Source organism: Streptomyces sp. NPDC005393 (genome assembly GCF_040606675.1).
Taxonomy (GTDB): domain Bacteria; phylum Actinomycetota; class Actinomycetes; order Streptomycetales; family Streptomycetaceae; genus Streptomyces.
In genome coordinates, this window is sequence record NZ_JBEXFG010000001.1 from 56737 (window position 1) to 113665 (window position 56929).

General features: G+C 72.7%; 50 protein-coding genes and 1 pseudogene (2 of these 51 running past the window's edge). 31 read left to right on the forward strand and 20 right to left on the reverse strand.

From position 1 onward, the window contains the following. A protein-coding gene (dapC, locus tag ABZS71_RS00265) for a succinyldiaminopimelate transaminase (protein ID WP_356206182.1) crosses the window boundary here: on the forward strand, positions 1 to 387 show its end. Its footprint begins 711 nt before the window's first position; 387 of the gene's 1098 nt are visible here — the last part of the coding sequence; its start codon lies beyond the left edge, outside the window; its stop codon occupies positions 385 to 387. A gap of 495 nt (positions 388 to 882) precedes the next feature. Here the strand turns inward: dapC and ABZS71_RS00270 are convergent. Together ABZS71_RS00270 and ABZS71_RS00275 are read right to left on the reverse strand one after the other, a co-directional pair. After that, positions 883 to 1107: pseudogene (locus tag ABZS71_RS00270) on the reverse strand (ATP-binding protein); the annotation flags it as partial. Positions 1108 to 1321: 214 nt separating this feature from the next. Further along, entirely contained in the window at positions 1322 to 2233 is a 912-nt protein-coding gene (locus ABZS71_RS00275; RefSeq protein ID WP_356206184.1) for a hypothetical protein, read from the reverse strand. Between the two features lie 107 nt (positions 2234 to 2340). On the opposite strand from ABZS71_RS00275, the gene dapE reads away from it, so the two are divergent. Continuing rightward, on the forward strand, positions 2341 to 3411 hold the full coding sequence (gene dapE, locus ABZS71_RS00280; RefSeq protein ID WP_356206186.1) for a succinyl-diaminopimelate desuccinylase: 1071 nt from the start codon (positions 2341 to 2343) through the stop codon (positions 3409 to 3411). Positions 3412 to 3553: 142 nt separating this feature from the next. After that, complete coding sequence (locus tag ABZS71_RS00285) at positions 3554 to 4303, forward strand: TIGR00730 family Rossman fold protein (protein ID WP_355850999.1); 750 nt, start codon at positions 3554 to 3556, stop codon at positions 4301 to 4303. A gap of 31 nt (positions 4304 to 4334) precedes the next feature. On the opposite strand, the gene folP is transcribed toward ABZS71_RS00285, so the two are convergent. Continuing rightward, entirely contained in the window at positions 4335 to 5195 is an 861-nt protein-coding gene (gene folP, locus ABZS71_RS00290) for a dihydropteroate synthase (RefSeq protein WP_356206189.1), read from the reverse strand. Positions 5196 to 5322: 127 nt separating this feature from the next. Here folP and ABZS71_RS00295 point away from each other — a divergent pair, with 127 nt between their 5' ends. Together ABZS71_RS00295 and ABZS71_RS00300 are read left to right on the forward strand one after the other, a co-directional pair. After that, on the forward strand, positions 5323 to 5721 hold the full coding sequence (locus ABZS71_RS00295; protein WP_355851139.1) for a DivIVA domain-containing protein: 399 nt from the start codon (positions 5323 to 5325) through the stop codon (positions 5719 to 5721). After that, positions 5718 to 6311 (forward strand): DNA-3-methyladenine glycosylase I, encoded by a 594-nt coding sequence (locus tag ABZS71_RS00300; RefSeq protein WP_356206192.1) that lies wholly within the window; start codon positions 5718 to 5720, stop codon positions 6309 to 6311. The genes ABZS71_RS00295 and ABZS71_RS00300 overlap by 4 nt, the downstream gene beginning before the upstream one ends. 632 nt (positions 6312 to 6943) lie before the next feature. Here ABZS71_RS00300 and ABZS71_RS00305 read toward each other — a convergent pair. Then, positions 6944 to 7747, reverse strand: coding sequence for an enoyl-CoA hydratase-related protein (locus ABZS71_RS00305; RefSeq protein ID WP_356206194.1), 804 nt, complete (start codon positions 7745 to 7747; stop codon positions 6944 to 6946). A gap of 351 nt (positions 7748 to 8098) precedes the next feature. Between ABZS71_RS00305 and ABZS71_RS00310 the strand changes: the two genes are divergently transcribed. Next, positions 8099 to 8266, forward strand: a complete 168-nt coding sequence (locus tag ABZS71_RS00310; RefSeq protein WP_003966491.1) for a DUF3117 domain-containing protein — start codon at positions 8099 to 8101, stop codon at positions 8264 to 8266. A 123-nt stretch (positions 8267 to 8389) separates the two neighbouring features. On the opposite strand, the gene ABZS71_RS00315 is transcribed toward ABZS71_RS00310, so the two are convergent. Next, positions 8390 to 9055: an O-methyltransferase gene (locus tag ABZS71_RS00315; protein ID WP_356206197.1), complete on the reverse strand. Its 666-nt coding sequence runs from the start codon at positions 9053 to 9055 to the stop codon at positions 8390 to 8392. A gap of 131 nt (positions 9056 to 9186) precedes the next feature. Between ABZS71_RS00315 and sigE the strand changes: the two genes are divergently transcribed. The 5 genes from sigE (at position 9187) to ABZS71_RS00340 (ending at position 14270) form a co-directional block, all read left to right on the forward strand. Beyond that, complete coding sequence (gene sigE / locus ABZS71_RS00320; RefSeq protein ID WP_356206199.1) at positions 9187 to 9987, forward strand: RNA polymerase sigma factor SigE; 801 nt, start codon at positions 9187 to 9189, stop codon at positions 9985 to 9987. Then, the gene (locus ABZS71_RS00325; RefSeq protein ID WP_356206201.1) at positions 9984 to 10883 is read left to right on the forward strand and encodes a zf-HC2 domain-containing protein; all 900 of its coding nucleotides are present in this window, start codon (positions 9984 to 9986) and stop codon (positions 10881 to 10883) included. Before sigE ends, ABZS71_RS00325 begins: the two co-directional genes overlap by 4 nt. A gap of 304 nt (positions 10884 to 11187) precedes the next feature. Beyond that, positions 11188 to 12921, forward strand: coding sequence for a trypsin-like peptidase domain-containing protein (locus ABZS71_RS00330; protein WP_356206204.1), 1734 nt, complete (start codon positions 11188 to 11190; stop codon positions 12919 to 12921). Positions 12922 to 12991: 70 nt separating this feature from the next. Next, positions 12992 to 13492 carry a sec-independent translocase gene (locus tag ABZS71_RS00335; RefSeq protein WP_356206207.1) on the forward strand — a complete coding sequence of 167 codons (501 nt, stop codon included), beginning with the start codon at positions 12992 to 12994 and terminating at the stop codon, positions 13490 to 13492. Between the two features lie 118 nt (positions 13493 to 13610). Then, positions 13611 to 14270, forward strand: coding sequence for a hypothetical protein (locus tag ABZS71_RS00340; protein ID WP_356206210.1), 660 nt, complete (start codon positions 13611 to 13613; stop codon positions 14268 to 14270). Between the two features lie 60 nt (positions 14271 to 14330). Here ABZS71_RS00340 and ABZS71_RS00345 read toward each other — a convergent pair whose 3' ends face one another. The 3 genes from ABZS71_RS00345 to ABZS71_RS00355 are packed head-to-tail and all read right to left on the reverse strand — an operon-like array spanning position 14331 to position 17308. Continuing rightward, positions 14331 to 15485 (reverse strand): Mrp/NBP35 family ATP-binding protein, encoded by a 1155-nt coding sequence (locus ABZS71_RS00345; protein WP_356206213.1) that lies wholly within the window; start codon positions 15483 to 15485, stop codon positions 14331 to 14333. A 43-nt stretch (positions 15486 to 15528) separates the two neighbouring features. Then, positions 15529 to 16035, reverse strand: a complete 507-nt coding sequence (locus tag ABZS71_RS00350) for a DUF1003 domain-containing protein (protein WP_356206215.1) — start codon at positions 16033 to 16035, stop codon at positions 15529 to 15531. Continuing rightward, the gene (locus tag ABZS71_RS00355; protein ID WP_356206218.1) at positions 16025 to 17308 is read right to left on the reverse strand and encodes a CBS domain-containing protein; all 1284 of its coding nucleotides are present in this window, start codon (positions 17306 to 17308) and stop codon (positions 16025 to 16027) included. The genes ABZS71_RS00350 and ABZS71_RS00355 overlap by 11 nt, the downstream gene beginning before the upstream one ends. 168 nt (positions 17309 to 17476) lie before the next feature. On the opposite strand from ABZS71_RS00355, the gene ABZS71_RS00360 reads away from it, so the two are divergent. Beyond that, positions 17477 to 18241, forward strand: coding sequence for a hypothetical protein (locus ABZS71_RS00360; protein WP_356206221.1), 765 nt, complete (start codon positions 17477 to 17479; stop codon positions 18239 to 18241). Between the two features lie 3 nt (positions 18242 to 18244). Here ABZS71_RS00360 and ABZS71_RS00365 read toward each other — a convergent pair whose 3' ends face one another. Further along, the gene (locus ABZS71_RS00365) at positions 18245 to 18775 is read right to left on the reverse strand and encodes a hypothetical protein (protein ID WP_355850958.1); all 531 of its coding nucleotides are present in this window, start codon (positions 18773 to 18775) and stop codon (positions 18245 to 18247) included. Between the two features lie 84 nt (positions 18776 to 18859). On the opposite strand from ABZS71_RS00365, the gene ABZS71_RS00370 reads away from it, so the two are divergent. Then, positions 18860 to 19822, forward strand: coding sequence for a DMT family transporter (locus ABZS71_RS00370; RefSeq protein WP_355850955.1), 963 nt, complete (start codon positions 18860 to 18862; stop codon positions 19820 to 19822). Here ABZS71_RS00370 and ABZS71_RS00375 read toward each other — a convergent pair whose 3' ends face one another. Beyond that, entirely contained in the window at positions 19823 to 20923 is a 1101-nt protein-coding gene (locus ABZS71_RS00375) for a magnesium and cobalt transport protein CorA (protein ID WP_356206224.1), read from the reverse strand. Between the two features lie 453 nt (positions 20924 to 21376). Between ABZS71_RS00375 and ABZS71_RS00380 the strand changes: the two genes are divergently transcribed. The 4 genes from ABZS71_RS00380 (at position 21377) to ABZS71_RS00395 (ending at position 24417) form a co-directional block, all read left to right on the forward strand. After that, positions 21377 to 21982: a suppressor of fused domain protein gene (locus ABZS71_RS00380; protein ID WP_356206226.1), complete on the forward strand. Its 606-nt coding sequence runs from the start codon at positions 21377 to 21379 to the stop codon at positions 21980 to 21982. 106 nt (positions 21983 to 22088) lie between these two features. Beyond that, positions 22089 to 22727, forward strand: coding sequence for a DUF6758 family protein (locus ABZS71_RS00385; protein WP_355850946.1), 639 nt, complete (start codon positions 22089 to 22091; stop codon positions 22725 to 22727). 142 nt (positions 22728 to 22869) lie between these two features. After that, entirely contained in the window at positions 22870 to 23724 is an 855-nt protein-coding gene (locus tag ABZS71_RS00390) for a PHP domain-containing protein (RefSeq protein ID WP_356206230.1), read from the forward strand. A gap of 87 nt (positions 23725 to 23811) precedes the next feature. Beyond that, on the forward strand, positions 23812 to 24417 hold the full coding sequence (locus tag ABZS71_RS00395) for a MarC family protein (RefSeq protein ID WP_355850940.1): 606 nt from the start codon (positions 23812 to 23814) through the stop codon (positions 24415 to 24417). 72 nt (positions 24418 to 24489) lie between these two features. On the opposite strand, the gene ABZS71_RS00400 is transcribed toward ABZS71_RS00395, so the two are convergent. Beyond that, positions 24490 to 24642, reverse strand: a complete 153-nt coding sequence (locus ABZS71_RS00400; RefSeq protein WP_099871903.1) for a hypothetical protein — start codon at positions 24640 to 24642, stop codon at positions 24490 to 24492. A 204-nt stretch (positions 24643 to 24846) separates the two neighbouring features. On the opposite strand from ABZS71_RS00400, the gene ABZS71_RS00405 reads away from it, so the two are divergent. Next, a complete protein-coding gene (locus tag ABZS71_RS00405; RefSeq protein WP_356206233.1) occupies positions 24847 to 25776 on the forward strand; it encodes an NYN domain-containing protein in 930 nt (309 codons plus the stop codon). A gap of 95 nt (positions 25777 to 25871) precedes the next feature. Here ABZS71_RS00405 and ABZS71_RS00410 read toward each other — a convergent pair whose 3' ends face one another. Together ABZS71_RS00410 and ABZS71_RS00415 are read right to left on the reverse strand one after the other, a co-directional pair. Beyond that, positions 25872 to 26738, reverse strand: a complete 867-nt coding sequence (locus ABZS71_RS00410; protein WP_355850932.1) for an alpha/beta hydrolase — start codon at positions 26736 to 26738, stop codon at positions 25872 to 25874. Positions 26739 to 26839: 101 nt separating this feature from the next. Continuing rightward, positions 26840 to 28819, reverse strand: a complete 1980-nt coding sequence (locus ABZS71_RS00415) for a DEAD/DEAH box helicase (protein WP_356206236.1) — start codon at positions 28817 to 28819, stop codon at positions 26840 to 26842. Positions 28820 to 29269: 450 nt separating this feature from the next. Between ABZS71_RS00415 and ABZS71_RS00420 the strand changes: the two genes are divergently transcribed. Then, positions 29270 to 30070 carry a ferritin-like fold-containing protein gene (locus ABZS71_RS00420; RefSeq protein WP_355858546.1) on the forward strand — a complete coding sequence of 267 codons (801 nt, stop codon included), beginning with the start codon at positions 29270 to 29272 and terminating at the stop codon, positions 30068 to 30070. Between the two features lie 55 nt (positions 30071 to 30125). Here ABZS71_RS00420 and ABZS71_RS00425 read toward each other — a convergent pair whose 3' ends face one another. The 4 genes from ABZS71_RS00425 to ABZS71_RS00440 all read right to left on the reverse strand — a co-directional run bounded on the left by ABZS71_RS00425 (position 30126) and on the right by ABZS71_RS00440 (position 32039). Next, positions 30126 to 30401 (reverse strand): hypothetical protein, encoded by a 276-nt coding sequence (locus tag ABZS71_RS00425; RefSeq protein ID WP_356206239.1) that lies wholly within the window; start codon positions 30399 to 30401, stop codon positions 30126 to 30128. Between the two features lie 197 nt (positions 30402 to 30598). Further along, a complete protein-coding gene (locus ABZS71_RS00430) occupies positions 30599 to 30826 on the reverse strand; it encodes a DUF3107 domain-containing protein (RefSeq protein ID WP_356206242.1) in 228 nt (75 codons plus the stop codon). A 166-nt stretch (positions 30827 to 30992) separates the two neighbouring features. Next, positions 30993 to 31643 (reverse strand): TetR/AcrR family transcriptional regulator, encoded by a 651-nt coding sequence (locus ABZS71_RS00435; RefSeq protein WP_355858534.1) that lies wholly within the window; start codon positions 31641 to 31643, stop codon positions 30993 to 30995. A 135-nt stretch (positions 31644 to 31778) separates the two neighbouring features. Beyond that, on the reverse strand, positions 31779 to 32039 hold the full coding sequence (locus ABZS71_RS00440; RefSeq protein ID WP_355858531.1) for a hypothetical protein: 261 nt from the start codon (positions 32037 to 32039) through the stop codon (positions 31779 to 31781). Positions 32040 to 32167: 128 nt separating this feature from the next. Between ABZS71_RS00440 and ABZS71_RS00445 the strand changes: the two genes are divergently transcribed. From ABZS71_RS00445 to moeZ, 7 genes are all read left to right on the forward strand, one after another. Beyond that, positions 32168 to 33202 (forward strand): alpha/beta hydrolase, encoded by a 1035-nt coding sequence (locus tag ABZS71_RS00445; protein ID WP_356206245.1) that lies wholly within the window; start codon positions 32168 to 32170, stop codon positions 33200 to 33202. 220 nt (positions 33203 to 33422) lie between these two features. Beyond that, positions 33423 to 34700, forward strand: coding sequence for a DUF3152 domain-containing protein (locus tag ABZS71_RS00450; protein ID WP_356206833.1), 1278 nt, complete (start codon positions 33423 to 33425; stop codon positions 34698 to 34700). A gap of 193 nt (positions 34701 to 34893) precedes the next feature. Then, complete coding sequence (locus ABZS71_RS00455; protein WP_356206248.1) at positions 34894 to 36690, forward strand: DUF3492 domain-containing protein; 1797 nt, start codon at positions 34894 to 34896, stop codon at positions 36688 to 36690. Continuing rightward, positions 36687 to 37973, forward strand: coding sequence for a hypothetical protein (locus tag ABZS71_RS00460; protein ID WP_356206251.1), 1287 nt, complete (start codon positions 36687 to 36689; stop codon positions 37971 to 37973). Before ABZS71_RS00455 ends, ABZS71_RS00460 begins: the two co-directional genes overlap by 4 nt. A 100-nt stretch (positions 37974 to 38073) precedes the next feature. Continuing rightward, positions 38074 to 39126, forward strand: coding sequence for an NAD-dependent epimerase/dehydratase family protein (locus ABZS71_RS00465; RefSeq protein WP_355858516.1), 1053 nt, complete (start codon positions 38074 to 38076; stop codon positions 39124 to 39126). Then, positions 39114 to 39881, forward strand: coding sequence for a spherulation-specific family 4 protein (locus tag ABZS71_RS00470; protein WP_356206254.1), 768 nt, complete (start codon positions 39114 to 39116; stop codon positions 39879 to 39881). The genes ABZS71_RS00465 and ABZS71_RS00470 overlap by 13 nt, the downstream gene beginning before the upstream one ends. Positions 39882 to 39967: 86 nt before the next feature. After that, positions 39968 to 41146: an adenylyltransferase/sulfurtransferase MoeZ gene (gene moeZ / locus ABZS71_RS00475; RefSeq protein ID WP_356206257.1), complete on the forward strand. Its 1179-nt coding sequence runs from the start codon at positions 39968 to 39970 to the stop codon at positions 41144 to 41146. Between the two features lie 73 nt (positions 41147 to 41219). Here moeZ and ABZS71_RS00480 read toward each other — a convergent pair whose 3' ends face one another. The 3 genes from ABZS71_RS00480 to ABZS71_RS00490 form a co-directional block, all read right to left on the reverse strand. Further along, positions 41220 to 42839, reverse strand: a complete 1620-nt coding sequence (locus ABZS71_RS00480; protein WP_356206260.1) for an alpha/beta hydrolase — start codon at positions 42837 to 42839, stop codon at positions 41220 to 41222. Positions 42840 to 42915: 76 nt separating this feature from the next. After that, positions 42916 to 44427 carry an alpha/beta hydrolase gene (locus ABZS71_RS00485; protein WP_356206263.1) on the reverse strand — a complete coding sequence of 504 codons (1512 nt, stop codon included), beginning with the start codon at positions 44425 to 44427 and terminating at the stop codon, positions 42916 to 42918. A 132-nt stretch (positions 44428 to 44559) separates the two neighbouring features. Continuing rightward, a complete protein-coding gene (locus tag ABZS71_RS00490) occupies positions 44560 to 47442 on the reverse strand; it encodes a flippase-like domain-containing protein (RefSeq protein ID WP_356206265.1) in 2883 nt (960 codons plus the stop codon). Between the two features lie 209 nt (positions 47443 to 47651). Here ABZS71_RS00490 and ABZS71_RS00495 point away from each other — a divergent pair, with 209 nt between their 5' ends. From ABZS71_RS00495 to nudC, 5 genes are all read left to right on the forward strand, one after another. Next, a complete protein-coding gene (locus ABZS71_RS00495; RefSeq protein WP_355858501.1) occupies positions 47652 to 48014 on the forward strand; it encodes an MGMT family protein in 363 nt (120 codons plus the stop codon). A 106-nt stretch (positions 48015 to 48120) separates the two neighbouring features. Continuing rightward, a complete protein-coding gene (locus ABZS71_RS00500) occupies positions 48121 to 51450 on the forward strand; it encodes an ATP-dependent DNA helicase (RefSeq protein ID WP_356206268.1) in 3330 nt (1109 codons plus the stop codon). A gap of 67 nt (positions 51451 to 51517) precedes the next feature. After that, positions 51518 to 55228: a UvrD-helicase domain-containing protein gene (locus ABZS71_RS00505; RefSeq protein WP_356206271.1), complete on the forward strand. Its 3711-nt coding sequence runs from the start codon at positions 51518 to 51520 to the stop codon at positions 55226 to 55228. A 54-nt stretch (positions 55229 to 55282) separates the two neighbouring features. After that, a complete protein-coding gene (locus ABZS71_RS00510) occupies positions 55283 to 56686 on the forward strand; it encodes a dipeptidase (RefSeq protein WP_356206275.1) in 1404 nt (467 codons plus the stop codon). A 51-nt stretch (positions 56687 to 56737) separates the two neighbouring features. Then, positions 56738 to 56929 carry the 5' portion of an NAD(+) diphosphatase gene (nudC, locus tag ABZS71_RS00515; protein WP_355858489.1) on the forward strand. Its footprint extends 744 nt past the window's final position, so the window shows 192 of its 936 coding nt (coding positions 1-192); the start codon lies at positions 56738 to 56740; its stop codon lies off the right edge, out of view.

Here is a 56929-nt window from a genome sequence, read left to right on the forward strand (position 1 = left end):
GGTGACGAGGCGGTGCTGGGCGAGCTGCTGAAGATCCGCAAGCACGGCGGGATGATGGTGCCCGCGCCGGTGCAGGCCGCCACGGTCGCGGCGCTCGGCGACGACAAGCATGTGGCGGAGCAGCGCGAGCGCTATGAGCGGCGCCGGGCCGCGCTGCGGTCGGCGCTGGAGGGCCATGGCTTCCGTATCGAGCACAGCGAGGCGTCGCTGTATCTGTGGGCGACGCGGGACGAGCCGTGCTGGGACACCGTCGGCGCCCTGGCCGAGCTGGGCATCCTGGTGGCGCCGGGCGAGTTCTACGGTGCGGCGGGGGAGCGGCATGTGCGGGTCGCGTTCACCGCGACCGACGAGCGGGTGGCGGCGGCGGTCCGCCGGCTGGCGGGCTGAGACCCCGCCCACGGGCGGGGCCGGGACATCCGCTTCCGGTACCGGGACATCCGATGGGGCCCGGGGAGCGACACCTGCTCCCCGGGCCCCATCGCGCATCCGTGCGCCCGTGGGGTGCGATCAGCCGAGCAGCGGCAGGCCCTTGAGCGGCAGGCCCTTGACCGGCAGCGAGTCGTCCTGCGGGGCGCTGGGCGCGGCCGGCGCGGGAGCGGCCTTGGCCGGGGCGGCCTTGGCGGCCGGCGCCATCTTGCCCTTGGCGTGGGCGCCGCTCTTGCCCTTGGTGTGGGTGGCCTTGCCCTGGCCCTTGCCCTTGGCGTGGACACCCTTGGCGACGCCGTGCTTGGCGTGGGCGGCCTTGGCGGCGGTGCCCTTGACCGCCTTCCCGGGCTTGGCCGGGGTGGTCTTCGCCGGCTTGGCGGGCTTGGCGGGCTTGGCCGGGGTGGTCTTCGCCGGGGCGGCCTTGCCCGGGAGGACCTCCTTGACGGTCCGGCCGGCCTTGCCGCTGAGGTCACCCGCCGCGCTCCCGACCTGCTGCGAGGCGGCGTCGGTGACCTCACCGACGGCGGCGGTGTCCAGCGCGCTCAGCCCGCCCAGCTTGGGGCTCTGCGGCAGGGACTGATCCGCCGCACTCGCGGCGTCGGCGGCACCGACCACGGGCGCCGCACTCGCCGCGACCAGCAGCGCGGCCCGAGCGATCCGACGCGTGAGAGGGAGGGACATGATGCTCCTTTGAGGGAGGGACAGTTGGCATGGGGTGTCCGGCGATCGGACGCTGTGAATACCGCGTGAGCCGCGCGAAGGTTGCGGTGCGCCAAGGTAAAGAATTGGCAATACGTCGCATTATCCGCTTCTGCGCGTATTAAGTGCGGAGCATGTTCCGATGAACGCCCCAAGGCACCGCGCCAACCGTCCTGAACTGCGGTGATGGACTGCGCTATCGGGCGATGGTGATGCGCACTTCCGCCTCGGAACCCTCCTTGGCCGACCGCCAGCCGTCCCCGGAATTCCCCGCGTTCCATTCGCGATTTCCGTAGGAGACGCGTTCGATACGCAACTCGTCCGAGTGAGCCACCGCCCAGTGGGCCAATTCCCAGCCCCGCTGGGCCGCGCCGCCCCGGGCCGTCGCCGGCCGCACCGGAACGAGCACCGCATGGGGGGAGGCGGCGTGTTTTCCGCCGCCGTGCCCGGCCGAGTCCAGCCGCGACTGCGCCTCCGCGCCGAACTCGCGCTTCAGCGCCGCCCGTACGCGCGCCGGATCGCCCCTGTGGCCGTCGTCCGGCGGCCCCGGGCAGCTGAAGGCGCCCGCCGAACGCCCGGTGAGGGCGCCGGTCAGCACCACCGCCTCCGTCTCGTGCTTCGCGTACGCCTGCGGGAAACCGCTGCGCTGCACCCGCTGCGCGGCCACCGTCAGCGGCAGCCGTGAATAGCCGGGCACCCGCACCAGATGGTCGTAGAACTTCCCGGCGGCGTAGACCGGATTCCGGATCTGCCGCACGGTGCCCCAGCCCTGCGAGGGGCGTTGCTGGAAGAGGCCCTGCGAATCCCGGTCGCCGTGGCGGATGTTGCGCAGCCCCGACTCCTGCAGCGCGGTGGCGAGCGCGATGGTGACCGCCCGCTCCGGCAGCCCGCGGGAGGCGGCCACGGCCTCGACCGTGGCGGCGTTCACCGCCTGTTCCGGGTCGAGCAGCACATCCTCGCCGTCCGCCCGGACGACACAGCGCGGCGGCCCCGTGCCACCGGTCAGCAGATGCACCGCCACGTATCCGGCCAGCCCCAGGAGCACGGCACAGGCGACCGCGGCTCGGAGCAGACGGGCACGGCTGGAGAAGACGGACACGCGCCACACGTTACTGGAGGGCCCCGCGGCCCGGCCGGGCAAGGGGCCCGGGGTGGGGAACGCCACGTATCGGGGCCCGCCGGGCCGGGCCGGGCCGAGGAGCTAGGGTCGCGGGTATGGAACACCCCGCACTCGACCTGTCCCTGGACGCGGCCCGGCTCACCGCCCGGCTTGTCGACTTCCCCTCGGTCAGCGGCGACGAGAAGGCGCTCGCCGACGCCGTCGAGCAGGCCCTGCGGGCCCTGCCGCACCTGGCCGTCGACCGGGACGGGGACGCCGTCGTCGCCCGTACGAACCTGGGGCGAGCGGAGCGGGTCGTGCTGGCCGGTCACCTCGACACCGTGCCGATCGCCGACAATGTGCCCTCCCGGCTCGACGAGAACGGCGTGCTGTGGGGCTGCGGCACCTCCGACATGAAGTCCGGCGTCGCGGTACAGCTGCGGATCGCCGCGACCGTGCCCGAGCCCAACCACGACCTCACCTTCGTCTTCTACGACCACGAGGAGGTCGCCGCCGAGCTCAACGGGCTGGGGCGGCTGGCCAGGAACCACCCCGAGTGGCTGGCCGGCGACTTCGCCGTCCTGCTGGAGCCCACCGAGGGCAAGGTCGAGGGCGGCTGCCAGGGCACGCTGCGGGTACGGGTGACCAGGCAGGGGCGGCGGGCGCACTCCGCGCGCAGCTGGCTCGGCGAGAACGCCATCCACAAGGCGGCCCCGATCCTCGACCGGCTGGCCGCCTATGAGCCGCGGCGCGTGGACATCGACGGGCTCACCTACCGCGAGGGGCTCAACGCGGTGGGGATCGAGGGCGGCCACGCGACCAACGTCATCCCGGACTTCTGCGCGGTGACCGTGAACTACCGCTTCGCCCCCGACCGTTCGGAGGAGGAGGCGCTCGCGCACGTCCGCGAGGTCTTCGACGGCTTCGCGACCGAGGTCACCGACAGCGCGCCCGGCGCCCTGCCCGGTCTCAGCCACCCCTCGGCCGCCGCCTTCGTGGAGACGCTCGGCGCGGAGCTGGCCCCCAAGTACGGCTGGACCGACGTCGCCCGCTTCTCGGCGCTCGGCGTGCCCGCCGTCAATTACGGCCCCGGCGACCCGAAGCTCGCGCACACCCGCGAGGAGCATGTGCCGACCGCCGCCGTCCTCATGGCCGAGGAGCGGCTGCGGGCCTGGCTGACACGCTAGGGCCGCCGGCGGGTGCGCGAGGGGCCGTGATCAGCGGTTCGGCGGGTGAGCGTCGCCCGGATTTCGGTTTTCCGTCCTCCGAGGGGCCTACCCTGAACCACAGATCTTTGACAGATCTTGGTCTTGGCGAAGGGAGCACACAGTGGGCAACGCCGAGGAAGAGCGAGCGCTGCACGAGCAGCGTCTGGGCCCGGTCGTGCGCCGTCGCCACCAGATGCGACCCGGTACGACCGATCAGCGGCTGCTGGACACCCAGGGCGCCACGCACTGGGTGCATGAGGACCCGTTCCGCGTCATGCGTATCCAGGCGGAATTCGTCGAGGGCTTCGGCACCCTGGCGGAACTGGGCAGGGCGATCAGCGTGTTCGGCTCCGCCCGTACGCCCGAGGGGTCACCGGAGTACGAGGCCGGGTTGCGGATCGGGCGGGCCCTGGCCGAGGCGGGCTTCGGCGTGATCACGGGCGGCGGCCCCGGTGCGATGGAGGCCGCCAACCGCGGCGCGAGCGAGGCGGGCGGCGTCTCCGTCGGTCTCGGCATCGAACTGCCCTATGAGCAGGGCCTGAATCCCTATGTCGACATCGGGGTCAACTTTCGCTACTTCTTCGTCCGCAAGACGATGTTCGTGAAGTACGCCCAGGGGTTCGTGGTGCTGCCCGGCGGGCTCGGCACCCTCGACGAGTGCTTCGAGGCTCTGACCCTCCTCCAGACCAAGAAGGTGACCCGCTTCCCGGTCGTCCTCTTCGGCACCGACTACTGGCAGGGCCTGGTCCACTGGCTGGAGAACACCCTCATCGCCCAGGGCAAGGCGTCCCAGCACGATCTGGACCTGTTCCACCTCACCGACGACATCGACGAGGTGATCGACCTGGTGACCAAGGAGTCCGGCGCCTGACGCCGTCCGCCGCGGGTGCCGTACGGGCGGGTCAGGCCAGTCCCCGGCGGGCGACCGCCGGGGGCCGGTGGCCCGCGATGGAGGACACCATGTCCAGCACCTGACGGGTCTCGGCCACTTCGTGCACCCGGTAGACCTGAGCGCCGAGCCAGGCGGATACGGCGGTCGTCGCGAGCGTGCCCAGCACCCGCTCCTTGACCGGCCGGTCCAGCGTCTCGCCCACGAAGTCCTTGTTGGACAGCGAGACGAGCACGGGCCAGCCGGTCTCCCTCAGCTCGCCCAGCCGCCGGGTCGCCTCCAGCGAGTGCCGGGTGTTCTTCCCGAAGTCATGGCCCGGGTCGATCATGATCCCGTCGCGCCGTACCCCCAGTTCCACGGCGCGCTCCGCCAGCTCCAGCGTGACCCGCAGGATGTCCGCCACCACGTCGTCGTACGTGACCCGGTGCGGCCGGGTACGCGGCCGTGCCCCGCCGGCGTGGGTGCACACCAGCCCGGCGCCGTGCCGGGCGGCGACCTCCGCCAGCTTGGGGTCCACCCCGCCCCATGCGTCGTTGAGCAGATCCGCGCCCGCCGCGCAGACCGCCTCGCCCACCTCGTGCCGCCAGGTGTCGACGCTGATCACCACGTCCGGATGGCGCCTGCGCACCTCGGCCACGAAGCCGACCGTGCGCCGTGCCTCCTCCTCGGCGCTCACCTCGTCCCCCGGTCCGGCCTTGACCCCGCCGATGTCGATGATGGCCGCGCCGTCCGCGATCGCCTGCTCGACGCGGGCCAGCGCGGGCTCGTCGCGGAAGGTCGCGCCCTGGTCGTAGAAGGAATCCGGCGTCCGGTTCACGATCGCCATGATCACCCGCTCGTTCTCGCCGAACTCACGTCGTCCCAGCCGCAGCATCCGTACTTCCTCATCTTCTTCCAGGGGGCGGGCAGCGACGATAACTGTCACAGGGGCATGGCACGATCGAGGCAGACAGATATCGAGGCCGACGGACCAGACTCAACCATGCACCCCCGGGGAGACGATCACCGTGTTCTTGTTCTTGCTGATCGCGCTGGTCGTAGTGGTCGGCGGGGTCACGCTCGCCGTCGTCGGGGGCGGTGACAGCGGTCCGCTGCCCGAGGCGCCCCCGGACCGGCTGGACGATCCGCTGCCCCTGGACCGGCCGGTGGGCCGTCCCGACGTCGAGGCGCTGCGGCTGCCGATGACGCTGCGCGGCTACCGGATGGCGGACGTGGACGATGTGCTGGGCCGACTCGGCGCCGAGCTCGCCGAGCGCGACACCCGGATCGCCGAGCTGGAGACGGCCCTGGCGGGTGCGCGATCGCAGGGCCAGGCGGGACCGGCCCCGCGGCGGCGCCCCGACGCGGGCGGCGACTTCGAGGGGACCGAGTTCCGGGGCGAGTTCGGGAGCGGGGCATGAGCGGGCAGGGCACGGTCCCGGGGCCGGACGGACTGCCGCGCTGCCCCTGGGGTCTTGAGGCCGAGACCATGGCGGACTACCGCGGCTACCACGACACGGAGTGGGGGCGTCCGGTCCACGGCGATGACGCCCTTTATGAGCGGATCTGTCTGGAGGCGTTCCAGTCCGGGCTGTCCTGGCTGACGATCCTGCGCCGCCGTGAGGGCTTCCGGGCCGCCTTCGCCGACTTCACGATCAAGAAGGTCGCGGAGTTCACCGAGGCCGACGAGCAGCGACTGCTCGCCGACGCCGGCATCATCCGCAACCGGGCCAAGATCGCGGCCTCGATCGCCAACGCACGGGCCGCGGCGGAGCTGGCACCGGGGGAGCTGGACCGGCTCATCTGGTCCCACGCCCCGGCGCCCGACGGCCGCCCGGTCCCCCGCACCACGGCCGATGTCCCCGCGATCACCCCGGAGTCGACGGCCCTCAGCCTCGCCCTCAAGAAGCACGGCTTCCGCTTCGTCGGCCCCACGACGGCCTACGCCCTGATGCAGGCCTGCGGCCTGGTCAACGACCACCTGGCCGACTGCCACGCCCGCACTTTTTAGGGCTCGGTTCGCCTCCGGGGCGCCTTAGCCTCCCCCAGCCTTCGGCCGGGGGTGCCCCCTGTCGACGGTCGACCGTGCTCGGCCACTCGCGCGGCGGTAGCCGCATATCGATCGCAGCCCTCGCGGCCTCCGCGCGCTCTCCCTTTCGACAGCGGCGCGCCCCTTCGGCTCGCGCCCAGCTACCGCTGGGAGGTGCCCCCAGCCGAACACCGGCGCGGGGTCGAACGCACGGCTCGCCCCCAGCTACCGCTGGGAGGTGCCCCCGGCCGGAACACCGGCGCGGGGTCGAACGCACGGCTCGCCCCCAGCTACCGCTGGGAGGTGCCCCCGGCCGGAACACCGGCGCGGGGTCGAACGCACGGCTCGCCCTCAGCTACCGCTGGGAGGTGCCCCCAGCCGAACACCGGCGCGGGGTCGAACGCACGGCTCGCCCCCAGCTACCGCTGGGAGGTGCCCCCGGCCGGAACACCGGCGCGGGGTCGAACGCACGGCTCGCCCCCAGCTACCGCTGGGAGGTGCCCCAGCCGGGCGGGCACCCCATACCGGATGGGAGCCCGAGGGGCCTCGCGGGCTCTCCCTTTCGACAGCGGCGCGCCCCTTCGGCTCACTCGCCCCCGACTCCGCCGGACGCGTCAGCGGCCCGTGAAGGTCGGCCGTTCCTTCTTCACGAAGGCGTCGACCGCGGTCGCATGGTCCTCCGACGCTCCCGCGCGGCGCTGGAGTTCGTCCTCCTTGGCCAGGGACTCGGTGAGGCTGTGGCCGGCCGCGAAGGCGAGGGATTCCTTGATCGCCGCATAGGCCGCCGTGGGCCCCTCGGCCAGCCGGCGGGCGATCACCGCGGCCTCCGTGGGGAGGTCCGCGGCCGGGACGACGTGGTTCGCGATGCCCAGGTCGAGCGCGTCCTGGGCGCTGATGTTGCGGGGGAAGAGCAGCAGATCGGCGGCGCGGCCGTGGCCGATCAGGCGCTGGAGGGTCCAGGAGACGCCGGAGTCGGCGGTCAGGGCGACCCCGGCGAAGGAGGTGTTGAAGGAGGCGGTGTCGGCGACGATCCGGTAGTCGGCGGCGAAGGCGAAACCGGCCCCGGCGCCCGCCGCGACCCCGTTGACCGCGGCGACCACCGGCTTCGGCATCCCCGTGATCGCGGTGACGATCGGGTTGTAGTGCAGCGCGACCGTGCTCATGGTCGAGCCCTCGCCGCTGCCCTCGCGGTCCGCCGCCAGCAGTCCGATGTGCTCCTTGAGGTCCTGGCCGACGCAGAAGGCACGGCCGGAGCCGGTGAGCAGGACGGCCCGTACCCGCGGATCCTCGGCGGCTTGCAGCAGTGTGTCGCGGAGCGCCACCTTGGTGTCGATGTTCAGCGCGTTCATGGCGTCGGGACGGTTGAGGGTGATCGTCGCGAGTCCGTGGTCAAGCTCGTAGAGCACGGTGTCGGCCATGGCGGTCCTCCGGAGGTGAGGCTGGGTCGCGGCTCGGGCGGTGCCGCACCGGCGGGCCCGGTACACCGGCCCGCCGCGGCGGTCAGCGCACAGCATGCCGGAGATCATGACCGGCCGACATGTGACCTGCGTCAAAGAACCGACCCTTCGGTCGGTAGCGGCGGCCGTACGCAATCGCGGCCCCCTCCCCGAATTGGGTGGGTTTGGGGGTGTGCCGTGCACAGGGGTTGCCGACCGATGTTGGTCATCGGGTCGTGCCATGCGGGATAATGGCAGAGAAGCAACGTGTTCGATGCCGGTGACACCTGGGTTGTCGGCTGCGATGAGCTGGTTTCAGGAAGGGGAACGAGCATGGCGGCCATGAAGCCGCGAACGGGTGACGGCCCGCTCGAGGTGACCAAGGAGGGGCGGGGCATCGTCATGCGCGTTCCGCTCGAAGGCGGCGGTCGGCTCGTCGTCGAGCTGACACCCGACGAGGCCGACGCGCTCGGCGACGCGCTGAAGAAGGTTGTCGGCTGAGGCATAGGCCCCACCATCACCCGAGTGCTGCCCCGGCGTCCGGTACGAAGGTACCGGGCGCCGGGGCAGTGCTGTGCGGGGGTGCTTGCCGGGGGTCGCGGTGCGTACCGGGGGCCGTGGGTGTCAGCCGCGCTTGACCGCGCAGAGCAGCCCGTCGCCGACCGGCAGCAGGGACGACTGCAGCACGCTGGACTCCCGCACGGTCCGCAGCAGCTCACGCAGGCGCAGCACCTCGGCGGGCTGCGCCGCGGAGTCCACGGTCCGGCCGTTGGCAAAGACTCCCTCGAAGCAGACCAGGCCCCCCGGCCGCAGCAGGCGCAACGATTCCTCGAGGTAGTCCAGGCACTCCAGCCGGTCGCCGTCGCAGAACACCAGGTCGTATCCGCCGTCGGCCAGCCGGGGCAGCACCTCGAGGGCGTGGCCGGGGATGAAACGCGCCCGGTTCCCGGTGAAGCCGGCGGCCCGGAACGCCTGCCGGGCGAACTGCTGCATCTCCGGCTCGGTGTCCACGGTGGTCAGCACGCCGTCCGGGCGCATGCCGTGCAGCAGATGGATGCCGGAGACGCCGGTCCCGGTGCCGATCTCGGCGACGGCCTTGGCGTCCGCGGCGGCGGCGAGCAGCCGCAGCGCCGCGCCGGTGCCGGCCGACACCGAGCGCAGCCCTGCCTCCCGGGCCCGGTCGCGGGCCCAGTGAAGGGCTTCGTCCTCGGCGACGAACGCGTCGGCGAACGCCCAGCTCGTCTGCCGGTTGCCGGTAATGACCCTCTCCTGTCCCCTTAGTTGGCGCAACGGTGACTGTAGCCGCTGCGCACGGGAACCCGCAGATGGGACCAGGCGTTAAACAGGGAGGGGGGAAGAGTATGGATCGCGGCCAAATGCAGGTCAAAAATACTTATCCGGAGCTAACGGGCGAGGTGGATATGGTAGGGGCTCTACTGGACACCACCAGAGCCGACAGGGGAGGTGCGGCTACGGCCGGTGACCGGGGAGTGCTGAGGCGCTTTCGCAGGTCAGCGGGCGAGCCGAAATCCGTGACCGACACTGCTGACCATTCCCGTTCCGCCGAGTCCACCACGACCGCGACCTTCGCCACGACTGCGTCGTTCGGTAAAGAGGGGGACTCTCCGGCGTGGACGCCTCCCACCTGGGAGGAGATCGTCAGCACCCACAGCACACGGGTCTACCGCCTCGCCTATCGACTCACGGGTAACCAGCACGATGCCGAGGACCTCACCCAGGAGGTCTTCGTCCGCGTCTTCCGCTCGCTGTCGACGTACACCCCGGGCACGTTCGAGGGCTGGCTGCACCGCATCACCACCAATCTCTTCCTCGACATGGTCCGCCGCCGGCAGCGCATCCGCTTCGACGCGCTCGGCGAGGACGCGGCGGAGCGGCTCCCCAGCCGCGAGCCCTCTCCCCAACAGCACTTCAACGACACCCACTTCGACGCCGATGTGCAGCAGGCGCTCGACACCCTCGCGCCGGAGTTCCGCGCGGCCGTCGTGCTCTGCGACATCGAGGGGCTCTCCTACGAGGAGATCGCCGCGACCCTGGGTGTCAAGCTCGGCACGGTGCGCAGCCGTATCCACCGCGGCCGCTCGCATCTGCGCAAGGCGCTGCAGCACCGCGCCCCCGCGACTCGGGCCGCGCAGCAGGAGGTCACCGCGGTGGCCCCGCGCGTCGCCGGCCCGCGGCTGAGCGGGGAGGTCAGAATCGCGTGACCCGATCAGGCGGTCCGTCCCCCGCCGAGCAGCATCTCGGCGACCGCCTTGCGGCTCTGGTCGACGGCGAGCTGGGGCACGATGCGCGTGAGCGCGTGCTCGCGCATCTCGCGACGTGCTGCAAGTGCAAGGCGGAGGCCGACGCGCAGCGTCGGCTGAAAAGTGTGTTCGCCGATACGGCGCCCCCGGCGCCGTCCGAGGGCTTCCTGGCGCGCCTGCAGGGCCTGCCGGGCACCGGTGGCGACGACGGTGGGGGAAGCGGTTCCCCTTTCGGCAGTTCGGCCGTCTTCGGCGTGCGCGAGGTGAGGGAGGTCCGGGAGCCGGAGGAGAGACGGGAGCGGGCGTTCGCCTTTCTGCCCACGGTCCCCCCGGGCGCCGCGATCGCCCCGGCGGCCTCGGCCGCGGCCTCGCGTAGGCGGGGCTTCCGCATCCATGAGGTCGAGCGGCCCGCACCACGCCGCCGGTTCGCCTTCGCCGCGGCGGGCGCGATGTCCCTGGCCGCCTTCGCACTGGGCGCCGCCCTTCCGCTGGAGGCTGCGGTGGACTCCCCGGGCAGCACGGCTGAGGGCTCCGACCGCGCGGTCACCCCGGCCGGCGCCGATTCCACCGCCGGCCCGTCCACCACGGGCCTGCGTGAGCGCACCCGCCGCGAGGTCGGGCTGCTGGCCACCACGGAGACACGGACCGATACCGCGTCCCCGACCGCCACACCGCACCCCCCGGCCCATGAGCCCGTCGGAGTGGCGCTGAATCCGCTGATACAGCCGATCCTGTCGGCCACGGAGCTGCTGCGGGCCGCGACCTCGACGCCTCCGGCCCCCGCGCCGACTCAGATCGAGGGTCCGTCCCAGCCCGCGACCCCGCCGTATCTCTGGGCCAGCGCGTCCCCGAAGTAGGGCCGGATCGCCGCCCAGGCGTCTTTGCCGGTCATGACAAGGTCCTTCCGTCCGCACTGCGCGAGCATCGGCGGACCTGATTGAATCGCTTCCGGGCAGCGTGACCCGGGCGAGTGAACCGAAGGGGCGCGGCGCTGTCGAAAGGGAGAGCGCGCGGAGGCCGCGAGGAACGAGTGGCCGAGCGCGGTCGACCGTCGACAGCGACTGAGGCGCCCCGGAGGCGAACCGAGCCTCAAAATGGTGACGGTGACGTATGCCCCGAGGCGGCGCAGTCCGTGCCGTGTCGCGGGAACTTGGGGAGATCATGGACGAGCTGAAGGCCCCTGGGCCCAAGCCGAAGCCGAAGTGGTGGAGCCGTCCGGCCGCACGACCCGGCGACCGGACGACCGACGCGGGGCGGGACGCCGAGCGGCCCACGGTGGACGACACGGCCGCCGAGGCGGCGGCGGAACCGGCGGCGGAACCGGCGGCGGCGTCCGAGCCGGGCGCCGGCCGGGCGGCCGAGCCCCTCACGTCCGGGCCGGATGCGCCGGTGGAGCGGTCCACCCGCCCGCTGCACGAGCCCGACCCGTACAGCACCCCGCCCTACGGGGGCCCCGGCCCCTGGGCCCCCGCACCCCCCGTACAGCACCCGGCCGCGACTCCGGCGCACGGTACGCATGTGCCGCCCGGGGCGACTCCGGCGCACGGCACCCGGCTGCCTTCCGTCGCCGCGCCCGCCGGGCCCGTACCGCCGCAGGCCGCGACGCAGCCCTTGCCGCCCCCCGGGATGACCCCGCCCCAGGGCACCCCACGCACCCCACTGCCGCCGCGTCTCGGCGAGCCCCAGCCCGGGGCTCCGCAGGCCCCTCAGGCCCCGCAGACGGTCCAGTGGCAGCAGTACGACCCCTGGACCGTGGCCCGGCCGCCTGCCGCCCCACGGTCGGGCTCCCGCCGCCGTACCTGGATCACCGCGCTGCTGATCGCCCTGATCGCGGGGTGCCTCGGCGGCGGTATCGGCGCGTATGTGGAGCATGACAACGCTGCCGGGGACATCGATGTGAAGCTTCCGCAGGCTCCCGCCGAGAAGGAGGCCAGGGCCCCGGGCAGCATCGCCGGGATCGCCGCCAGCTCGCTGCCCGGGGTGGTGACCATCCATGTGCGGGGCAGCTCGGCGGAGGGCACCGGCACCGGGTTCGTGCTCGACAAACAGGGCCATATCCTCACCAACAATCACGTGGTGCAGCCCGCCGGCTCGGACGGCGACATATCGGTGACCTTCAACGGCGGCCAGTCCGCCGACGCCAAGGTCATCGGCCGCGACGCCGGCTATGACCTGGCGGTCATCAAGGTCGAGGGGGTCTCCGGGTTCCGCCCGCTGCCGCTCGGCAACTCCGACTCCGTCCGCGTCGGCGACCCCGTCGTGGCGATCGGCGCCCCCTTCGACCTGGCGGGTACGGTCACCTCCGGGATCATCAGCGCCAAGGAGCGCCCCATCACCGCGGGCGGCGAGAAGGAGGACGGCAGCGACGTCAGCTATGTGGACGCGCTGCAGACCGACGCCCCGATCAACCCGGGCAACTCCGGCGGCCCCCTGGTCGACGGCAAGGCGCGGGTCATCGGGATCAACAGCGCGATCCGGGCGGCCGACGACGGCTCCGACTTCGGCGGCGGCCAGGGCGGCAGCATCGGGCTGGGCTTCGCGATCCCGATCAACCAGGGCAAACGGGTCGCCGAGGAGCTGATCAACACCGGCAAGGCCACCCACCCCGTCATCGGCGTCAGGCTCGACATGGGCTACACGGGCGACGGAGCGCGGGTGAATACCAAGGGCGCGGACGGCCCGCCGGTCACTCGGGGCGGCCCCGGCGACAAGGCGGGGATCGAGTCCGGCGATGTGATCATGGAGGTGGACGGCGTCCGGGTGCACAGCGGACAGGAGCTGATCGTCAAGATCCGCAGCCATCGCCCCGGCGACCGGCTCCGGCTGACGGTCAAGCGCGACGGCGACGAGCGCACCGTGGACCTGACCCTCGGCTCGGCGAGCGGCGACCGCTGACGGCTGATGTTGGTCCGTGCGTCTCCCACGCCGGCCCCGCCGCCAGGTACGGTGTTGAGTGGCCCAGGCCGTGGCCACAGACGTCTTGAGGAGCTGCAAGGTGTTGGACATAGGACCACTCGAGCTTGTCGCGCTCGTTGTCCTTGCGGTGCTCGTCTTCGGCCCGGAAAAGCTCCCGAAGGTGATTCGGGACGTGTCGCAGTTCATCCGGAAGATCCGGGAGTTCTCCGACAGCGCGAAAGAGGACATCCGGTCCGAGCTGGGGCCCGAGTTCAAGGACTTCGAGTTCGAGGACCTGAACCCCAAGACCTTTGTCCGCAAGCATGTGATGGATTCGGATGAGCTCGGTCTGAAGGAGATCCGTAACGGCTTCGACCTCCGCAAGGAGATGGCGGAGGTCGCCGACGCGGTGCACGGCCGGGAGAGTGACCCCGCACCGGGGCCTTCCGGGGCGTCCGGCGCCACCCCGCCGTCCCTGTCCAAGGGCGATTCCACCACCCCTGACCTGCTGCGCGAGCGTGATGAGCCGCGCCGCGACGATCATCCCCCATTCGACTCCGACGCCACTTGATCCCCCCGTATGCCCGGGCTGGTTGACCCGTATGGCTATCCTCCCTTTGTCCGGGGTGAGGTCGCCTGAAGGGGGGCGGGCCGCCCACGACGCAGGGCAACGAGGAGGCCGCGCGCACATGGAGACGACAAGTCGGCTAGGGGTGCAAGGAGCGGCCGCAGCCGCGCAGGGGATGCCCGCAGACGCCCGGCGGAGCGTCGACGGGTATCTGATGGCCGCTTTCCCCTGGTACGGGCTTGACGAGGCGTTCACGGGCCCCCGCTGGCTGATGCAGGTGGGAGCGGCCGCCGACGGCACGGTCGAGTACGGCTCGACCGGCCATGGTGAGGAGCCGTCGCTGAGGGTCGAGACCGATATGGACCAGCAGCGCTTCACGGTGGTCGTCACCGTCGCCAGCCGCCCGGTGCGGGACAGCGCGGACGGCACGGGCAAGCTGGAGGCCACCTCGGTCTCCTCGGCCGCCTGGCTGGCCGGCTCGGGGCTGCTGTCATGCACCTGGCCGACCCGGATGGAGCGGGCGCTGCGCCAGGACTGGCTGGACCAGCAGACCGCGATCGCCTGGGAGCTGGCGGACGACCTGGGCGGCGAGGGCTGGTCGCAGCTGTCGCTGCCGGTGGACGGGGTGCCGACCGACTTCCACTACCGCGAGTCGGAGTACGGCTGGGTGCTGGCCGGGTCCGCGAGCGAGGGGGGGCACATCGGTGCGTACGGGCGTGGCATGAGCGCGTACGGACTGGGCTTCTCGGTGGTCAAGGACATCACCGCCTACGACGCGTAGGCGGGCGCGGGAACGGGGCAGGGGCGGCCTCATCCGAGGCCGCCCCTGCCGTATGCCCGCTCAGAACTTGTTGCGCGGCGTGACGCCCAGCGACATGCCCGCGAGCCCGCGCTGCCGCCCGCCGATCTTGCCGGCGATCGCCTTGAGCGCGCTGCCCGCGGGGGAGTCGGGGTCGGTCAGCACGACCGGCTTCCCCTCGTCGCTGCCCTCGCGCAGCCGTACGTCGATCGGGATGGAGCCCAGCACGGGCACCGTCGTGCCGGTGGTCCGGCTGAGCCCGTCGGCGACCACCTGGCCGCCGCCCGTGCCGAAGACGTCGACCATCTCGTCGCAGTGCGGGCAGGGCAGCCCGGACATGTTCTCGACTACACCGACGATCTTCTGATGGGTCTGGACGGCGATCGAGCCGGCTCGCTCGGCGACCTCGGCGGCGGCCTGCTGCGGCGTCGTGACGACCAGGATCTCGGCATTGGGGACGAGCTGGGCGACGGAGATCGCGATATCGCCGGTGCCCGGGGGAAGGTCGAGGAGCAGCACATCGAGGTCGCCCCAGTAGACATCGGCCAGGAACTGCTGGAGCGCGCGGTGCAGCATCGGTCCGCGCCACACCACCGGGGCGTTGCCCGGGGTGAACATCCCGATCGAGATCACCTTCACACCGTTCGCCGACGGCGGCATGATCATGTTCTCGACCTGGGTGGGCCGTCCCTCGGCGCCCAGCATCCGGGGCACCGAGTGGCCGTAGATGTCGGCGTCCACGACGCCGACCTTCAGACCGTCGGCGGCCATCGCCGCGGCCAGGTTCACCGTCACCGAGGACTTGCCGACGCCGCCCTTGCCGGAGGCGACCGCGTAGACCCGGGTCAGCGAGCCGGGCTGGGAGAAGGGGACCTCGCGCTCGGCCTTGCCGCCGCGCAGCGAGGTGGCCAGCTCGCGCCGCTGCTCATCGCTCATCACATCGAGTTCGACCGTGACACCGGTCACCCCCTCGACCCCGGCGACCGCGTCCCGCACGCTGCTGGTGATCGTCTCCCGCATGGGACAGCCGGAGACCGTGAGATAGACCACGACCGCGACCGAGCCGTCCGCCGCGATCTCGACGGATTTGACCATGCCAAGGTCGGTGATCGGCTTGTGGATCTCCGGGTCGTTGACCGTCGCGAGTGCGGCGCGCACCGCGTCTTCGCTCGGTGCTGGGAGGGTGTCGGTTGCCATACGCACGATGGTACGGCGCCGCGGGCACGCTCCGGGATGGTCGTCAGCGGTCGCGTTCCTCACTCGGCGCCTGGGCGTTCCGCTCCTCGTCCAACCCTTTGACCAGGTCCTCGAACTCGGAGCGGATCCAGTCGCGGGTGGCGACCTCGCCGAGCCCCGTGCGCAGCGCCGCGATCTCCCGGGTGAGGAACTCGGTGTCGGCGATGGAGCGCTCGTCCCGCGCGCGGTCCTGTTCGACGGCGACGCGGTCGCGGTCGGCCTGCCGGTACTGGGCGAGGAGGATCAGTGGCGCCGCGTAGGAAGCCTGCAGCGACAGCATCAGCGTCAGGAAGATGAACGGGAAGGGGTCGAACCGCAGATGCCGGGGCGCCAGGGTGTTCCAGGCCAGCCACAGGATGACGAAGACCGTCATCCACGCGATGAAGCGGCCCGTGCCCAGGAAGCGGGCGATGTGCTCCGACGCCCTGCCGAACGCCTCCGGGTCCCACCTGGGCAGCGGAGTGAGGCGGGGCTCCTTCGGCCGGTCCAGACGGCTCGCTTCACCCGGCATCGGAGACCCCCGGGAGGTCCGCGGCGCCGTGCAGCTCGCGCTCGCGCCAGTCGGGCGGCAGCAGATGGTCCAGGACGTCGTCGACGGTCACCGCGCCGAGCAGCGAGCCGCTCTCGTCCACGACCGGCGCCGCGAGCAGGTTGTAGGTCGCCAGATGGCTGGTGACGACGGGCAGCGGGGTGTCCGGTGGCAGCGGCCGCAGGTCGGTGTCGACGACCGCGCCGACGAGGGTGAACGGCGGGTCGCGCAGCAGCCGTTGGAAGTGAATGGTGCCCAGATAGCGGCCGGTGGGCGTCTCGTCCGGCGGGCGGCACACATACACCTGGGCGGCGAGCGCGGGGGTGAGGTCCTGGTTGCGCACCCGTGCGAGCGCGTCCGCCACCGTGGAGTCCGGCCGCAGCACGATCGGCTCGGTCGTCATCAGCCCGCCCGCCGACCCCTCCTCGTACGACATCAGCCGGCGCATGTCCGCCGCGTCCCGGGGGCGCATCAGCGCCAGCAGTCGCTCCTTGTCCTGCTCGGGCAGCTCGGAGAGCAGATCGGCCGCGTCATCCGGGTCCATCGCCTCCAGGACGTCGGCCGCGCGCTCCTCCTTGAGCTTGCCCAGGATCTCCACCTGGTCGTCGTCGGGCAGCTCCTCCAGGACGTCCGCGAGCCGTTCGTCGTCCAGCGCCGCCGCCACCTCGCCCCGGCGCTTGGCGGAGAGGTGGTGCATAACATTGGCCAGGTCGGCGGGGCGTAGCTGCTCGAAGGTGGCCAGCAGGCTCTCCGCGCCCTGCCCGTGCTCCTCCAGCGAGAACCCGGTGACCGCCGACCAGTCCACGGTCAGCGTCTCGCCGCGGCGGCGCAGCGCGCCGGTCCTGCCGCGCCGTACATGGACCTTGTCGATCTCCCATTCGCGGCGCGCGGGCAGCTGCGCCATCGCCACATCGAGGACCGTCACCTCTTCACCGGTCTCCACCAGCCGTACGGTGCGGTCGAGCAGCTCGCCGAGGACCAGGGTCTCGGTCGGGCGCTGTTCGAAGCGGCGCATATTGAGCACGCCGGTCGTGATGACCTGGCCGGACTCCACTCCCGTCACCCGCGTCATGGGCAGGAAGATCCGGCGGCGGCCGACCACCTCGACCACCAGACCGAGCACCCGCGGCGGCCGGCCGCGCAGCCGCAGCATCGCCACGACATCGCGCACCCGCCCCACCTGGTCGCCGTTCGGGTCGAAGACGGCGACGCCCGCGAGGTGTGAGACAAAGATCCGGGAGGCGCCTGCCGGCATGTCGCGCGCCTCCTCTTATGTGGGATTTCCTCGCCTTTCGCCGAGTTCAGGCTAACGTGCCCGGTCCTGTCCTGCCGCCGGACGAGCGGGGGTGCGCCACCCTGCGGACACCGCGCTACGGCACCGGTACGCTGCCCTACTGCACCGGCATCAGGAGGCAGAGCGGACGTGCGCACCCGGAACACGGCTCTCGTTGCGGCGATGTGCGCGGGGTTGGCCGCGACGCTCGCCGCGTGCGGCGGCGGCGGTGGGGAAAAGGACCCCGACGCGGGAACCAACGGCGTCGGCAAGCTCCCCGCCGCGAAGATCGAGACCAGGGCCCGTACGGCGGCCGGCAGCGCGGACGCGGTTCGGCTGTCCGGCAATCTCGTCACCAAGGGGCGCACCTACAAGCTCGACATGCGGCTCAAGGGCGACGGCGGCACCGGCCAGGTCTCCACCGAGGGCTCCACCTTCGAGCTCCTGCGCATCGGCAAGGAGCTCTATCTGAAGGCGGACGCGGGATTCTGGGCGCACAAGGGGTCCTCCGGAGACGGCCAGAGCGCCGCCCAGAGCGGTGCCGGGGGCGCGGCCGACACGCTCGACGACAAGTATGTGAAGATCCCGTCCGGCGACCCGTCGTACCAGCGGCTCAGCGGCTTCACGGACAAGAGCGTGCTGCTCGACGGGCTGCTCGGGCTGCACGGCAAGATCACCACAGGCGACCGCGGCCAGGTGGACGGCGTACGGACGATCCGCGTCCGAGCCGGCAAGGCGGGCGAGGGCGGATCGCTGGACGTCTCCTTGGAGGGCCGCCCCTATCCGCTGCGACTCCACCGGGCGGGCGGCGCGGGAGTGATCCGCCTCGCGGACTGGAACAAGGACTTCAAGCTGACGGCCCCGGACAAGAGCCACATCCTCGACTACGGCCGGCAGATCCCCGACGGGACGTAGCGGCTAGCTCTTTCGGGCCCGCTTGCCGCGGGCCAGCAGCTTCGGCAGCGCGGCCGGCACGGGGCGGCGGGTGGTGGCGGGGGTCGGCAGCGGGGCCGCCGCCAGGGAGTCGGCAGGAGGCTCGGCGAACGCCCCGGGCGCGGGCTCCAGGCGGAGCACCCGGCACTCCCGCGCCCACCGCTCCGCGATCCGCTCCGCGTCCGGCGCGTTCAGCCGCTTGCCCTTGAGTTCGTCGACCGCCGCGGTCCACGCCTCGCCGCCGGGGGTGAGTTCGACCACCCGCGCGGGCCAGCTGACCAGGCGTCCGCCCTTGTCCTTGCTGCGCACGGTCACCGTGGCGCTGCCGCCGTCGGTGAGGCCGAGGCCCTGCAGGGGCTGCTCCTGGGGCCCGTCCCCCACGAGACAGGCCGCGCCCTCGTGCCAGACGTGCCACAGCGCACGGGGGGCACCCTCGGTGCCCTGGACCCAGATGAGGGCGGACTTCTTGGCCGCCTCCTCGACAAGAGCACGGTCCATCGGCGTCTGCGTCGTCATGGGGACAGCTTAGGCCAGCCGCACGCCGTCCCAGCCGGCGGAATGACAGTTCCATATACTGCTCATGCGCCTTACGCTGCTGTGGTGTCTCCCGCTCGCGGCGCCCGTACTACTGACGGCACCGCCGCCCCCACCGCACCCCTCGACGGCGGCGACCCCCGTGCCCCCGTCCCCCTGGACGCCGCGCTGCTCGCGGTCGCCGTCGCCGGGGTCTCGCTGTCCGCACCGCTCGCCGCCGCGACGGCGGCGCCCGCCCTGGCCGTCGCCTTCTGGCGCAACGCCATGGCGGTCGGCGCCCTCACCCCGTTCGCGCTGTGGCGCCACCGGGGCGAGTTGCGCGGGATGGGGCGCCGGGCGGTAGTGCTGTCGGTCGGGGCGGGGGCGCTGCTCGCGCTGCACTTCGGGGTCTGGCTGCCGAGCCTGCGGATGACCTCCATCGCCTCCTCCACCGCGCTGGTGACCACGACCCCGATCTGGACCGCCCTGCTGCTGCGGCTGCGCGGGCACCGCCCGCCCGCGGCGGCGTGGCTGGGCATGGGGCTCGCCCTCCTCGGTGTGGTGATCCTCACCGGGGTCGACCTGTCGACCTCTCCGCGCGCGCTGCTGGGCGACGCGCTCGCGCTGGTGGGCGGCGTGGCGGCGGCCGGCTATGTGGTGCTCGGGGCGGAGGTGCGCCGGTCGGTCAGCACGACCGCGTACACCTACGTGTGTTATTCGACGACCAGCGTGCTTCTGCTGCTGACCTGTCTGGCCTCGGGCACGGCGCTCGGCGGCTACACCGATGTCACCTGGCTGCGGCTGGCCGCGCTGACGCTGACCGCGCAACTGCTGGGGCACACGCTCATCAACCGGGTGGTCAAGGGCCTGGGCCCGTCCGTCACCTCGACCGCGATCCTCCTGGAGACACCGGGGGCGGCGCTGATCGCGGCCCTGTGGCTGGGTCAGCTGCCGCCCGTCGCCGCCTACCCGGCGCTCGCGGTGATCCTCGCCGGGCTCGCGCTCGTCATCATGGCGGGCCGGAGCAAGGAGAGCCCGGACAGGGCCTAGCTACAGCCAGCCGTTGCGCTTGAAGCCGCGGTGGATGGCGACGCAGATCCCCACCGTGACGGCGAGCACGGCCGGATAGCCGAACTTCCAGTGCAGCTCCGGCATGTAGTCGAAGTTCATGCCGTAGATCCCCGCGATCATCGTCGGGACAGCGAAGATCGCCGCCCAGGAGGTGATCTTGCGCATGTCCTCGTTCTGGGCGACGGTCGCCTGTGCCAGATTGGCCTGGAGGATCGAGTTCAGCAGGTCGTCGAAGGCGAGCACCTGCTCGTTGACGCGCGCCAGATGGTCCGCGACATCCCGGAAGTACGTCTGGATGTCCGGGTCCACCAGCCGCATCGGCCGCTCGCTGAGCAGCTGCATCGGCCGCAGCAGCGGCGAGACGGCCCGCTTGAACTCCAGGACCTCCCGCTTGAGCTGGTAGATCCGCCCCGCGTCGCCGCCCCGCCGGGAGGTGCCGGCCGAGAAGACGTCGATCTCGACCTCGTCGATGTCGTCCTGGACGGCGTCGGCGACCGCGAGATAGCCGTCGACGACCTGGTCGGCGATGGCGTGCAGCACGGCCGAGGGGCCCTTGGCGAGCAGCTCGGGGTCCTCCTGGAGCCGGTGGCGCAGGGCGCGCAGCGAGCCCTGGCCGCCGTGCCGCACGGTCACGATGAAGTCCCGGCCCGTGAAACACATCACCTCACCGGTCTCCACCACCTCGCTGGTCGCGGTGAGTTCGGTGTGCTCGACGTAGTGGATCGTCTTGAAGACGGTGAAGAGGGAGTCGTCGTACCGCTCGAGCTTGGGCCGCTGGTGGGCGTGGACGGCGTCCTCCACGGCCAGCGGGTGCAGTCCGAACTCCTGTGCGATGACCGCGAACTCGCGCTCGGTCGGCTCATGCAGACCGATCCAGGCGAAGCCGCCCTCGGCCCGCACCCGCTCCATGGCCCGCGCCGGGCTCACATGGTCGCTGACCCGCTTCCCGTCGCGGTAGACGGCGCAGTCGACCACCGCGCTGGTCATGGACGGGTCGCGGGTGGCGTCGTAGTTGCTGGTGGCGCGAGTGCGGCGCAGGGCGGGTCGGACGGCTGCACGCAGGTCACGGATCATCGACATGACGGGCTCCTTCACGGGCCGGCCGTCAGCGACGGGCGCGCGGCGCAGCGCTGCGCCCGGAAGGTGGACGTACGGCGTTCCGGTACTCGTACGTCCGCAAAGCGGGCGGCGCTCCGTGCGATGGCGCTGACGGATGTTCGCGGAGAAAACAGAACAAAGCGGAACGAAGGCGCTCTACCGTCAGATGCCCTGGATGCGAGAAGACTTCGCGTGTTTCACCGCGAGGCGGTGGGGTACGGAAGGTTTCAGATCATGGAGCTGCATACCAAGGGGAAACGACGGGAGAACTGTCGGTACTGCACGGTCGACTTGGATCCACCGCAGCCCCACCTCCTCCGGCCGGTCCCCCGTGAGGGACGACGTCTAACTCCCTGGGCAGGCGTAAAGGCTATCAGTCGGCAGAACCGTTACGTCGCCGCTTTGCCTGTTCGATACGCGATCTATGCTCACCGCATGTCAGACGTACTTCAGCTGGTCGAGGCCCGGTTGATCACCGCGCTGGGCGAGCCGGACGCCCGCGCCGCCATCACTTTTCTCGGTACGGACCGCATGGAAGTGCTGCGATTCCGCGGCGAGAGGGATGTGGTGCGCTACGCCACACTCGGTATGTCGGACCGTCCGATGACCGACCCGACCGCCGCCGTCGCCGACCCCCTGTGCGGACCGCGCGCCGAGCTCGTGCTGACCGTACGGACCGGCGGAGTCGGCCCCGGGATCTCCGTCCTCGACGAGGTGCTGCGCCCGCTCGCCGTGCTGGCCGCCTCCCCTCAGGTCGAGGGCGTGGTGGTGAAGCCCGGCGCGTCACTGGACCTCGGAGAGCCGCTGTGGACCGGGGCGCCCTTCACCTCCGTCCTCGTCGCCGAACCGGACGGACTGGTCGAGGACTTGGAGCTGCTGGAGCCGATGGAGCCGGTGCGCTTTCTGCCGCTGCTGCCGATGACCGGGAACGAGGCGGCCTGGAAGCGGGTCCATGGCGCGGGCGCGCTGCAGGACCGCTGGCTGCGGCACGGTACGGATCTGCGCGACCCGGTGCGCTCCGAGGTGCCGTTGGCGAGCTGAGGCCGTACGCCGGGCGTCGGCCGCGCGGAAGCTCTTCCGGCCCGGCGGCCTCCGGACGGGTGATCGTCCTTGACGCGAGGACGGCCGGGGAGGACCGTGGGGGCCTATGAGGGGCGAACCCAGTTGCCCGAAGTGCGGTGGCCGGGTGCGAGCGCCCGGTCTCTTCGCCGACTCCTGGCAGTGCGGCGTGCACGGCACCGTGCACCCCCTCCAGCCGGTCGTCCCGCCGAGCGTGGAAGCACTCGTGGTGGTCACCAACCGCGCCCGGGTGCCCGTATGGATGCCATGGCCACTGCCGGTGGGCTGGCTGTTCACCGGGGTCGCGTGCGCGGGCGACGACCGCAGCGGCGGCCGTGCCACCGCCGTGGCCTGCTCGGGCCCCGGACCGCTGGGCGGTCCCGGCGAGTTGCTGCTGGTCGCGGAGGAGCTGGGCGTCGGGCTCGGCGCGCGCTACGCGGGCATCCCCGGCCCCGACCCGGGGCCCGGGATGCGGGTCGACAAGCCGCCGCACGTCAAGGTGCTGGCCGCCGGGCGGCCCACCCCGCTGTGGCACGTCGAGGGCACCCCGGACGACCGTGCGGTCTTCGCGGGCGAGGCGTGCGGGCTGTGGCTGTGGGCGATCGTCTGGCCCGAGCAGACCGGGCTGCTGATGTACGACGAGATGGTGCTGACCGATCTGCGGGACGCCGGGGCCGAGGTGGACCTGGTGCCGTGCGGTGCGCTGTCGCCGCGGCTGCTGTCCTGACCTTCCGGTGTGCTGACCTGCCGGCCGCTGTCCTGCCCTGCCGGCCGCGGTGGCCCTCTCCCCCTGACGCGGGCATGTCCGGCGCTGCGGTTACCCTTGAGCGTCCCGTCCGCTCACCCGACCGCAGTGAGGAGTCCGCGTCGTGCGCATCGATCTGCACACCCACTCCACTGCCTCGGACGGTACGGACACCCCCGCCGAGCTGGTGCGGAACGCCGCCGCGGCCGGCCTTGACGTCGTCGCGCTCACCGACCACGACACGGTCGGCGGATACGCGGAGGCGACCCGGGCGCTGCCCGCCGGGCTGACCCTGGTCACCGGCGCCGAGCTGTCCTGCCGTCTGAATGGGGTGAGCCTGCACATGCTGGCGTACCTCTTCGATCCGGCCGAGCCCGAGCTGTCGCGCGAGCGCGAGCTGGTGCGCGACGACCGGGTGCCGCGCGCGAAGGCGATGGTCGGGAAGTTGCGCGAGCTGGGCGTGCCGGTCACCTGGGAGCGGGTCGCCGAGATCGCCGGGGACGGGGCCGTCGGACGGCCGCACATCGCCACCGCGCTCGTCGAACTGGGCGTCGTCGACAGCGTCTCGGACGCCTTCGGCTCCGAGTGGCTTTCCAACGGCGGCCGTGCGTATGTAGAGAAGCACGAGCTGGACCCTTTCGAGGCGATCCGGCTGGTCAAGGGCGCGGGCGGGGTCACCGTCTTCGCGCATCCGCTGGCCGTCAAGCGCGGTCAGTGCGTACCGGAGAGCGCGATCGGCGAGCTGGCCGCCGCCGGGCTCGACGGCATCGAGGTCGACCATATGGACCACGACGAGCCCACGCGCGCGCGGCTGCGCGTCCTCGCCGCCGAGCACGGGCTGCTGCCCACCGGCTCCAGCGACTACCACGGCAGCCGCAAGACCTGCCGGCTCGGTGAGAACACGACCGATCCCGAGATCTACGGCGAGATCGTGCGCCGGGCGACCGGGGCGTTCCCGGTGCCGGGCGCGGGCGGCTGAGCGCACCCCCCGTCCCGCCGTCTCACCCTCCTTCACCTTCACCGTCCTCGCCCCGTACCGCCCGCTCTCCCCTGCAAGGCCATCACCGTGTTCGACCTCGCTGTCTTCGGATCCCTTTTTCTCACCCTTTTTGTCATCATGGACCCGCCGGGCATCACGCCCATCTTTCTGGCGCTGACCTCCGGCCGCCCCGCCAAGGTCCAGCGCCGGATGGCCGGCCAGGCGGCGGCCGTCGCCTTCGGTGTCATCGCCGTCTTCGGGGTCGGCGGTCAGCAGATCCTCGACTATCTGCATGTCTCGGTCCCCGCGCTGATGATCGCGGGCGGGCTGCTGCTTCTCCTCATCGCGCTCGACCTGCTGACCGGCAAGAACGACGAGCCGACCCAGACCAAGGACGTCAATGTCGCCCTCGTACCGCTGGGCATGCCGCTGCTCGCCGGGCCGGGTGCGATCGTCTCGGTGATCCTCGCCGTGCAGCACGCGCACGGGGTCAGCGGTCACCTCTCGGTGTGGTCGGCGATCGCGGCCATGCATGTGGTGCTGTGGCTGACCATGCGCTACTCGCTGCTGATCATTCGCGTGATCAAGGAGGGGGGAGTGGTGCTGGTCACGCGGCTGGCCGGGATGATGCTCTCCGCGCTGGCGGTGCAGCAGATCATCAACGGTGTCATCCAGGTGGTGCAGACCGCCTGACGCGACGCGAAAGCGCCCCCGTACGATCCGTACGGGGGCGCTCCGCGGTGAGCCGGGAGAAGCCTCGCGGCACTACCGGGCTGCGGTATCGGCTGGACGGATGTAGATGCGCTGGCCGATAGCGGCGGCCTGCTGCACGATCCGGTTGACGGAGGCGGCGTCCACAACGGTGCTGTCCACGGCGGTGCCGTCGACGTCGTCAAGGCGCATGATCTCGAAGCGCAAGGCTTCTCCCTTCGTCTGATCCTCCTGAGGAGAACTATGTGTACGGAGCGACCCGGCCGCGCTGCCGTGTGCTCCTGTACCTCTTCAACGAGAGTGTCCCCCGAAAAGATTCCCTACGCTAATGAAATTTTTCGCCAGACTAAGTATCCGCTGGTAGCAGTCCGGTTGTGCCCCTCACACAGCCGCCCGGAGAATGAACCGCGTATGAGTGAAGCCATGCCTCCGGGCCAACCAGATCTCGCCTCGATCGTCGTGGGGATCGAGCGCACCAACGAGCTGCTGCAGCGCGTACTCGCCGAGGTCGCGACCACGCCCTCTACCCACGCGATCTTCGCCGACGCCGGGTACGTCTACGCCGCGGCCGGCCGGCTCGTCGCCGGAACGGAGGATCGCCGGGCCTTCGAGCTCGACGCCGAGGGGCTCATCGAGGCGTTCATCGACAAGGCGCGCACGATCTTCCCAGACAGCAGGCTGCTGCGCGTCTACTGGTTCGACGGCGCCCGGCGCCGTATCCACACCCCGGAGCAGCAGGGCATCGCGGAGCTGCCCGACGTCAAGGTCCGGCTCGGCAACCTCAACGCCAACAACCAGCAGAAGGGCGTCGACTCACTCATCCGCTCCGATCTCGAATCCCTCGCCCGGCACCGCGCCATCGGCGACGCCGTGCTGATCGGCGGGGACGAGGACCTCGTGTCCGCCGTCGAGGCGGCCCAGGGCTACGGGGCGCGCGTGCATCTGTGGGGCATCGAGGCCGTCGACGGACGCAACCAGGCCGAGCCGCTGCTGTGGGAGGTCGACAGCCAGCGCACCTTCGACCTCGACTTCTGCAAGCCGTACGTCACCCGGCGGGCGACGGGCTGCGAGCCGAACGGCGAGACGGCGCTGTGCGGGTCCGCCCCGACCCGGGACGAGGTGCGCTTCGTCGGTGCGCAGATCGCCGCCCAGTGGCTCTCCTCGCGCGGCCGGGAGACCCTCGCGGAGCTGCTTCCGGGCCATCCGTATCTGCCCGGCTCGGTCGACCAGGAGCTGCTGATCGACGCGGAGGGGATGCTGCGGCTCTCGCTGCGCGCCCACGCCGATCTGCGGCGGGCGCTGCGGGACGGCTTCTGGGAGCATCTGCAGGCGCAGTACTGAGCGCTGCTGCCGGAAGGTTTCTGTACGGGCTTTCCGTGAGCCGCTTGCTGCGCGGGGCTTGCGGTGCGGGGCTTTCTGCGCGGGGCCCGAAGGTTTCAGCCGAGGCTCCGCCAGAAGGCGGTCAGCGCCTCGGCCGTGGCCTGCGGCTCCTCGGCGTTGGGGGAGTGCCCGGCGCCCGCGATCACGGTCCGGCGGGCGGACAGCCGCTCGGCCATCTCGTCCATCAGCGCAACCGGCCAGGCGTAGTCCACCTCGCCGGAGAGCACATGCGTCGGCATCCGTACCCCCACCAGCTCCCCGACCCGGTCCGGCTCGCCGTTCAGCTGCCGCCCCGTCGCGATCAGCTGCTCGGGTACGGTGCCGATCCAGCGCTGATGGAGGAACTCCCGTACGTCGGGCGGGCTCGCCTCGTCGGCCGCCTCGGGCGGATCCAGCTCGCGCATCGCCTGCCAGACGGACTCCATGTCCATCACGGTCAGCGCGTCGATCAGCAGCTTGGTCCGGGCCTGCTGCGTGGCCGAGATGGCCGCCGGGCCCGAACTCATGATCGTCAGCGACGCGAAGGCGCCCGGGTCGCGCAGGAGGGCGGCGCGCGCGATCAGTCCGCCGAGCGAGTGACCGAGCAGATGGACGGGGTCCTCGGTCGTGGCGGTGAGCGCGGTGGCCTGCGCGAGCGCGTCCTTGGCCAGCTCGTCCTGCTGGTACGCCGCCTCCTGCCGGGGGCCGGGACTCTCGTACTGCCCCCGGCCGTCGACGGCCACGGCCCGGAAGCCCGCCGCGGCGATCGGCTCCAGCAGCGCGATGAAGTCCTCCTTGCTCCCGGTGAACCCCGGCAGCAGGAGTACGGTCCCGCGCGCGGCCGAAAAGGGCCGCACATCATGCACGGCGAACTCCCCGCGCGCGGTCCTGAGGCGGTGCGCGCGGGCGCCCGCGGGCAGTGTGAGAAACGGCGGCCTGCTCATGGAGATGAGGCTATACAGAGCGCGGGGAACGGAACGTGAACGGCCCGGGGGCCCGATCCGTTCTTTCGCGGATCGGGCCCCCGGGCCGTGAGATGGTGCGCTCAGCCCTCGGGCGTGGCCTCGGGCTGGGCCGCCGCGCGGGTGCGACGGCGGCGGACCGGCTTGGCCTCGCCCTCGGCGGGCGCCTCGGCCGCGGCCGTCTCGGCTGCCTCGGCGGCCTTGGCGCGGGTGCGGCGGCGGGGCTTGGCCGGGGCGGCGTCCGCCGTCTCGGTGCTGCCCTCGGCCGTGCCGACGGCCGCCTCCGCGGCCGCGTCGGCCGTGACGGCGGCCCGGGTGCGGCGGCGGGGCTCGGCGGGGGCCTCAGTGGCTTCCGGCTGTGCCTCGGCGGCTTCGGCCGTCTCGACGGTCTCCGTGGCCTTGGCGCGGGTGCGGCGGCGGGGCTTGGCCGGGGCGGCGTCCGCCGTCTCGGTGCTGCCCTCGGCCGTCTCGACGGCCGCCTCGGCGGCGGTGGCGACCTCGGCCGGGGCCTCGGTGGCCTTGGCGCTGCCGCGGGTGCGCCGGCGACGGGGCTTGGCGGCGGCAGTGGCCTCCGTGGTCTCCGCCTCCGGTTGCGCCGCCTCCGCCGTGTCGACAGCGGCGACGGCCGCCTCGGCCGGCGCCGCGCTGCCACGCGTGCGGCGTCGGCGGCGGGGCTGCCGCGGCGCGGTCGCGCCCTCGGCGGTGTCGGTGGTGCCGGCGGTGGACTCGGCTGCCGTCGCCGCCTCCGGCGCGGTCGCGCCGTCCACGGTCAAGCCGCCGCGGGTGCGGCGCCGCGCCCGGGGGGTGCGGGTACGCGCGGGGCGCTCCTCCGCCGGGGCGGCGGCCTTACGGCCGCGGCCGCCACGGCCTCCGGTCTCGCCCAGGTCCTCGATCTCCTCGGCGGCCAGCCCGGCCCGGGTGCGCTCGGCGCGCGGCAGCACGCCGGTGGTGCCTTCCGGGATGTTCAGCAGCTCGTAGAGGTGTTCGGAGGTGGAGTACGTCTCCTCCGGATCGCTGAACGGCAGGTCCAGCGCCTTGTTGATCAGCTGCCAGCGCGGAATGTCGTCCCAGTCGACCAGGGTGATGGCCGTACCCGACGCGCCCGCGCGGCCCGTACGGCCGATGCGGTGCAGATAGGTCTTCTCGTCCTCGGGCGACTGGTAGTTGATCACATGCGTGACGCCCTCGACATCGATGCCGCGCGCGGCGACATCGGTGCAGACGAGCACGTCGACCTTGCCGTTACGGAAGGCGCGCAGCGCCTGCTCGCGTGCTCCCTGGCCGAGGTCGCCGTGGACCGCGCCGGAGGCGAAGCCGCGGCGGGAGAGCTGATCGGCGATGTCGGCCGCGGTCCGCTTCGTACGGCAGAAGATCATCACGAGGCCCCGGCCCTCGGCCTGGAGCACCCGCGAGACGACCTCCGGCTTGTCCATGGAGTGGGCGCGGAAGACATGCTGGGTGATGTTGGCCACGGTCGCGCCCGCGTCGTCCGGCGAGGTGGCGCTGATATGCGTGGGCTGCGACATGTAGCGGCGGGCCAGGCCGATGACGGCGCCCGGCATGGTGGCCGAGAACAGCATGGTCTGGCGCTTGGCCGGAAGCATGTTGATGATCTTCTCGACGTCGGGCAGGAAGCCCAGGTCGAGCATCTCGTCGGCCTCGTCGAGGACGAGTGCCTTGACGGAGGAGAGCCGCAGCTTCTTCTGGCCCGCCAGGTCGAGGAGCCGGCCCGGGGTGCCGACGACCACGTCGACGCCCTTCTTCAGAGCCTCGACCTGCGGCTCGTACGCACGGCCGCCGTAGATCGACAGGACGCGGACGGCACGGACCTTGCCGGCGGTCAGCAGATCGTTGGTGACCTGCTGGCACAGCTCGCGGGTGGGGACGACCACGAGCGCCTGCGGGGCGTCGGTGAGCTGCTCGGGCTTGGCCCGGCCCGCCTCGACGTCCGCGGCGCAGACGACGCGCTCCAGCAGGGGGAGGCCGAAGCCCAGCGTCTTACCGGTGCCGGTCTTGGCCTGGCCGATGACGTCGGAGCCGGAGAGGGCCACCGGAAGCGTCATCTCTTGGATGGGGAACGGGGACGTGATGCCAACGGCCTCCAGGGCCTCGGCTGTCTCGGGGAGGATCCCGAGTTCTCGGAACGTGGTCAGGATGCTTGCCTCTTCTGTGAGACGCGGCGGGAGGCGGCGAAGGGGGGTCGCACGGCGCCTGGGTGCACTGGCCTAAGGCGGCCGATTCGGCGCGGGACCACTGCCCTCGCTCAAGCGCTCACGCCGCGAGCGGGTCCCTCCTGCCGTGCGCATATAAGGTGCGCGCCGCGCGGAGGGCGGTCGGTTTGGAGCCGATCGGGCCACCGACCGGGCATCCGCATTCGTGGAAGACCCGCCGATACTCGGCGGGCGCAAATACCACTGTACCCCGGAAGTGCGCATCTGTGACCGGGCACCGGATGCGGGGCGTCGCCGGTCGGGGCTGACCAGGGCCTTCCCCGGGGCGCTGAGCGGGCTATTGTGCGGTTCATGGAGACGCCTGACACGCCTGACACGTCGGAGAAAGCCGCCGCCAGCGCCGAGGACCACGCCACGGGGAGCGGCGAGGAGAAGGCCGCGGCGCCCACCGGGATCGCCGCCCAGGACTGGGACCGCGCCGCCGCCGACCCGCAGTACCGGGCGGCCGTGGTGGATCTGCTCGGCGCCCTCGCCTACGGCGAGCTCGCCGCCTTCGAGCGGCTGGCGGAGGACGCCAAGCTGGCGCCCACGCTGGAGGACAAGGCGGAGCTGGCGAAGATGGCGTCTGCCGAGTTCCACCATTTCGAGCGGTTGCGGGACCGGCTGTCGGCGGTCGGCGAGGAGCCGACGGCGGCCATGGAGCCGTTCGCCGCGGCGCTGGACGGGTTCCACCGCCAGACCGCGCCGTCCGACTGGCTGGAGGGCCTGGTCAAGGCGTACGTGGGCGACTCGATCGCCAGCGACTTCTACCGCGAGGTGGCGGCCCGGCTGGACTCCGACACCCGCGGTCTGGTGCTCCAGGTGCTCGACGACACCGGCCACGCGAGCTTCGCGGTCGAGAAGGTGCGCGCCGCGATCGAGGCCGATCCGCGGGTCGGCGGACGGCTGGCGCTGTGGGCGCGGCGGCTGATGGGCGAGGCGCTGTCGCAGGCGCAGCGGGTGGTAGCGGACCGCGACGCCCTGTCCACGATGCTGGTGGGCGGCCTGGCCGACGGCTTCGACCTGGCGGAGGTGGGCCGGATGTTCTCGCGGATCACCGAGGCGCACACCAAGCGGATGGCGGCGCTGGGCCTGGCCGCGTAGAACCGCCCGAGAAGACGGCAGGGCTCCGGCGCCGGTCGCGCCGGAGCCCTGCCGCTTACGCCGGCACCGAGCGCCGGCGGCGGGTCCTGGGGGCCGGGCGGATGAGCAGCGACAGCAGGGCCGCCGCGAAGCCGAGAGCGACGGTCAGCACGGCCACCGCATGGCCGGAGCCCAGCACCGTATGGGCGATCAGGGCGCCGAGGAGCGCCGCGCCGGGGCCGGTGGACAGCACAAGGGGCCGAGCGGGCAGCCTGTGGGGGCGCCAGCGACTGGCGCCGTACGCGACGGCGAGACCGATCAGTACCGAGCCGAGCGCTTCCCAGATGACCATGGCGCGTCCTTCCCGTGAGCGGATCGGAACCGATGCGTGATCACGCGTCGGTCGTGCCCGTCCTACCCGGGCCCACGCGGGGGCAACCCTTTTGGCGGGAGCGGTCCGGGGCTCAGGCAGCGGGGCGCGGCCGCCAACGCGACGGCGGGGCCCGGTGGAGAGTTCCACCGGGCCCCGCCGTTATGCGAGCGGACCGCTCAGAGCGCGCCGAAACCGACCTTGCGGGCGGTCGGCTCACCGAGCTCGACGTACGCGAGCTGGTCGGACGGAACCAGGACCTTGCGGCCGTGGTCGTCCACCAGGGTCAGCACCTGAGCCTTGCCACCGAGCGCGTCAGCCACCGCGCGCTCGACCTCCTCGGCAGACTGCCCGCTCTCCAAGATGATCTCGCGGGGCGCGTGCTGCACGCCGATCTTGACCTCCACGGCTTTGTCCCTCCGACGGTCAGTTGGGTGCGCGGTCAGCCGCGCCGTACGCAGCACACATTAGCCGGGGACGGAGACCGCCAGGGGGCCGCGGGCGCAACGCCCGCAGCGAACACGCCCGCCGGTGCGAACACGCGCCCTCGCGGCCCCGGATGGCGCCGGGGGCTCAGCGCCCGCCTTGACCGCCCTCGGCCCCGTGCAGCGGGAAGCCCGCGATGCCCCGCCAGGCGAGCGAGGTGAGCAACTGCACAGCCGTATCCCGCGGGACCGCGATTCCGCTGGAGAGCCAGTAGCGCGCGACCACCTGGGAGACCCCGCCGAGCCCGACGGCCAGCAGCATCGATTCGTCCTTGGACAGCCCGGTGTCCTCGGCGATCACCTCGCTGATCGCCTCGGCGCACTGGAGCGAGACCCGGTCCACGCGCTCGCGCACGGCGGGTTCATTGGTCAGATCGGACTCGAAGACGAGCCGGAAGGCGCCGCCCTCCTCCTCGACGTACGCGAAGTAGGCGTCCATGGTCGCGGCGACCCGCTGCTTGTTCTCGGTCGTCGAGGCGAGCGCGGTGCGCACCGCCTGCAGCAGGGCCTCGCAGTGCTGGTCGAGCAGGGCCAGATACAGCTCGAGCTTGCCCGGGAAGTGCTGGTAGAGCACGGGCTTGCTGACTCCCGCGCGCTCGGCGATGTCATCCATCGCGGCGGCGTGGTAGCCCTGGGCGACGAAGACTTCCTGGGCGGCGCCCAGGAGCTGATTGCGTCGGGCTCGGCGCGGCAGGCGCGTACCCCGCGGGCGCGCCTCGGTCTGCTCGATGGCTGTCACGCCGCCTCCCAATGAATGTTCCGTGCACGGTGTCCACCGCGCCCGCCATCGTACTTTTGGGTAACAGGGCCGCGCGCGGTCCGTGCGGAGAATTTCACGGACCGGACTCTATGAAAAGCCCACAAAGGGTGCTGGTCACCGGTAGTCCTCCTCATTCTCGTTCACCTCGACGACACGGGCCTGCTCAGCGCGGTCGGCCTCGTTGGCCTCCATCAGCTCATCGCCGGACACCGGCTCATCACGGTGGGGGACCAGCTCGTAGTGCTGTTCGGCGGCGTCCGCCTCGGGGGCCTCGATACTGAATTCGGCGGACTCGTCGATGTTCACCAAGGGGTCCTCGAAGACGTCTTCGACGTCCTTCTCGTAGGGCTCGGGGTGGTTCCGGTCGGCTGACATGTACTCCCCTTCCCAGAGGTGCGATCGCCCCTGTGCCTCCGAGCCTAGGAGAGGTCACTTTCGGACGCTACGCGGTCTGTGAGGGCGAACACACGCTCGTGCGCGTGATCGTCTCGTAACATTGCCGCATGTCTTCGACCGAGCCGCCGGGAGCCCGCATCATTGCCGCGGTGCCCCCCGCGCGGTCCGTGCGGGTCGGGGCCGGCGAAAGACTGCGGACTACCAGTCTGCCCGGTCTCACCATGACCGTGCGTTCGCGCCCGCCGACCGCCCCCGATGTGCCGCCCGCACTGTTCGTCCACGGGCTCGGCGGCTCCTCGCAGAACTGGTCCGCGCTGATGGAGCAGCTCGCCGACCGGGTGGACGGCGAGGCCCTCGACCTGCCCGGCTTCGGCGACTCCCCGCCCCCGGACGACGGCGACTACTCCATCACCGGCCATGCGCGCGCCGTGATCCGCTACCTCGACGCGAGCGGCCGCGGCCCCGTCCATCTCATCGGCAACTCGATGGGCGGCGCGATCACCACGCGCGTCGCGGCGGTGCGGCCCGATCTGGTGCGCACCCTCACCCTGGTCTCGCCCGCACTGCCCGAGCTGCGCCCGCAGCGCGCCGCGGTGCCCACCGGGCTGCTCGCGGTGCCCGGCGTGACCCGGCTCTTCACCCGCATGACCAAGGACTGGGACGCGGAGCGGCGTACCCGCGAAGTGATGATGCTCACCTACGGCGACCCCAGGCGGATCAGCCGGGAGGACTTCGCACTGGCGGTGGAGGAGTTCGAGCGCCGGCTCACGCTGCCGTACTTCTGGGACGCGCTCGCCCGCTCGGCGCGCGGTGTCGTCGACGCGTACACCCTGGGCGGCCAGCACTCCCTGTGGCGGCAGGCCGAGCGCGTGCTCGCGCCGACGCTGCTCGTCTACGGCGGGCGCGACCAATTGGTGTCCATCCGGATGGCGCGGCGGGCGAGCGCCACCTTCCGCGACGCGCGTCTGTTGACGCTGTTGGACGCCGGGCATGTCGCGATGATGGAGTATCCCGAAGCAGTGGCGCGCGGGATGCGCGAGCTGCTCGAGGATGCAGACGGAAGAGATGACCGGGACAGCCGGGAGGCACGGGCCGCCGTAGCGGTGCCCGGCGCGGACGGGAGCGGTGCGGCGCGTGGGTAAGCACAGCGCACGTGGCAGCCGGGAGAACCGGGACGGCCGGTCTGCCACCCCGGGCTCCGGTCCGGGTCCCGATCCCGGTCCGGGTCCCGATTCCGGTCCGGGCTTCGTGGAGTACGTCGCGCCCAGCGGGCCCAATATGGCCGGCGGAGTGCCGGGGACGGGCCGTCGGCGGCGCGGCGGCCAGGGCGCCGCGGATCCCGGTGTGACGCCGCCGCAGGGCATGCCGCGCCTGCCGCACCACCCCGGCACCCCCATGGCGCACACCAGAGGCGGCCACCCCGAGCACCGCGAACCGGGCGGCGGCTGGGGCGTCTTCGGCGGCCAGGCCGCCGGACCGGGCGGTCCCGGCGGCCCGCGGGCGTCCTCCGGCATGCGGACCATGGACGCGCCGCGGCGCCCCACGACGGGCGGCACGGGCGGGGCGGCCGGTCTGATGCCCGGCCCGCGCAAGGAGTACCTCGAGGCGTTCGACAGCCCCGACGCCGTGGACTGCGACGGCGACGACGTCTTCTCCGCCGGTGCGCCGGGAGCGGTGCCGCCGCCACGCCGTGAGAGCCAGGCCGCCACGCGTTCCGACGGCGGCGGCGCGGGCGCCGGCGGGGGCGCCGGTCCGTACGCGGACGGGGACGACCCCGCGGGCAAGGGCGCGCGCGGCGTCGCCAAGGGCGGCAAGGGGCGGACCTTCACCGGTGTCGCCGCCGCGGCCGTGACCACCGTGCTGGCCGTCGTGGTGGCCGGGCAGGTGGCGAGCGGGCCGCAGGACGGCGGCAAGGCGCAGGCCAAGGGCGGCACGGAGCGCGGCGGCGAAGACGTCGGCGCACCTGACGACGGGCGGGCCCCGGCGGCCCGCTCCACGGCCTCGGTGGCCCCCGCCACGTACCAGGCGAAGATGGCGGCCGTGTACCCGCTCGACCCGAAGCTGCGCGGGTCCGGTGCGTTCGCGACCGTGGCCGGGCACGACAAGGCGCCCGGCCGGGGCCAGGTACTGCGCTATCGCGTGGATGTGGAGAAGGGGCTGCCGCTCGACGGCAAGCTGTTCGCCGAGGCCGTGCACAAGACGCTCAACGACGATCGCAGTTGGGGGCACGGCGGCATTCGCACCTTTGAGCGGGTCTCGTCCGGGCATGCCGACTTCGTGATCACTCTCGCGAGCCCCGGAACCACCGCGGTGTGGTGCGGGAAGTCCGGTCTCGACACCACCGAGGACAATGTCTCGTGCGACTCGGCGTCGACCGAGCGCGTCATGATCAACGCCTATCGGTGGGCGCAGGGCGCCAAGACCTTCGGCGACGACAAGATGCACCCCTACCGCCAGATGCTCATCAACCACGAGGTCGGCCACCGGCTCGGGCACAACCACGAGACCTGCAAGAAACAGGGCGCCCTCGCGCCGGTGATGATGCAGCAGACCAAGTTCCTGGCGACCGACGGGGTCGGCTGCCGGCCGAACGCCTGGCCGTACCCCAAGGGCGGATCCGGCAATCCGGCATACCCCTGACGGGTCGTACGGCGCTCGACAACGCCTGAATTCCCAATAGGTCACGGGCTTTCACCCCTTCCGGTGGTGCGACGGACAACCGTCCGTCGCGCTATGGCCATGCGCGCATAACGTGCTCCCGCTGCCTGACGGCGGCCGTCGCCGACGACGGCGGCGGGACGGACGGCCCACACGGGAGATCGGGGGTGCGCTCATGCGCGTGGGACTGCTTACGGAGGGTGGATATCCGTACGCGACCGGTGATGCGCGGGTGTGGTGCGACCGGCTGGTGCGGGGGCTCGCCCAGCACGAGTTCGAGGTCTACGCGCTGAGCGGGAGCGCCCGCCAGGAGGCCGGCGGCTGGGCCGAACTCCCCGAGCAGGTGCGCCGGGTGCGCAACGCGCCGCTGTGGGGCGAACCGGCGGGCCGGGCGCGGCGGAGCGGCAAGGGCGGTCTGGGCGGACGGCGGCAGCGACGCCGGTTCGCCGAGCACTTCGGGGAGCTCGCGGCGGCGATCAGCGCGCCCGACAGCGCGGGGGCGGCCGACGGCTCCGCCACTCAGGCGGACCGTTTCGCCAGTGGTCTCTACGGCCTTGCCGAGCTGGCCCGTGAGCACGGCGGGCTGCCCGTCGCGCTCCGCTCCGAGACGGCCGTGCGCACGCTGGAGCGCGCCTGTCACACCCCCGGGGCGCCGCGCGGCGCGCACCAGGCGCGGGTCACCGATCTGCTGGCCGTGACCGAGGCGCTGGAGCGCGCGCTGCGCCCGCTGTCGCTGGACTGGTACGGCGGCGACGGGAGCGATCCGGGGCTGTCGGCGGTGGACCTGTGCCATGCCGCCTCCGGCGGCACCGCCGCGCTCCCCGGGCTCCTGGCCAAGCGCTCCTTCGGTACGCCGCTGCTGGTCACCGAGTACGGCGTACGGCTGCGCGAGCACTACCGACAGAGCGCGGCGGGAGCGGGGGCGACCGGGCCCGTACGCACCCTGCTGGCCCGCTTCCAGGGCCTGCTGGCCGCCGAGGCGTACGCCCAGGCCGCCCTCATCACCCCCGGCAACACCCATGCGCGGCGCTGGCAGGAGCGGTGCGGCGCCGACCGCGAGCGGCTGCGCACCGTCTATCCGGGCATGGACGCGGCCCGCTTCGCCGAGGTCGGCGAGGGCGCGGCCGCCGGCGGCGACGACCGGACGCTGGTGTGGGTGGGCCGTATCGAGCCCCCCAAGGACGTCATCGCCCTGCTGCACGCCTTCGCGGAGGTGCGGCGGTGGCAGCCGGACGCGCGGCTGCGCATCATCGAGACCCGGCGCGCCACGGACCCGGACGCGGACGGCTACCCGGACCACTGCCGGGCGCTCGCCGAGCATCTCTTCCCCGACGAGGCGGCGGACGTCCACACCGCCGGTGACAACCCGGTCTCCTTCGAACGGCTCGGCGACCCCGAGGTGCCGTCCCTGCCGGAGGCGTACGCGGCGGGCGGCGTCGTCGTGCTGTCCAGCGTCGTCGAGGGCTTTCCGGTCGGACTCGTCGAGGCGATGTTCTGCGCGCGGGCCACGGTCTCGACGGATGTGGGCGCCGTGTGCGAGGTCATCGGCGGCACCGGCCTCGTGGTGCCCCCGCGCAACCCCCGGGCGCTTGCGGACGCCTGCCTCGCGCTGTTGCGCGACCCCGCGCGCCGAGCGCGCCTCGGCGCCGCCGCACGCGCCCGCGCACTGGAGCTCTTCACCGCCGAGCAGAACGTCGCGGCCTTCCGCGGCATCTATCTGGAGCTGATGTCGCACTGCCCGGTACGGCGCGAGGAGGTCGGCGAGGACGGCGAACCGCTGCCCTTCGCCCGCCCGCCGGAGGCCCACATCCCGGGCCGCTGGACCGTCGGCCGGCTCCCCGGCCCGGCGGACCCCCGCCCCACCCCGGACCACACCCCCACCTGGGCGGCCCCCCGCCCCTCAGCCACCCCGCCCCCGCGCGAACCCCTGGGCGTGGGCCCGCAGGGCCACGTGTCCGAGGAGGGCGCATGAGCATGTCCCACCCGTCACCCGGCCCCGCCCCCCGCGACACCCCCCGGACCCCCGCCTCACCCGGCGGCCGGTCCCCCCGCTCCCGCGCACTGCTCGCCGCCCGGCGCCCGGATGAGGCGGCCCCTCGGGACGGCGCCGCAGGAGGCCAGGCGCGGCGGGGGCCGGTGGATCCGGTGCGGGGGCTGATGCACCGGCATCGGGAGCTGTGCGCGCGGGCCGTCGATCCGCTGGAGATCGCCGCCGGGCTCGAGGCCCACGGGGTGACGGACCGTACCGCCGCCCGCTTCCGGCATCGCGATGTGTTCTCGCTCGCCGAGGAGCTGTACGCCCGCGTACCGCGCGCCGAGGAGCCCGCACCCCCGGTCCCCGCGCCGACCGGGACGGCGGGGCGGCGGATGGCCCGAGGGGCGCTGTGGCTGCTGCCCGGGGCGCTGTGCGCGGCGACCGTCTACGGCCTCTTCAGCACCGAGGCCGCCGTCCGTATCGCCGTCGCGGCGGTCGGTGCCGTCCTGGTGGCGGTCGCGTTGTGGCGGTGCCTGTGCCGAGGGCCCCTGCGGGTCGGCGGGCGCGGGAGCACGCGACGGGCGCGGCTCGCGGGGCCGCTGTGCGCCGGCTGGCTCCTCTCCTACGCCGCCTGCGGCGACTGGCTGCTCATCGGGGGCCTAGGCGGCACGCCCGGACCGTACGACGCCGCGCCCGCGGCCGAGGCCGCCGTCGTCCTCGCCCTCGCCGTCGCGCCCGCCGCGTGGTGCGCCCGCTGGTTCGCCGTACGGGCGCGGCGCAGGCTGGCGGCGAGCCGTGGGCTCGAGGAGTTCGCGGCGGGGGCGCGGCCGCTGTGCGCGGGGGCCGTGGCGGCCTTCCTCCTCGGTCTGGTGCCGCTCGTGCCCGCGGCCCGGCTCACCCTGTCCGAGCCGCCACAGGGCCCGGTCGCGACGCCCGAGGTGGCCGTCGCCGCGCTGGGCGGGCTGCTCTTCCTCGCCCGGCTGCTCGCCGTCCACGGCTTCCGAAGGGCCGCGCTCATCGGCACCGCCGCGGCCTGCGCGGCCGAAGCGGCGGCGCTCGCTACCGCCCTGGCCGCCCGGCTGCCGGGCGGAGCGCCGCTCGGCGAGCCCCTGGCGCGGCTGATCGCCGCCCACGGCGCGGCCACCGTCCCCGCGGCCGCCTGCGGCGCAGCCGCGCTCGCGCTGGGGACGTACGCGGTCGGCGCCCTGTCCCGCGCGTCCGCCCACAGCGGCCCCCGTACGCACCACACCCCCACCGCGCCCTGCGAGGCGCCCCAGTGAACCCGCCACCCCCCGCCGCCCCCACTCCCATCCCTACGAGGAGCAACCACATGAGGGACGACATGACCGATCCACGAGCCCGCACGGGGAGGCGTGCCCGATGAGAGTCCTGTTGCTCGGATCCGGTGGATATCTCGGCCGCTATGTCGCCGAACACCTGCTCGCCGACCCCGCCGTCCAGCTCACCGCGCTCGGCCGCGGCGACGACGCCGATGTGCGGTTCGACCTCTCCAGCGGAAGCCCCGGCGCGCTCACCCGCTTCCTGAACGCGGTCCACCCCGGCGTCGTGATCAATTGCGCGGGCGCGACCCGTGGCGGCGCCCGTGAGCTCACCCGGCACAACACCGTCGCCGTCGCGACCGTCTGCGAGTCACTGCGCCGCAGCGGCTGCGGCGCCCGCCTCGTCCAGCTCGGCTGCTCCTCGGAGTACGGGCCCTCGCAGCCGGGCTCGTCGACCGCCGAGGACGCCGTGCCGCGCCCCGGCGGTCCGTACGGGGTGAGCAAGCTCGCCGCGACCGAGCTGGTGCTGGGCTCGGGGCTGGACGCCGTAGTACTGCGCGTCTTCTCACCCGTAGGGCCCGGCACCCCGGCCGGTTCGCCGCTGGGCCGGCTCGCCGAGGCGATGCGGCGCGCCATGCAGTCCGGGGAGAGCGAGCTGAAGCTGAGCGGGCTCGGTGTGCAGCGGGACTTCGTGGACGTCCGGGACGTGGCACGCGCGGTGCACGCGGCCTCGCTGTCGGCCGCGCAGGGCGTCGTCAACATCGGCACCGGGCGCGCCGTCCGGCTGCGTGAGGCGGCCACCGTCCTGGCCCGTGTGGCGGGGTTCGGCGGCACCCTGCATGAGATCGACACCCCGCCGGGGCGCGGGGCGCTGCACCACACCCCGGTCGCCTCGGTGCCCCATGTCCCGGCCCCGGCCCACGGTCATCCGCCCTCTCACGGCCCCGGACCGGGCCATGGCCCCGGCCACCCGACGGGGGCGGCCGAGCACGGCGCCGGCGGCAGCGCGGCCACCTACCCGTACCCGGACGGCTGCGGCACCTGGCAGCAGGCGGATGTGCGCACCGCGCGCGACCGCCTCGGCTGGCGCTCCAGGATCCCGCTGGAGGAGTCGCTGGCCGACATCTGGATGGAGGCGGCATGTCGCATCTGATCTCCGAGGGCCCCTCGCGCGACGCCCCGGCGGCCGCCACCGGGCTGGGCTGCGGAGTGCCGGGCTGTGCCCACCCCCTGGTCGCGCCCACCGAGTGGGCCGAGCTCATCCGTCCCGGCACCCCCCTGCACTGGGCGGTCCTCAATGTGGCGCGCGGCCCCGGCTCGCGCCGGGACCCGCACTGCCTCACGGCGGCGGCCCGGCTGCGCGCCGCGGGGGTGCGGGTGCTGGGCCATCTGGACCTGCGGTGCGGCACCCGCCCGTTCGGTGAGCTGGTCTCCGACGCCGACCGCTTCCTGGACTGGTACCAGGTCGACGGCTTCTATATGGACCGCTGCCCGGTGGACCGCCCGGATCTGCCGGAGACCGCCCGTACGGTCACCACGCTGCGCGCGATGCTGGGCGGGGCGTATGTGGTGCTCGGCCAGGGCGCCCATCCGTATCAGGGCTATATGGAGATCGCCGACCAGCTGGTGACCTTCCGTGGCGCGTGGGCCGACTACCGTTGGTCCCAGGTGGCGGAGTGGACGGCGGGGTATCCGCCCGAACGATTCTGCCATCTGGTGCACGGCGTCCCCCGTCCCCATCTGGAGGAGGCGCTGCGCATCGCCCGCTGGCAGGGCGCGGGCACGATCTACTTCACGGACCGTACGGCCCACCCGGGGCAGCGGACGGGCGCGGCGGCCCCGTGGGAGACGCTGCCCGGCTACTGGGACGAAATCGTCTCGCGCATCGGACTACGTGTCATGGAATGAGATGGGGCGTGGCAGTGTTACGAGAAGAAAACCTCCCCGCTCACGCGGGGTGCGTTCCGACTGCTCCCTTCCCTTACGGAGTCCCCGTGTCGCTGCCACCCCTGGTCGAGCCGGCTGCCGAGCTCACCGTCGACGAGGTCCGCAGGTACTCACGCCATCTGATCATCCCGGATGTCGGGATGGACGGGCAGAAGCGGCTGAAGAACGCCAAGGTGCTCTGTGTGGGCGCGGGCGGCCTCGGCTCCCCTGCCCTGATGTACCTCGCCGCGGCCGGCGTGGGCACCCTCGGCATCGTGGAGTTCGACGAGGTCGACGAGTCGAACCTGCAGCGCCAGATCATCCACAGCCAGTCGGACATCGGCCGCTCCAAGGCCGAGTCGGCGCGCGACTCGGTGCTCGGCATCAACCCGTATGTCAACGTCGTGCTGCACGAGGGGCGCCTCGAGGCCGACAACGTGATGGAGATCTTCTCCCAGTACGACCTGATCGTGGACGGCACCGACAACTTCGCCACCCGCTATCTGGTCAATGACGCGTGCGTGCTGCTGAACAAGCCGTACGTCTGGGGCTCGATCTACCGTTTCGACGGCCAGGCGTCCGTCTTCTGGTCCGAGCACGGCCCCTGCTACCGCTGCCTGTACCCGGAGCCCCCGCCGCCTGGTATGGTCCCGTCCTGCGCCGAGGGCGGTGTGCTGGGCGTGCTGTGCGCCTCCATCGGCTCGATCCAGGTCACCGAGGCCATCAAGGTGCTCACCGGCACCGGCGACGCGCTGGTCGGCCGGCTGATGATCTACGACGCCCTGGAGATGACCTACCGGCAGGTCAAGGTCCGCAAGGACCCGGACTGCGCGGTCTGCGGCCCGAACCCGACCGTCACCGAGCTGATCGACTACGAGGCGTTCTGCGGTGTGGTGTCGGAGGAGGCCCAGGAGGCGGCGGCCGGTTCGACGATCACTCCCAAGCAGCTCAAGGAGTGGATCGACGAGGGCGAGGACATCGACATCATCGATGTCCGCGAGCCGAACGAGTACGAGATCGTCTCGATCCCGGGCGCCCGGCTGATCCCGAAGAACGAGTTCCTGATGGGCGGCGCCCTCCAGGACCTTCCGCAGGACAAGAAGATCGTCTTGCATTGCAAGACGGGCGTCCGATCGGCGGAAGTCCTGGCGGTCCTGAAGTCCGCGGGCTTCTCGGACGCCGTCCATGTCGGCGGCGGGGTGATCGGCTGGGTCAACCAGATCGAGCCCGAGAAGCCGGTCTACTAAGAGGTCGTCCGAAAGGGGGGCCGGACCGCCGTCACGTCGGCGGTCCGGCCCCCTTCCGTATGCCCCTATGCCCCTACGCGCAGGTGGTGCCGCCCGCCGGCACCTTTCCGTCGAGCAGATAGGCGTTCACGGTCTTCGCCATACAGGCGTTGCCGCTGTTGTACGCGCCATGGCCCTGCCCCTTGTAGGTGACCTCGACGCCCACGCCCTTGCCCAGTTCCTCGACCATCTTCCGCGCTCCCGCGTACGGCGTGGCCGGGTCGCCGGTGTTGCCCACGACCAGGATCGGCGCCGAGCCCTTGGCGCTGACGTCCGGGGTGTCGGTCTTGCCGGCCACCGGCCAGTCGGTGCAGCCGAGCATGCCCCAGGCCAGATATTCGCCGAAGACGGGCGATGCCTTGCGGAAGCGCGGCAGCTGCGCCTTCACATCGGTGATGGTGTAACGCTGTGTGTCGTCCACGCAGTTGATGGCCATATTGGCGGCGTTGATATTGCTGTACCGGCCGTCCTCGTCGCGGCCGGACATGGAATCCGACATCGCGAGGAGCAGATTGCCCTTGCCGAGGTTCATCGCCTCCTGAAGCCCCAGCGTCAGGTATTTCCAGCTCTCCCGGTCGTAGAGCGCGGCGGCGATACCGCCCAGCGCGCCGTCCTGGGTGAGCTTCCGGCCGCTTTCGGTGGACAGCGGCTTCTTGTCGAGCCGCTTCAGAAACGCGACGATCTTGTCATCGCCCGCCGCCGGGTCGTCGCCGGCCGGGCAGGCGGGACCCTTCTTGGCGCAGTCCTTCAGGTAGTTGTCGAGCGCGAGCTGGAACCCCTTGGCCTGGCCGTAGGAGCCCTGTTCGGGGTCCTCGGTCGGGTCGACGACGGCGTCCAGGACCGCGCGTCCCACATGCCCGGGGAAGAGATGGGCGTAGACGCCGCCGAGTTCGGTGCCGTACGAGATCCCGAAATACGAGAGCTTCCGGTCGCCGAGCACCTGCCGCATCAGGTCCATGTCCCGGGCGGCGCTGACGGTGTCCACATGCGGAAGGACCGCGCCGGAGTGCTTCTTACAGGCGGCGATGAATTTCCTGGCGTCCGCCGTCGCGGCCTTGGTCTCGGCTCCGTCGTCCGGGGTGCTGTCGACGGCGTCGGAGGCCTCGATCTCCTTGTCGCTCTGGCATTTCACCCCCGCACTTTCGCCGACTCCGCGCGGATCGAAGCTCACCAGGTCATAGCGTGAGCGCAGCTTCGAGTAATCCCCGGCGAAACCGGGGAGCGAGGAGACACCGGAGCCGCCGGGGCCGCCGAAATTGAACACCAGGGAGCCGATCCGTTTGCCGGGGCCGGTGGCCTTGGCGCGAATCATGGCCAGATCGATCGTTTCGCCCTTCGGCTTGGCATAGTCCAGCGGTGCTTTGAGCGTGGCGCATTCCCAATCGCTCCCCGGCTTTTCACCGGTGCCCTGCATGGCGGTCGGCGCCGGGCAGGAGGCCCAGTCGAGCTTCTGACCGGTGAGCGAGCCCGGCAGACCGGAGCCCGACGGACCGGCGTCCGACGGACCGGCCGGAGCCGGCGCCGAGGGACTGGACGACGCCTTGCCCCGCTCGCTTCCGCCGTCGCCGTCGCAGCCCGCGACAGTGACCAGGGCGACCAGGGCGGTCGCGGAGACCAGCGCCCTGGTCCGTATGGTGCGTAGGGAACTCGACATAGCCGGTGATCCTATGAGGACGGTATGAGGGGAGTGTCCGCGCATCTTCTCAATGCCGTCACGGTTCGCCCTGGGTCTAGGTGCAGACTTTGCCCTTTTCCGGCACTTTGCCGTTCAGCAGATAGGCGTTGGCGGTGTTCCGTACGCAGCTGCTTCCACTGTCGTACGCCCCATGGCCCTCGCCCTTGTAGGTGAGCTCCACCCCGACCCCGGGCCCCAGCTCGTCCGCCATCTTCCGCGCCCCCGAGTACGGCGTGGCCGGGTCGCCGGTGTTGCCGATGACCAGGATCGGCGCGGCGCCCGGGGCGCTGACGTCGGGCGTCGTCCAGGTGCCGCGGACCGGCCAGTCGGTGCACTGGGTGAGGCTCCAGGCCATGAAGTCGCCGAAGACCGGGGACGCTCCGCGGAAGGTGGGCAGCTTCCGCTCGACGTGGTGGACCGTATAGCGCTCTTTGTAGTCGGCGCAGGTGATGGCGGTCAGGGAGGACTGAAGGGTGCTGTAGTCGCCGTCCGGGTCGCGTCCGTTCATGGCGTCGCCGAGGGCCAGCAGGATCCTGCCGTCGCCCTGCTCGGCGTTCGCGATCCCCTGGGTGAGGTACTGCCAGTAGTCCCGTGAGTAGAGGGACTGCGCGATGCCCGCGGCGGCCAGCGACTGGGTCAGCTTCCGGCCGCCGATGCCGCGCACCGGATGGGTGTCCAGCCGCTTCAGCAGCCTGAGGATCTCAGCCTGGGTGGGACAGGTGGCGTCGGCGCTCTTGTGACACGCCTTCAGATAGTCGGCCAGCGCGAGTTGAAACCCCTTGGCCTGGCCGAGTGCGCCCTGTTCGGGTGTCTGCTGGGGATCGACGACGCCGTCGAAGAGCGCGCGCCCGACGTTCCTGGGGTAGAGGTGGGCGTAGACGCCGCCGAGTTCCGTGCCGTAGGAGATGCCGAAGTAGTGCAGCTTCTTGTCGCCGAGGACGCGGCGCATGAGGTCCACGTCGCGGGCGGCGTTGGTGGTGCCGACATCGGGAAGGATCTTGCCGGAGTGCTGCTCGCAGCCGGCGGCATACGTCTTGACCCGACGGATCAGTCCCTTCACCTCGGAGCCGTTGTCCGGGGTCGAGTCGGCGGCGTAGTAGGCGTCGAGCTGCCTGTCGCTCAGACAGCGCACGCCGCTGCTGCGGCCGACCCCGCGCGGATCGAAGCTGACCAGGTCATAGCGGGTGCGCAGCTGCTGGTAGCTGTGGCCGAGGGCCGGGAGGGTGGCCACGCCCGAGCCGCCGGGGCCGCCGAAGTTGAAGATCAGTGAGCCGATGCGATGGCGGCGGTCGGTGGCCTTGGCGCGGATCATGGCGATGCCGACGGCGTCGCCGTGCGGCTTCCGGTAGTCGAGCGGGACATGGAGCGTCGCGCACTCCCACTCCTTGCCCGGGGGCTTGGTGGCGGCCGCGTCCTCGCTGTCGGAGGGGGTGGGGCAGGTGGCCCAGTCGAGCTTCTGGCGGGCGGAGGTGTCCGGCCGGCCGCCGCCCCCGCCGCACCCGGTGGCTGAGGCGGCCAGCAGCAGGGCGGCGGCGGACAGCGCACCGGTGCGAAGGGGTCGGGACACGGCGGCTCTCCCGGGGGTGGCGGCGTACCGCCATCCTGAGGGGCCCGACGGCAGCCCGCGCGCACAGCGCGGGCGTACGGGTGAGGGGTCCGCCCGCGGACCGCCGAGGGCCCTGTGGCGCCTTGAGCGGCCCTACAGCGCCTCTTTGCGGGTGAGGTGGGTGAAGGCCACCCAGCCGGGCAGCACCGGCAGCCAGAAGACCGTCAGCCGGAAGAGCAGCACGGCGGGCGCGGCGGTCTCGTACGGCAGCCCGGCGAAGGTCAGACCCGCGATCAGGGCGGCCTCCACCGCGCCGACGCCGCCGGGGGTGGGCGCGGCCGACCCCAGGGCGTTGCCCGCGAGGAAGACGACCGCGATGCTCGCGTAGCTCAGATCGCCGCCGAACGCCCGGATCGCCGAGTCGAGACACATCACGTTCGCGGCGGTCAGCAGCAGCATGCCGCCGATGCCGACGAACAGCTTCTTGGGCCGCTGCAGGACGTCCAGCATGCGCGGCACGACGCCCGCGAACAGCGACCGCACCCGCGTGGAAACGAACTTCCGCAGGACGGGAACGGCAGTCACCACAAGCGCCAGTACGGCGGCCGTCAACAGCCCGGCGATCACGGTCCGGGACGGCGAGAGCGTCGGGGTGCGCTCGGTGCCGGTGATGTAGCCGAAGGTCAGCAGCAGCACGATATGGCTGGCGAGGCCGAACAGCTGGGAGGCGCCGACGCTGGCCACCGCGAGCCCCGGCCGCACCCCCGCGCGCTGCAGGAAGCGGGTGTTGAGCGCGACGCCGCCGACCGCGGCGGGCGCCACCAGCTTCACGAACGAGGCGGCGACCTGCGCCTGCACCGTACGCCAGAAGGACACCTTCTCCGGGACGAAGCCCAGCAGGCTCATGGCCGCGGCCACATAGGTCAGCGCCGAGAAGGCGAGCGCGAACAGCACCCAGATCCAGTTCGCCTCGCCGACCACGGCGCCCAGCTTGATATGGGTGAACTGGGACAGCAGGAAGTACGCGGCGAAGGCGCCCGCGCAGAAGCTGACCAGGGTGCGCGGCTTGATGCGCTCCAGCCGTACGGGCTCTATCGGCGCCTGCGGCCGCACCAGCAGCACCTGCTGCCGGATCTGGGCGAGCAGATCCTCCTCGCGGGCGTCCTCCAGGGCCTCCTCGATCGCCCGCTTCTCCGCCTGCTTCTCGGCCTTCTGGATCTTGCGGCCGCTGGTGGCCGCCTCCACCCGCTGGGCCTCCGCGGCCTCCCTGGCCTCCGCCTCGCGGGCCTCCTTGGCCTCCTTGGCGGCGCGGGACGCCTCCAGGACGGCTTCCCGCTGGCGCTGGGCGCGCTCCCGCGCCAGCTGGCGCAGGGTCGCCCGGGTGCCGCGGCCGAGCGCGAGGGGCTGCAGCAGCGGAAGGCTGTCGGCGACCGCGTCCGGGCCGAGGACCGCGACCGCGGCGGCCACCGAACGCTCGGCGCCGACGCGCAGACCGAGGGTGGTGAGCAGCTGCGCGACGTCCATCCGCAGCACCAGATCGCCGGCTGCGATCTCACCGCCGCGCAGATCGGTCAGGATGACCGTGCCGGAGCGGTCGACCAGCAGGGCGTCGCTGTCCAGCCGCCGATGGGCGATCCGCCGCGACTGGAGCGCCTGCACCTGGTTCCAGGCCCCGGCCAGCAGCTCGTCGGTGATCGCCTCGTCCGGCACGGCGTAGAGCGGACGGCCGCCGATGTGCTCGTAGACGAGCATCACGGCGTCCGGGCCGAGCTCGGAGGTGGCGATCAGCTTGGGCGCGTTGGCACCGGCCGCGATGGCCGCGTACGCGAGCAGCGCCTCCTGTTCGAGCGCCTGGCGCAGCGACTGGAGGCTGCGGGGCGGGGTGATCGTCCGCAGCGTCAGCCGCTGCCACACGCTGTAGAAGAACCCCTGGGCCTGCTGTTCGCGGTCGACGACCGTGACATCCAGCGGCGGGCCGTCCTCCAGGGTGACCAGATAGCGGCGGCCCCGGTCGCCGTGGTTGCCGTCGTCGTCCGCGGGTTCCTCGGCGCGCATCGCGCTGACCGGGTGGAAGCCGACGCGGCGCAGCCCGGCGAGCAGATTCTGACCGGTGGGGCGGACGTTGGGGGAGCCGACGGCGTAGAGCGTGCCGTAGGCGACCGTCCAGCCGATCAGCACCGTAATGATGATCGAGAACGGGGTGGTGTAGCCGCCGACCAGCACCGCGAAGGCGTCGAGCAGCAGCACGCACCACATGGCCACCCGCCAGTGCGGGCGCCGGGCCATGCCGACGGCCGTCATATAGGCGATGACGGGGGCGAGATAGCCGTGCACGGGGTCGCTCAGGGCGCCGCCGGGCGCGGTCTGGGTGAGCGCCTCGCGGATCGAGGGGGGCGCACCGCGCGCGACCCAGAGATCGGTGGTGAGGGACACCCCGTGGGCGAGGACCGCGGCCAGCACGCCGTCGGCGATACGCAGCCCGTCCCGTTTGATCAGCCGCTCGAAGGCGAAGGCCACCGGGAGGACGAGGACGGCGACGCTGGCCGTGAGCCCCGCGAAGTCGATCAGCAGCGGGGGCGCCTGGTTGGCGCCGTGGCCGATGTCCTTCTCCAGGCCCGCGGTGGTGCCGTGGGCGAAGGCCGCGATGGCCAGGACGACGCCGATGCCGACGATGCCGAGCAGCAGCCGCAGCAGATCGGCGGGGCGGTGGACGCGGGCGGGCAGCAGCGGCTCATCGCCCGAGACCCGGTCGACAGGCCCCTTGGGCGAGTCGGGTTCGTCACAGTCGCCCGAGCCCCGGGCGTCGTCGTGGCCGTCGCCGCGGGCGTCGTCATGACCGTCCGGGTCCTGGTCCTCGTCGTGGCCGTCCGGCTCCCGGGCGTCGTCGCGGGCGTCCGGGTCCTTGCCGTCGTCGCGGGCGCCGGGCTGGGCGTCGGGGCGGGCGTCGGAGCGCGACAACGCCTCAGGGGTGCGTGCCTCCTCCTCCGGAGGCTGCGCACCCTGCTGCTTCGCTGTCTCTTCTTGGTCTCGTATCACCAGTCACCGCCCGGAAGATGGTGGCATGCCCGGGCTGTGCAGGAGGGCATCAGGGTGCATTTCGGGGGCGTGAGCCTTGGACCGTACGCCCTGTTATGGATTCCCGCACGCTGAGTGATCGAACCCCGCCGCCGCCCGGAGAAGCTCGGTCGGCACCGTTCACGGCGCTCTGGGCGGGATCGTCGGTGGGGTGGGGCAGGATGGACCGGATGAGCCGGGAGAGCCAGGAGCCGGGGGCCGCGGACGAGCTGCCCGCGTACGCGGAGCGAGTGCTGGAGGTGGCCGAGCTGATTCCGGCGGGCCGCGTGATGACCTATGGGGACGTCGCCGAGTGGCTGGAGGAGGGCGGGCCGCGCCAGGTGGGGCGAGTGATGGCGCTCTACGGGGGCGCCGTGCCGTGGTGGCGCGTGGTGCGGGCGGACGGGGTGCTGCTGCCCGGCCACGAGCTGCGCGCCCTCGACCACTACCGCGAGGAGGGCACTCCGCTGCGCGCGGCGGCGCGCTCGGCCGAGGGCCACGTGCCGCGGATCGACATGGCCAGGGCGCGCTGGGACGGCGGCGGCACGCCCTAGTGGAACGGCGGGCCCCCGGAGCTGTCCACAGCCATTCGGGTGACGCCCCGCGTCACATGAGAGGCTGTCCCGCACCCAGCCAACCCACCAGGACCGGCGATCCAACGTGAGTTCCTCCTCGTCCCTTCCACGGCAGCGGCAGGCGTGGCAGCCGTCCCCGGGCGTCTACCGCCTGCTCCGGCAGCGGCCGGAGCCCGGTGCCCTTCCTGTCCTGGACGCACGGCAGCGCGCTGTGGTTGAGCACCGGGGCGGTCCTTTGCTGGTGCTCGCCGGACCCGGCACGGGCAAGACGACGACGCTCGTGGAGGCGGTCGCCCGGCGGGTGCGCGACGGCGGGGACCCGGAGCGGATCCTGGTGCTCACCTTCAGCCGTAAGGCGGCCGTCGAGCTGCGCGACCGGATGGCCGTGCGGCTGGGCGGCGCGACCGGGCCGCAGGCCACGACCTTCCACTCGTTCTGCTACGCCCTGGTCCGCGCCCACCAGGACGTCGATCTCTTCGCCGATCCGCTGCGGCTGCTCTCCGGACCGGAGCAGGACGTCGTCGTCCGCGAACTGCTCGCGGGCGAGGCCGAGCTCGCGCGCGAGGGGCGCGCCTTCGCCCGCTGGCCGGATGAGCTGCGCGCCTGCCTGACCACCCGCGGCTTCGCCGACGAGGTCCGCGCGGTGCTCGCCCGCAGCCGGGAACTGGGCCTGGGGCCACGGGCGCTGGGGGACTTCGCGGCGCGCACCGGGCGCCCCGACTGGGGAGCCGCGGCCGCCTTCCTGGCCGAGTATCTCGATGTCCTGGACGCCCAGGGGGTGCTGGACTACGCGGAGCTGGTGCACCGCGCGGTGCTGCTCGCCGAGCGGCCCGGCACGGCGGCGGAGCTGGCCGCGCGCTACGACGCCGTGTTCGTCGACGAGTACCAGGACACGGACGCGGCCCAGACGCGGCTGCTGCGGGCGCTGGCGGGCTTCAAAGGGGCCGAGCGAACCGCGTCGCCCCGGGGTGGTGGCCGGGTGACGGGTGGGCGAACCCTTGTGGCCTTCGGCGACCCCGACCAGTCGATCTACGCCTTCCGCGGCGCGGATGTGGGCGGCATCCTCGGCTTCCCCGACGCGTTCCCGCGGGCGGACGGCGCACCGGCGGATGTGAAGGTCCTCACCACCTCCCGCCGCTCGGGCGCCGCCCTGCTCGCGGCCACCCGGCTGATCGCCCGCCGGATGCCGCTCACCCGGCTGCCCGCGGACGCCGTACGCGCGCACCGGGAGCTGTCGCCCGTCCACGACGGCGGCCGCGTCGAGGCGTACACGTATCCGACCCCGGGCGCCGAACTCGACAACATCGCCGACATCCTGCGCCGTGCCCATCTGGAGGACGGCGTGCCCTGGCGCGAGATGGCCGTTCTGGTGCGCGCCGGGGGCCGCTCGATCCCTGGTGTGCGCCGGGCGCTCACCTCCGCCGGGGTCCCCGTCGAGGTGGACGGCGACGACATCCCGCTGCGCCACGAGCCCGCGGTGGCCCCCCTGCTGACGGCGCTGCGCGCCGCCGCCACGGCCGCGCTGCCGGACGGCGGTGGGCTGTCCCTCGACATCGAGACCGCCCTCACCCTGCTCACCTCGCCGCTCGGCGGTATGGACGCCGCCGATCTGCGCCGCCTCGGCCGCGCGCTGCGCGAGGAGGAGCGGTCCGCCGGACGCGCCGTGCCGCGCCCCTCCGACGAGCTGCTCGCCGAGGCACTGGCCGAGCCCGAGCGGCTGGTCGCCCACGACCCGGCGTACGCGCGCGGCGCCCAGCGGCTCGGGCTGCTGCTGCGCACGGCGCGCGAGACGCTGGCCCGGGGCGGCACCGCCGAACAGGCGCTGTGGGAGCTGTGGGACGGCACCCCCTGGCCCGCCCGGCTGGAGCGGGCCACGCAGCGCGGCGGGGCCGCCGGGCGGAACGCAGACCGTGACCTCGACGCGGTCTGCGCGCTGTTCGAGACCGCCGCGCGCGCGGAGGAGCGCACCGGCGGCCGTGGCGCGCTCAACTTCCTGGAGGAGATCGAGGCCCAGGACATCGCCGCCGACACCCTCTCGCGCCGGATGGTCCGCCCCGACGCCGTACGGCTGATGACCGCCCACCGCTCCAAGGGGCTGGAGTGGCGGCTGGTGGTGGTCGCGGGCGTGCAGGAGGGGCTGTGGCCCGATCTGCGGCGGCGCGGCTCGCTGCTGGAGGCCGACCGGATCGGCCGGGACGGGCTGGCCGAGCCGCTGCCGCCGGGCGCGCTGCTGGCCGAGGAGCGGCGGCTGTTCTATGTGGCGGCGACCCGGGCGAAGGACCGGCTCGTGGTCACCGCCGTCAAGGCCGCCTCCGACGACGGGGACCAGCCCTCCCGCTTCCTGACCGAGCTGGGTGTCCCGCCGGCCGATGTCACCCAGCGGCCGCGCCGCCCGCTGACCGTCGCCGCGCTCGTGGCCGAGCTGCGCGCCACCACCGTCGACCCGGACGCCTCGGAGGCGCTGCGGGACGCCGCCGCGCGGCGCCTGGCACGGCTCGCGGCGCTGCGCGACGAGGACGGTCAGCCGCTCGTCCCGGCGGCCCACCCCTCTCGCTGGTGGGGGCTGTACGAGCCGACCCACAGCGAGGTGCCGCTGCGCGACCGCGACCGGCCCGTGGCCCTGTCCGGCAGCGCGCTCGACCAGCTCGTCAACACTTGCTCGCTCCAGTGGTTCCTGGGGCGCGAGGTGAAGGCGGACGCCCCCTCGACGGCCGCCCAGGGCTTCGGCAACGTCGTCCATGTCCTGGCCGACGAGGTCGCCTCCGGCCGCACCCCGGCGGACCTCGCGGTCCTGATGGAGCGGCTGGACTCCGTATGGGACGCGCTCGCCTTCGACGCGCCGTGGAAGTCACGGCAGGAGAAGGAGCACGCGCGGGCGGCGCTGGAACGATTTCTGCGCTGGCATGTGATGGAGCGCGGTGGCCGCACCCCGGTCGCCACGGAGCACGGCTTCGACGTCACCCTCGAAGCGGACGCCTATGAGGTGCGCATCCGCGGCAGTATGGACCGCGTCGAGCGGGACGCCGAGGGGCGTGCGTACGTCGTCGACTTCAAGACCGGCAAGCAGGCCGTGACGCGCGGCGACGTCGAACGCCACCCCCAGCTCGCGGTCTATCAGCTGGCGGTGCGCGAGGGCGCCGTCGACGACCTCTTCGACGGCGCCAGGCCCGAGCCGGGCGGCGCGGAGCTCGTCCAGCTGCGGCAGGGCGCCGCCAAGAAGGACGGCGGCGAGACCGTGCCCAAGGTCCAGGCCCAGGACCCGCCGGACGGGGACTGGGTCGGCGAGCTGCTCGCCACGGCGGCCGGGCGCGTCCTCGACGAGCGGTTCACCCCGAGCACGGGGGAGCACTGCAACCGCTGTGCCTTCCGCGGCTCGTGCAGCGCCCGCGCGGAAGGCCGCCACGTGGTGGACTGAGGTCCCAGGACCGGGGGCCGGGGACGGGGCGGGGCCGTTGTCAGTGGGCACCGATAGCCTCTCTGGGGTGTCAGCCCGCATCACCGATCCCGAAGAGCTCAAGGAGCTTCTCGGGATCCCGTTCACCCCGGAGCAGATGGCGTGCATCACCGCGCCGCCCGCCCCGCAGGTGATCGTCGCCGGAGCCGGCTCCGGCAAGACCACGGTGATGGCCGCCCGCGTCGTGTGGCTGGTGGGCACCGGGCAGGTCGCGCCCGAGCGGGTGCTCGGCCTCACCTTCACCAACAAGGCCGCCGGCGAGCTGGCGGAGCGGGTGCGCAAGGCCCTCGTCAAGGCAGGTGTCGTCGACACGGACCCAGCCACGGACCCGGATCCGGGCGCGGGCGGGGAGGGAGCGGGCGCGCCCAGCATCTCCACGTACCACGCCTTCGCCGGACAGCTGCTCAAGGAGCACGGGCTGCGCATCGGCCTGGAGCCGAGCGCCCGGCTGCTCGCCGACGCCACCCGCTTCCAGCTCGCCGCGCGCGTCCTGCGCTCGGCCCCCGGCCCGTATCCGGCGCTCGTGCGCCCCTTCGCCGACCTGGTCACCGATCTGCTCGCGCTCGACGGGGAGCTCGCCGAGCACCTCGTTCCCGCCGAGCGGCTGCGTGCCTACGACACCGAGCTGCTGCGGATGCTGGACGGGGTGCGGCTGACCAACGACGCGCTGCGCAAGGTGCCCGAGGCCGCCCGGGCCCGCTGGGAGCTGCTGGGCCTCGTCGAGGCGTACCGCGAGGAGAAGCGCCGCCGCGATCTGCTCGACTTCGGCGACCAGATCGCGTACGCGGCCACCCTCGCCCGCACCAGTACGGAGGTCGGCCGGATCCTGCGCGAGCAGTTCGCGGTCGTCCTCCTCGATGAGTACCAGGACACCTCCGTCGCCCAGCGGCTGCTGCTGTCCGGGCTCTTCGGCGGCGGCACCGGCCATCCCGTCACCGCCGTCGGCGACCCCTGCCAGGCCATCTACGGCTGGCGCGGCGCCTCCGTGGCCAACCTCGACGACTTCCCCGAGCACTTCCCGCACGCCGACGGCCGCCCCGCGCACCGCTTCGCGCTCAGCGAGAACCGGCGCAGCGGCGGCCGTCTCCTGGACCTCGCCAACGGGCTGGCCGCCCCGCTGCGCGCGCTGCACGAGGGCGTCGAGGCGCTGCGCCCCGCCCCCGGGGCCGAGCGGGACGGCGTGGTGCGCTGCGCGCTGCTGCCCACCCACGCCGAGGAGCTGACCTGGCTCGCCGACTCGATCGCCCATCTGGTGCGCACGGGCACCCCGCCCGGTGAGATCGCGGTCCTGTGTCGTACGGCCGGTGACTTCGCCCAGATCCAGGGCGCGCTGGTGGAGCGGGACATTCCGGTGGAGGTCGTGGGGCTTTCGGGGCTGCTGCATCTGCCGGAGATCGCCGATCTCGTGGCCGTCTGCGAGGTCCTGCAGGACCCGGGGGCCAACGCCGCGCTGGTCCGTCTGCTCACCGGGCCGCGCTGGCGGATCGGCCCCCGCGATCTGGCGCTGCTCGGCCGCCGCGCCCGCGCGCTGGTCTCCTACGGCGGCCCCGGCGACGCCGAGGACGACCCGGACCGCCGGCTCGCCGAGGCCGTCGAGGGCGTCGACCCGTCCGAGGTGATCTCGCTCGCCGACGCCCTCGACACCTTCCTGGAGTCGGGCGGCGGCCCGGACGACGGACTGCCCTTCTCGGCCGAGGCCCGGGTGCGGTTCGCCCGTCTCGCCGCCGAGCTGCGCGATCTGCGCCGCTCGCTGGCCGATCCGCTCATGGACGTCCTCCACCGGGTGCTGGCCGCCACCGGTCTGGAGGTCGAGCTGTCCGCCTCGCCGCACGCCCTGGCCGCCCGCCGCCGCGAGACGCTCGGCAATTTCCTGGACGTCGCCGCGGCCTTCGCCGGCCGGCAGGGCGCCCCCGTGGAGGGCGAGGCCACGCTCCTCGGCTTCATCGGCTTTCTGCGCACGGCCGCCCAGTACGAGAAGGGGCTCGACAACTCCCTCCCCGGCGGGGAGAACACGGTCAAGGTGCTCACCGCGCACAAGTCCAAGGGGCTGGAGTGGGATGTGGTGGCGGTGCCCGGACTGGTCGCCAAGCAGTTCCCGAGCGAACAGGCCCGCGAGTCCTGGACGGCGAGCGCCAGGGTCCTGCCGCATGAGCTGCGCGGCGACGCGGAGACCCTGCCGGACGTCATGGACTGGGACAGCAAGGGGATCGCCGCTTTCAAGGACGCCATGAAGGAGCATCAGCGGACCGAGGAGCTGCGTCTGGGCTATGTGACCTTCACCCGGCCCCGCTCCCTGCTGCTCGGCTCCGGCCACTGGTGGGGCCCGGCCCAGAAGCGGCCGCGCGGCCCCTCCGCCTTTCTGGACGCGCTGCGCGAGCACTGCGAGGAGGGGTACGGCGAGGTCGAGGCATGGGCACCGGCACCGGAGGAGGGCGCGGAGAACCCGGCCCTGCGGGAGGCGGCGGCCGACCGGGCATGGCCGCTGCCGCTCGACCCGGCCGCCCTGGCCCACCGCCGCCGCGCCGCCGAGGTGGTCCTCGCCCATCTGGCGCGCATCGAGGCGGAGGGGGAGGGCCCGGGGGAGGACGCGGAGGCCGCGGACGGGCCGTCCGGGCATGACGCGGGACACCCCTCGGCCGGACGGGACCGGATGCCCGGGCCTGTGGACGACCCGGAGTGGCCCGAGCCGCCCGACGAGGCGTACGAGGATCCGTACTACGGCGTGCACGACGGCCCGTACCCCGACGAGCCCTCCTCCCCGGATCCGTACGACGACTCGTACGACGCCCCGAACAGCGACCCGAACAAGGCCCCGAACAGCGACCCGAACAAGGCCCCGAACAGCGACCCGAACAAGGCCCCGAACGGCGACCCGAACGGCGACCCGGACGAGGCCCCGGACGGCGACCCGGGCGGCGGCCCCTACGGCGAACCGGAGCCCGGCCCGGCGCCGGGCGGCGGTCTGCTGCCCGAGGAGGCGCGGCTGGCCGACTCCTGGGACCGCGATCTCGACGCGCTCGCCGGAGAGCTGCGCCGCGCCCGCGCGACCGTGCACGAGGTGCCCGTGCCGCACACCCTGAGCGCCTCACAGTTGCTGCGGCTCGCCGCGGATCCGGACGGCTTCGCACGGGAGCTGGCCCGCCCCATGCCACGGCCGCCGCGGCCCGCCGCGCGCCGCGGCACCCGCTTCCACGCCTGGGTCGAGTCGCGCTTCGAGACGCTGCCGCTGCCCTTCCTCGGCCCGGACGAGCTGCCGGGCGGCGAGGACGACGAGGCGGAGATCGCGGACGAGCGGGACCTGGCCGCGCTCAAGGAGGCGTTCGCGCGCACGCCGTACGCCCGGCGCACCCCGCATCGCGTCGAGGCGCCGTTCCAGCTGACCCTGGCGGGCCGTACGATCCGTGGCCGGATCGATGCCGTGTACCGCGAGCCGGCGGAGGCGGGCGCCGAGGGCGAGCGGGGCGGCGGATACGAGATCGTCGACTGGAAGACAGGCCGCTCCCAGGACGCCGACCCGCTCCAGCTGGCCGTCTACCGCCTCGCCTGGGCCGAACAGCACGATCTGCCCCTGTCGGCGGTCACGGCGGCCTTTGTGTACGTACGCAGCGGCGAGGTCGTCCGCCCGGCCGCGCTGCCCGGCCGCGCGGAGCTTGAGCGCATCCTGCTCGGCGAGACCGGCACGGAGACCGAAAACGACAACATCGACGCCCATTCGCTGACGGAGAGTGAGCGCATATGAGCGGCGCGGAGGCCCCGGCTCTCGCTTCCGCGCGGGCCGGATAGGCTCACATGCATGAGCAACACCCCGGATTCGGACAACGCTGTCCGCGCCTATGTGGACGGTCATCGCCCAGCCTTCCTCGACGATCTCTCCGAGTGGCTGCGCATCCCGTCCGTATCCGCCGACCCCGCCCGCGCCGACGACGTCCGCCGCAGCGCCCAGTGGCTGACGGCGAACCTCACCGCGACGGGCTTTCCGGTGGTCGAGACATGGGAGACCGCCGGTGCCCCGGCCGTCTTCGCCGAGTGGCCGTCCGGCGATCCGGGCGCTCCTACGGTGCTCGTCTACGGCCATCACGACGTCCAGCCCGCCGCCCGTGAGGACGGCTGGCACACCGATCCGTTCGAGCCCGTCATCAAGGACGGCAGGCTCTACGCCCGCGGCGCCGCCGACGACAAGGGGCAGGTCCTCTTCCACACCCTGGGGATACGCGCCCATCTGGCCGCGACCGGACGCGGTGCGCCCGCCGTCAACCTCAAGCTGCTGATCGAGGGCGAGGAGGAGTCCGGCTCCCCGCACTTCCCCGACCTGATCCGGGCGCGCGCCGACCGGCTCACCTGCGACACCGTGATCGTCTCCGACACCGGTATGTGGTCCGAGGACACCCCGACCGTCTGCACGGGCATGCGGGGCCTCACCGACTGCCAGATCGATCTCCACGGCCCCGACCAGGACATCCACTCCGGCTCCTTCGGCGGCGCGGTCCCCAACCCGGCCACCGAGGCCGCCCGGCTGGCCGCCGCCCTGCACGACACCGACCGCCGGGTGGCGATCCCGGGCTTCTACGACGGCGTCGTGGAGCTGACCGACCGCGAGCGCGAGCTCTTCGCCGAGCTGCCCTTCGACGAGGCGGGCTGGCTGCGCACCGCGCATTCGCACGCCACGCTCGGCGAGGCGGCGTACTCCACCCTGGAGCGGATCTGGGCCCGTCCGACCGCCGAGGTCAACGGGATCGCCGGGGGCTACCAGGGGCCGGGCGGAAAGACCATTGTGCCGTCGGCCGCCCAGCTGAAGCTGTCCTTCCGGCTGGTGGCTGGCCAGGACGCGGAGAAGGTCCAGGCCGCCGTGCGGGACTGGGTGGCCGACCGGCTTCCGGCCGGTATCCGCCACGAGATCACCTTCTGGGGCGCGACCCGCCCCTGTCTGACCCCGCTGGACCACCCTGCCCTCCAGTCGGTCGTACGGGCCATGGGGCGCGCCTTCGGTCAGAAGATCCGCTTCACCCGCGAGGGCGGCTCGGGGCCCGCCGCCGATCTGCAGGACGTCCTGGGCGCACCGGTGCTCTTCCTGGGCATCTCGGTGCCGTCCGACGGCTGGCACGCGCCGAACGAGAAGGTCGAACTCGACCTCCTGATGAAGGGCGCCGAGACGGCCGCGTACCTCTGGGGCGACCTGGCGGAGAATGGACGGGCATAGCTCGCGTATGTATGTAAACCACCCGTTTCTCAGGGGGAGTTGGAAGCAGCCGTGACCACCTGGACCGACCGCGCCGCCAGCCGGCCGATCACGCTCAGCGCAGCGAGCGGTATCGACCGCGCCGCGCACCACCGCTTGGACGAGGCGTGGCTGGCCGCGGCGTGGAGCCACCCGACGACGCGCGTCTTCGTGGTCTCCGGCGGCCAGGCCCTGGTCGACGACACCCCGGACGGGCGTACCGAG

Excerpts from the sequence above, each read along its gene's own strand:
- dapE (WP_356206186.1), top strand. The coding sequence starts at position 2,341 with ATGGAACACCCCGCACTCGACCTGTCCCTGGACGCGGCCCGGCTCACC.
- folP (WP_356206189.1), bottom strand. The coding sequence starts at position 5,195 with ATGCTGCGGCTGGGACGACGTGAGTTCGGCGAGAACGAGCGGGTGATC.
- ABZS71_RS00300 (WP_356206192.1), top strand. The coding sequence starts at position 5,718 with ATGAGCGGGCAGGGCACGGTCCCGGGGCCGGACGGACTGCCGCGCTGC.
- ABZS71_RS00305 (WP_356206194.1), bottom strand. The coding sequence starts at position 7,747 with ATGGCCGACACCGTGCTCTACGAGCTTGACCACGGACTCGCGACGATC.
- ABZS71_RS00310 (WP_003966491.1), top strand. The coding sequence starts at position 8,099 with ATGGCGGCCATGAAGCCGCGAACGGGTGACGGCCCGCTCGAGGTGACC.
- sigE (WP_356206199.1), top strand. The coding sequence starts at position 9,187 with ATGGTAGGGGCTCTACTGGACACCACCAGAGCCGACAGGGGAGGTGCG.
- ABZS71_RS00330 (WP_356206204.1), top strand. The coding sequence starts at position 11,188 with ATGGACGAGCTGAAGGCCCCTGGGCCCAAGCCGAAGCCGAAGTGGTGG.
- ABZS71_RS00340 (WP_356206210.1), top strand. The coding sequence starts at position 13,611 with ATGGAGACGACAAGTCGGCTAGGGGTGCAAGGAGCGGCCGCAGCCGCG.
- ABZS71_RS00345 (WP_356206213.1), bottom strand. The coding sequence starts at position 15,485 with ATGGCAACCGACACCCTCCCAGCACCGAGCGAAGACGCGGTGCGCGCC.
- ABZS71_RS00350 (WP_356206215.1), bottom strand. The coding sequence starts at position 16,035 with ATGCCGGGTGAAGCGAGCCGTCTGGACCGGCCGAAGGAGCCCCGCCTC.
- ABZS71_RS00355 (WP_356206218.1), bottom strand. The coding sequence starts at position 17,308 with ATGCCGGCAGGCGCCTCCCGGATCTTTGTCTCACACCTCGCGGGCGTC.
- ABZS71_RS00365 (WP_355850958.1), bottom strand. The coding sequence starts at position 18,775 with ATGACGACGCAGACGCCGATGGACCGTGCTCTTGTCGAGGAGGCGGCC.
- ABZS71_RS00375 (WP_356206224.1), bottom strand. The coding sequence starts at position 20,923 with ATGTCGATGATCCGTGACCTGCGTGCAGCCGTCCGACCCGCCCTGCGC.
- ABZS71_RS00380 (WP_356206226.1), top strand. The coding sequence starts at position 21,377 with ATGTCAGACGTACTTCAGCTGGTCGAGGCCCGGTTGATCACCGCGCTG.
- ABZS71_RS00385 (WP_355850946.1), top strand. The coding sequence starts at position 22,089 with ATGAGGGGCGAACCCAGTTGCCCGAAGTGCGGTGGCCGGGTGCGAGCG.
- ABZS71_RS00405 (WP_356206233.1), top strand. The coding sequence starts at position 24,847 with ATGAGTGAAGCCATGCCTCCGGGCCAACCAGATCTCGCCTCGATCGTC.
- ABZS71_RS00410 (WP_355850932.1), bottom strand. The coding sequence starts at position 26,738 with ATGAGCAGGCCGCCGTTTCTCACACTGCCCGCGGGCGCCCGCGCGCAC.
- ABZS71_RS00415 (WP_356206236.1), bottom strand. The coding sequence starts at position 28,819 with ATGACGCTTCCGGTGGCCCTCTCCGGCTCCGACGTCATCGGCCAGGCC.
- ABZS71_RS00425 (WP_356206239.1), bottom strand. The coding sequence starts at position 30,401 with ATGGTCATCTGGGAAGCGCTCGGCTCGGTACTGATCGGTCTCGCCGTC.
- ABZS71_RS00440 (WP_355858531.1), bottom strand. The coding sequence starts at position 32,039 with ATGTCAGCCGACCGGAACCACCCCGAGCCCTACGAGAAGGACGTCGAA.
- ABZS71_RS00445 (WP_356206245.1), top strand. The coding sequence starts at position 32,168 with ATGTCTTCGACCGAGCCGCCGGGAGCCCGCATCATTGCCGCGGTGCCC.
- ABZS71_RS00450 (WP_356206833.1), top strand. The coding sequence starts at position 33,423 with ATGCCGCGCCTGCCGCACCACCCCGGCACCCCCATGGCGCACACCAGA.
- ABZS71_RS00455 (WP_356206248.1), top strand. The coding sequence starts at position 34,894 with ATGCGCGTGGGACTGCTTACGGAGGGTGGATATCCGTACGCGACCGGT.
- ABZS71_RS00460 (WP_356206251.1), top strand. The coding sequence starts at position 36,687 with ATGAGCATGTCCCACCCGTCACCCGGCCCCGCCCCCCGCGACACCCCC.
- ABZS71_RS00465 (WP_355858516.1), top strand. The coding sequence starts at position 38,074 with ATGAGAGTCCTGTTGCTCGGATCCGGTGGATATCTCGGCCGCTATGTC.
- ABZS71_RS00470 (WP_356206254.1), top strand. The coding sequence starts at position 39,114 with ATGTCGCATCTGATCTCCGAGGGCCCCTCGCGCGACGCCCCGGCGGCC.
- ABZS71_RS00480 (WP_356206260.1), bottom strand. The coding sequence starts at position 42,839 with ATGTCGAGTTCCCTACGCACCATACGGACCAGGGCGCTGGTCTCCGCG.
- ABZS71_RS00495 (WP_355858501.1), top strand. The coding sequence starts at position 47,652 with ATGAGCCGGGAGAGCCAGGAGCCGGGGGCCGCGGACGAGCTGCCCGCG.
- ABZS71_RS00510 (WP_356206275.1), top strand. The coding sequence starts at position 55,283 with ATGAGCAACACCCCGGATTCGGACAACGCTGTCCGCGCCTATGTGGAC.